At 43.6% G+C, this 57,671-nt stretch carries 43 protein-coding genes and 1 pseudogene (1 of these 44 running past the window's edge); 26 read left to right on the plus strand and 18 right to left on the minus strand.

The window, feature by feature from the left end:
* The 4 genes from JGK07_RS09905 to JGK07_RS09920 form a co-directional block, all read right to left on the minus strand.
* On the minus strand, positions 1-192 hold a 192-nt coding region (locus JGK07_RS09905; protein ID WP_293178980.1), incomplete at its 3' end, for a PD-(D/E)XK nuclease family transposase.
* Between the two features lie 55 nt (positions 193-247).
* Entirely contained in the window at positions 248-994 is a 747-nt protein-coding gene (locus JGK07_RS09910) for a HEAT repeat domain-containing protein (RefSeq protein WP_293150888.1), read from the minus strand.
* Positions 995-1,283: 289 nt separating this feature from the next.
* Positions 1,284-1,799 carry an N-acetyltransferase gene (locus JGK07_RS09915; RefSeq protein WP_293178977.1) on the minus strand — a complete coding sequence of 172 codons (516 nt, stop codon included), beginning with the start codon at positions 1,797-1,799 and terminating at the stop codon, positions 1,284-1,286.
* Entirely contained in the window at positions 1,799-2,008 is a 210-nt protein-coding gene (locus tag JGK07_RS09920) for a hypothetical protein (protein WP_293178989.1), read from the minus strand. The genes JGK07_RS09915 and JGK07_RS09920 overlap by 1 nt, the downstream gene beginning before the upstream one ends.
* A 135-nt stretch (positions 2,009-2,143) precedes the next feature.
* On the opposite strand from JGK07_RS09920, the gene JGK07_RS09925 reads away from it, so the two are divergent.
* Complete coding sequence (locus JGK07_RS09925; RefSeq protein WP_293178974.1) at positions 2,144-3,514, plus strand: calcium-binding protein; 1,371 nt, start codon at positions 2,144-2,146, stop codon at positions 3,512-3,514.
* A gap of 229 nt (positions 3,515-3,743) precedes the next feature.
* Positions 3,744-5,102, plus strand: a complete 1,359-nt coding sequence (locus JGK07_RS09930) for a calcium-binding protein (protein ID WP_293178971.1) — start codon at positions 3,744-3,746, stop codon at positions 5,100-5,102.
* A 403-nt stretch (positions 5,103-5,505) separates the two neighbouring features.
* On the opposite strand, the gene JGK07_RS09935 is transcribed toward JGK07_RS09930, so the two are convergent.
* Positions 5,506-6,879: an MFS transporter gene (locus JGK07_RS09935; protein WP_293190596.1), complete on the minus strand. Its 1,374-nt coding sequence runs from the start codon at positions 6,877-6,879 to the stop codon at positions 5,506-5,508.
* A 291-nt stretch (positions 6,880-7,170) separates the two neighbouring features.
* Here JGK07_RS09935 and JGK07_RS09940 point away from each other — a divergent pair, with 291 nt between their 5' ends.
* Positions 7,171-8,355: a DNA cytosine methyltransferase gene (locus tag JGK07_RS09940; RefSeq protein WP_293178965.1), complete on the plus strand. Its 1,185-nt coding sequence runs from the start codon at positions 7,171-7,173 to the stop codon at positions 8,353-8,355.
* On the opposite strand, the gene JGK07_RS09945 is transcribed toward JGK07_RS09940, so the two are convergent.
* A complete protein-coding gene (locus JGK07_RS09945) occupies positions 8,352-9,557 on the minus strand; it encodes a hypothetical protein (protein WP_293178959.1) in 1,206 nt (401 codons plus the stop codon). The two genes, JGK07_RS09940 and JGK07_RS09945, sit on opposite strands and share 4 nt — an antisense overlap.
* 123 nt (positions 9,558-9,680) lie before the next feature.
* On the opposite strand from JGK07_RS09945, the gene JGK07_RS09950 reads away from it, so the two are divergent.
* Positions 9,681-11,273 carry a family 10 glycosylhydrolase gene (locus JGK07_RS09950; RefSeq protein WP_293224510.1) on the plus strand — a complete coding sequence of 531 codons (1,593 nt, stop codon included), beginning with the start codon at positions 9,681-9,683 and terminating at the stop codon, positions 11,271-11,273.
* A 418-nt stretch (positions 11,274-11,691) separates the two neighbouring features.
* On the opposite strand, the gene JGK07_RS09955 is transcribed toward JGK07_RS09950, so the two are convergent.
* On the minus strand, positions 11,692-13,041 hold the full coding sequence (locus tag JGK07_RS09955) for a calcium-binding protein (RefSeq protein WP_293178953.1): 1,350 nt from the start codon (positions 13,039-13,041) through the stop codon (positions 11,692-11,694).
* 357 nt (positions 13,042-13,398) lie between these two features.
* On the opposite strand from JGK07_RS09955, the gene JGK07_RS09960 reads away from it, so the two are divergent.
* The 3 genes from JGK07_RS09960 (at position 13,399) to JGK07_RS09970 (ending at position 16,147) form a co-directional block, all read left to right on the plus strand.
* Positions 13,399-14,601, plus strand: coding sequence for a sensor histidine kinase (locus tag JGK07_RS09960; protein WP_293178950.1), 1,203 nt, complete (start codon positions 13,399-13,401; stop codon positions 14,599-14,601).
* Between the two features lie 117 nt (positions 14,602-14,718).
* Positions 14,719-15,393 carry a response regulator transcription factor gene (locus tag JGK07_RS09965; RefSeq protein ID WP_293178947.1) on the plus strand — a complete coding sequence of 225 codons (675 nt, stop codon included), beginning with the start codon at positions 14,719-14,721 and terminating at the stop codon, positions 15,391-15,393.
* A 169-nt stretch (positions 15,394-15,562) separates the two neighbouring features.
* Positions 15,563-16,147 (plus strand): Uma2 family endonuclease, encoded by a 585-nt coding sequence (locus JGK07_RS09970; RefSeq protein ID WP_293178944.1) that lies wholly within the window; start codon positions 15,563-15,565, stop codon positions 16,145-16,147.
* Positions 16,148-16,462: 315 nt separating this feature from the next.
* Here JGK07_RS09970 and argF read toward each other — a convergent pair whose 3' ends face one another.
* Together argF and dusB are read right to left on the minus strand one after the other, a co-directional pair.
* Positions 16,463-17,383 carry an ornithine carbamoyltransferase gene (gene argF, locus JGK07_RS09975; RefSeq protein WP_293178941.1) on the minus strand — a complete coding sequence of 307 codons (921 nt, stop codon included), beginning with the start codon at positions 17,381-17,383 and terminating at the stop codon, positions 16,463-16,465.
* Between the two features lie 162 nt (positions 17,384-17,545).
* Positions 17,546-18,559, minus strand: a complete 1,014-nt coding sequence (dusB, locus tag JGK07_RS09980) for a tRNA dihydrouridine synthase DusB (RefSeq protein ID WP_293178986.1) — start codon at positions 18,557-18,559, stop codon at positions 17,546-17,548.
* Positions 18,560-19,177: 618 nt separating this feature from the next.
* Here dusB and JGK07_RS09985 point away from each other — a divergent pair.
* From JGK07_RS09985 to JGK07_RS09995, 3 genes are all read left to right on the plus strand, one after another.
* Entirely contained in the window at positions 19,178-20,788 is a 1,611-nt protein-coding gene (locus JGK07_RS09985; RefSeq protein ID WP_293178938.1) for a glucose-6-phosphate isomerase, read from the plus strand.
* A 340-nt stretch (positions 20,789-21,128) separates the two neighbouring features.
* Positions 21,129-21,869 (plus strand): response regulator transcription factor, encoded by a 741-nt coding sequence (locus JGK07_RS09990; RefSeq protein ID WP_293178935.1) that lies wholly within the window; start codon positions 21,129-21,131, stop codon positions 21,867-21,869.
* 69 nt (positions 21,870-21,938) lie between these two features.
* Positions 21,939-22,100 (plus strand): hypothetical protein, encoded by a 162-nt coding sequence (locus tag JGK07_RS09995; RefSeq protein ID WP_293190589.1) that lies wholly within the window; start codon positions 21,939-21,941, stop codon positions 22,098-22,100.
* 24 nt (positions 22,101-22,124) lie between these two features.
* On the opposite strand, the gene JGK07_RS10000 is transcribed toward JGK07_RS09995, so the two are convergent.
* The 4 genes from JGK07_RS10000 to murC all read right to left on the minus strand — a co-directional run bounded on the left by JGK07_RS10000 (position 22,125) and on the right by murC (position 25,874).
* Positions 22,125-22,613, minus strand: a complete 489-nt coding sequence (locus JGK07_RS10000) for a low molecular weight protein-tyrosine-phosphatase (RefSeq protein ID WP_293178929.1) — start codon at positions 22,611-22,613, stop codon at positions 22,125-22,127.
* Between the two features lie 184 nt (positions 22,614-22,797).
* Positions 22,798-23,148 carry a YbaB/EbfC family nucleoid-associated protein gene (locus tag JGK07_RS10005; RefSeq protein ID WP_293178926.1) on the minus strand — a complete coding sequence of 117 codons (351 nt, stop codon included), beginning with the start codon at positions 23,146-23,148 and terminating at the stop codon, positions 22,798-22,800.
* Positions 23,149-23,210: 62 nt separating this feature from the next.
* Positions 23,211-24,167, minus strand: coding sequence for a UDP-N-acetylmuramate dehydrogenase (gene murB, locus JGK07_RS10010; protein WP_293196793.1), 957 nt, complete (start codon positions 24,165-24,167; stop codon positions 23,211-23,213).
* Between the two features lie 150 nt (positions 24,168-24,317).
* Entirely contained in the window at positions 24,318-25,874 is a 1,557-nt protein-coding gene (gene murC, locus JGK07_RS10015) for a UDP-N-acetylmuramate--L-alanine ligase (protein ID WP_293190588.1), read from the minus strand.
* Between the two features lie 749 nt (positions 25,875-26,623).
* On the opposite strand from murC, the gene nadD reads away from it, so the two are divergent.
* The 5 genes from nadD (at position 26,624) to JGK07_RS10040 (ending at position 36,113) form a co-directional block, all read left to right on the plus strand.
* Positions 26,624-27,334, plus strand: coding sequence for a nicotinate (nicotinamide) nucleotide adenylyltransferase (gene nadD, locus JGK07_RS10020; protein WP_293224508.1), 711 nt, complete (start codon positions 26,624-26,626; stop codon positions 27,332-27,334).
* A 190-nt stretch (positions 27,335-27,524) separates the two neighbouring features.
* Positions 27,525-28,544 (plus strand): type I glyceraldehyde-3-phosphate dehydrogenase, encoded by a 1,020-nt coding sequence (locus tag JGK07_RS10025; protein ID WP_293178915.1) that lies wholly within the window; start codon positions 27,525-27,527, stop codon positions 28,542-28,544.
* A 607-nt stretch (positions 28,545-29,151) separates the two neighbouring features.
* Positions 29,152-30,105: a GDP-mannose 4,6-dehydratase gene (locus tag JGK07_RS10030; RefSeq protein ID WP_293224506.1), complete on the plus strand. Its 954-nt coding sequence runs from the start codon at positions 29,152-29,154 to the stop codon at positions 30,103-30,105.
* A 22-nt stretch (positions 30,106-30,127) separates the two neighbouring features.
* Positions 30,128-30,367 carry a DUF5678 domain-containing protein gene (locus JGK07_RS10035; protein WP_293224504.1) on the plus strand — a complete coding sequence of 80 codons (240 nt, stop codon included), beginning with the start codon at positions 30,128-30,130 and terminating at the stop codon, positions 30,365-30,367.
* A 58-nt stretch (positions 30,368-30,425) separates the two neighbouring features.
* Positions 30,426-36,113: an FkbM family methyltransferase gene (locus tag JGK07_RS10040; RefSeq protein ID WP_293178906.1), complete on the plus strand. Its 5,688-nt coding sequence runs from the start codon at positions 30,426-30,428 to the stop codon at positions 36,111-36,113.
* A gap of 32 nt (positions 36,114-36,145) precedes the next feature.
* Here JGK07_RS10040 and JGK07_RS10045 read toward each other — a convergent pair whose 3' ends face one another.
* Together JGK07_RS10045 and JGK07_RS10050 are read right to left on the minus strand one after the other, a co-directional pair.
* A complete protein-coding gene (locus tag JGK07_RS10045; RefSeq protein ID WP_293178903.1) occupies positions 36,146-37,141 on the minus strand; it encodes a methyltransferase domain-containing protein in 996 nt (331 codons plus the stop codon).
* A 114-nt stretch (positions 37,142-37,255) separates the two neighbouring features.
* Positions 37,256-37,885 carry a methyltransferase domain-containing protein gene (locus JGK07_RS10050; RefSeq protein ID WP_293178900.1) on the minus strand — a complete coding sequence of 210 codons (630 nt, stop codon included), beginning with the start codon at positions 37,883-37,885 and terminating at the stop codon, positions 37,256-37,258.
* A 281-nt stretch (positions 37,886-38,166) separates the two neighbouring features.
* Between JGK07_RS10050 and JGK07_RS10055 the strand changes: the two genes are divergently transcribed.
* The 9 genes from JGK07_RS10055 to JGK07_RS10095 all read left to right on the plus strand — a co-directional run bounded on the left by JGK07_RS10055 (position 38,167) and on the right by JGK07_RS10095 (position 45,521).
* Positions 38,167-38,361, plus strand: a complete 195-nt coding sequence (locus JGK07_RS10055; RefSeq protein WP_293178897.1) for a hypothetical protein — start codon at positions 38,167-38,169, stop codon at positions 38,359-38,361.
* Between the two features lie 85 nt (positions 38,362-38,446).
* Complete coding sequence (locus tag JGK07_RS10060) at positions 38,447-39,058, plus strand: DUF5678 domain-containing protein (protein WP_293178894.1); 612 nt, start codon at positions 38,447-38,449, stop codon at positions 39,056-39,058.
* 350 nt (positions 39,059-39,408) lie between these two features.
* Positions 39,409-40,185: a glucose-1-phosphate cytidylyltransferase gene (gene rfbF / locus JGK07_RS10065; RefSeq protein ID WP_293178891.1), complete on the plus strand. Its 777-nt coding sequence runs from the start codon at positions 39,409-39,411 to the stop codon at positions 40,183-40,185.
* Positions 40,182-41,180: a GDP-mannose 4,6-dehydratase gene (locus JGK07_RS10070; RefSeq protein WP_293178888.1), complete on the plus strand. Its 999-nt coding sequence runs from the start codon at positions 40,182-40,184 to the stop codon at positions 41,178-41,180. Before rfbF ends, JGK07_RS10070 begins: the two co-directional genes overlap by 4 nt.
* A gap of 44 nt (positions 41,181-41,224) precedes the next feature.
* Positions 41,225-42,454, plus strand: a complete 1,230-nt coding sequence (locus JGK07_RS10075) for a class I SAM-dependent methyltransferase (RefSeq protein ID WP_293178885.1) — start codon at positions 41,225-41,227, stop codon at positions 42,452-42,454.
* Positions 42,451-43,002, plus strand: coding sequence for a dTDP-4-dehydrorhamnose 3,5-epimerase (rfbC, locus tag JGK07_RS10080; RefSeq protein ID WP_293178882.1), 552 nt, complete (start codon positions 42,451-42,453; stop codon positions 43,000-43,002). Before JGK07_RS10075 ends, rfbC begins: the two co-directional genes overlap by 4 nt.
* A gap of 5 nt (positions 43,003-43,007) precedes the next feature.
* Positions 43,008-43,667, plus strand: a complete 660-nt coding sequence (locus tag JGK07_RS10085) for an acetyltransferase (RefSeq protein ID WP_293178879.1) — start codon at positions 43,008-43,010, stop codon at positions 43,665-43,667.
* A 37-nt stretch (positions 43,668-43,704) separates the two neighbouring features.
* Positions 43,705-44,400, plus strand: a complete 696-nt coding sequence (locus tag JGK07_RS10090) for a cephalosporin hydroxylase family protein (RefSeq protein WP_293178876.1) — start codon at positions 43,705-43,707, stop codon at positions 44,398-44,400.
* A 2-nt stretch (positions 44,401-44,402) separates the two neighbouring features.
* Entirely contained in the window at positions 44,403-45,521 is a 1,119-nt protein-coding gene (locus tag JGK07_RS10095; RefSeq protein ID WP_293178873.1) for a DegT/DnrJ/EryC1/StrS aminotransferase family protein, read from the plus strand.
* 204 nt (positions 45,522-45,725) lie between these two features.
* Here the strand turns inward: JGK07_RS10095 and JGK07_RS10100 are convergent.
* Positions 45,726-46,055, minus strand: a pseudogene (locus JGK07_RS10100) (IS630 family transposase); the annotation flags it as partial.
* 398 nt (positions 46,056-46,453) lie between these two features.
* Between JGK07_RS10100 and JGK07_RS10105 the strand changes: the two are divergent.
* The gene (locus JGK07_RS10105; protein ID WP_293290850.1) at positions 46,454-49,465 is read left to right on the plus strand and encodes an FkbM family methyltransferase; all 3,012 of its coding nucleotides are present in this window, start codon (positions 46,454-46,456) and stop codon (positions 49,463-49,465) included.
* A gap of 146 nt (positions 49,466-49,611) precedes the next feature.
* Positions 49,612-53,964 (plus strand): glycosyltransferase, encoded by a 4,353-nt coding sequence (locus JGK07_RS10110; RefSeq protein ID WP_293178867.1) that lies wholly within the window; start codon positions 49,612-49,614, stop codon positions 53,962-53,964.
* 72 nt (positions 53,965-54,036) lie between these two features.
* Here JGK07_RS10110 and JGK07_RS10115 read toward each other — a convergent pair whose 3' ends face one another.
* Together JGK07_RS10115 and JGK07_RS10120 are read right to left on the minus strand one after the other, a co-directional pair.
* Positions 54,037-54,885 (minus strand): sulfotransferase family 2 domain-containing protein, encoded by an 849-nt coding sequence (locus tag JGK07_RS10115; RefSeq protein WP_293224496.1) that lies wholly within the window; start codon positions 54,883-54,885, stop codon positions 54,037-54,039.
* Positions 54,886-54,903: 18 nt separating this feature from the next.
* Positions 54,904-57,671, minus strand: the 3' portion of a protein-coding gene (locus tag JGK07_RS10120; protein ID WP_293178864.1) for a tetratricopeptide repeat protein. The gene runs 187 nt beyond the window's last position; the window shows 2,768 of its 2,955 coding nt (coding positions 188-2,955); its start codon lies off the right edge, out of view — the gene reads right to left on this strand; its stop codon occupies positions 54,904-54,906.

The following is a 57,671-nucleotide window of genomic DNA, read 5'->3' on the forward strand; positions in this document are numbered from 1 at the left end:
GACATCCAGGTAAGTGTCTTTTAAACCAGTAATTGCTGGTGCGGCGTAGGGGTCGATGATTTCTAAGTCTTGAATTGTCGGCTCTGCGTTGTAGAGCATGGCATTCAGGAAGCTAATCAAAACTTCTTTGTGCTGGGGCGATGCAAAGATTTTTTTGAAGCCAAAATCTGTTTTGGGATTGATGAAGTTCATAATTGGTAACGGGTAATTGGGAATTTGTAAACGGTGCTTAATTGTGGAATATTCATTATAATATTCCTTCCATTTCTAAGTCTTCAATAATCTGCAAACCTCGCGGATCGCCGACTCGCAACAGCGAAGATTTAGCATCGTCGCGCACGCCCATGTCTTCATCTTCTTCTAATGATTCAATTAAAGCGTCGATCGCCCCAGCGTACACTACATTATTCGGTAACTCGCGCGCCAGTTGCCCGATCGCCCAAGCGGAATTACTGCGAACGGCAGATACAGAGTCTCTTCGCAATGCTTGAATCAACGGTGGAATCCCCGCAATCACCACATAGTAACCAACTTTTGCCATTTGACCCAGAGAACTCGCCGCCCACAAACGTACCGCCGAAATATCAGTTCTCAGAGCATCAATTAAGGGCGATAAAGCGCGGTGATCTCTGCAATTTCCCAAGGCCCAAACTACCCCTTTGCGAACGTAACCGTTCCAATCGCGGTTGAGTTGCTCGATCAGCGGTTCCACAGCATCGGGACTTGGATTTCGCCCCAAAGCATAGGCCGCACTCACCCGCACCAAGGGACAACCGTCTCTTAACAAATTAATTAAATGCGAAATCGCGCGATCGTCCTGGAGTTCGCAAAAAGCCCGCGCCGCCATCATCCGGTGCTGAGGTTCCGGCGATTCCAGCAAAGGCAGCATTTCCTCTGGATCTGGTAGCGGGGGTTCGGATTCATCAAAATGATCCAAAGGGCTTTCCAGTTCCGTATCAAGATCGAGGGCGTTGGTGTAGTCGTTATTGTTCATAAAAAAACTTTACCGCAGAGAGGATGCTACGGGCGCAACTGATTCAGCGGTCAATATAAATTAGCATTTCCGGCAATAAAAGCATTCCGATTCAACTCTCAAGTCCTCCTATTGTTCGCAGTCAGGAAGAAGAGCTGGTGCATCTGGTTTTTGAAGAGGGCGAAGCATGACCGCATATAAGTTATTAGTTATAATTTTATATTGACTGCGGTCATGCTTCGCCCCTACAAACATATTTGCCTTGCACAAGCCGCTGCACCCCTGACTGCAAACAAATACCTCTGGTTTTTCAAAGAGATTTGATCATCCAGACAGAATGACTCTCATAGCCTAATTTTTGATAGAGATTCATCGCAGGCTGATTGCTCAGAAAAACTTGCAAACCAATTTGCCGATCGCCTCTTGAACGCGCCCAATTTTCTGCCTGAATAACTAAAGCTGCACCTAGTCCCTGACGGCGGTGTTCCGGTGCTATGTAGAGCAGAAAAATGTGACCGTGGCGTTCTCCAGTGGTTTGGTCGATCGCATTTCCCAACCACAAACATCCGACAACTGATGTGGGATTTGCCGGCTGCGAGGGGATCCCGGAAAAACTTTCTCCCTCGAACGGGCTGTTTTTCAGGCACTCTACCCACCAAAGCGGCGTCTGTTTAGAAAAATACTGCTCGACAGTTTGAGCCAAATGTCCCAATTCGCGATCGGGGTAAAGCTCTCGGTAAGTATGGTGCAGGAACTTTAGCAGTTTTGCGCGATCGAGTCCAGAACCCGATCGCAGCCTGTAGCCCGGTATCAACTGAGCAGACATCAGCGAATTTGGACAGGGAGAGAGGAATAATTGAGCCCCAAGAAAATAGGATTCAGAGATACCGCTTGATGGAGCGGGATCGGTTCCTCAATCGGTGCCGGGGCAGCCATGTCAGCCGGCAAAAAGATGCGAGCGCTGACTGCTACCAGAGCCACGAAAAATACTAATATTGCGATCAATGGAGCAATGTATTGACGAATGATAGTCATAACCGCAAAAAATGATTCTTGAGTAGATATTATCAAGTGTACCATACAAATCTTGTCAGTTATAATGGCTGACAGTGGAAAATTAGCTCAAAACCAGAGCGATCGCAAATACCAACAAACACCAAATAAAATATTATGAGTGCCTCGCCTGCTGTTTATGAAGCTCTGGCTAAGTCAATTGTTTTTTTGAATCAAAAGCCGAACGCGCAAAATCAAGTTTCGCGCTTCCTGGACACTAACGGCTACTATATCGATCGCATATTGGACGACAAAGAAACCGGATTTTACGCGATCGGCTTCGGTTCCTCTGACCCCACCAAACCGCCAGTCCTCGTATTTCGAGGTACCGACTTCATCGACGGCGACGCTATGTTTTCTGCCTCCCGCGACATAGGCTTACCAGAATTTGAAAAAAACAAAGATAGTATCAAAAACTGGCTCGCAGAAATCGGTCAAGATACTGCCAAAAACCCCAGCAAATTATTGCCCGATGTCGTCGGGCACAGTTGGGGCGGAGCGATCGCTCAAATTGTAGCCAGCGAATACACATCTCTGAGCGGCGATATCTTGACTTTCAACTCTCCCGGAGTCTCAGCGAGTATCGCCAGCAATTTTCGGAAAAATCTCAGTAGGGCAGGCAACAAAAATGTCAGTCACTACATTGTCAGCGGAGATATTGTCAGTTTGTTTGGCGAAGCATTTATCCAGGGAAAAGTATTTCTCCAAACTTTCACAGACCCGACTATTAATCCCTTAAGTGTTTTAGCCAAACATCGCAGAGAAAATTTGTTAACTGCTCCACCCGCAGATTTTTTCCAGAGGCAATTTTCCCTCGAAAACTTAAACAGTCCCGAATTTACTTATAGTAACAACGACTCAGATTTTAACGAGTTTATTGCTGCACTAAATTTTCCCCTAGCAAATGTGTCAGTGGCAATCAGAAACCGAGCCGGTGCAGAGAGTTTGAGAACAGCCTCAGAATTTTCGTTTGTGGACTTAATCAGACAAATGCAATTCGGTTTAGCTCCCCTGCAAGCAAATTATTTATTAGGCGACGCTCGCAACAATACTGCTAGCGGTGGCCCTGGAGAGGATACAATTATCGGCAACGCCGGTAACGACACTCTCAGAGGCAATCGAGATAATGACAGCCTCAGTGGCGACAGTGGTGACGACTTCTTGTACGGTGGCAGAAACAACGATTTTTTGGATGGTGGCGACGGAAACGACCTCATTTCCGGCGAATTTGGCAACGATTTTTTAATTGGCGGTGCAGGGCGCGATCGCTTTGTATTAGAATCAGGTGGCGGAGCAGATGTGATTGTCGATTTTAAAAAGGGTGAAGATTTAATTGGCCTATCACGGGGTCTAACTTACCCTCAAATTATTGTTACCCCAAGTGCTGACGGAGCTGTAATTACTATCCCGATTACTGGGGAAATTATTGCTACCGTCAGAGGCGTGTCCGCTAACGACCTCACGCGACCGGATTTCGTGCAGATTTAATGGATAAAAATAGTAGTTTGGGTAGCGCAACAACTGCAAGTTATTGCGCGTAAATCTTTTTTTGTGTGTTTTTTGCTATTGCGAAATCCGCTGCCACAAGCCGACTATTGGGTGATTTAGGAACGCGCAATAGGAGAAACAAATATTGTTTATTAACCTAATTTACTGTAAAATGAGTTGACTAGCTTAAAAAGCCAATCCCAATCAAACGACAGGAAATAACAAAAATATGCCATCATCCCCCGCCGCTTACGAAACTATAGCCAAGCAGCTTGTTTACATAGATAACAACCCCCAGTTACAAACTGTAGTTCAAGCTGGTTTGACGGCTGTCGGCTACCGAATCGATCGCACTTTTGACGATCCCCTAACGGGATTTCACGCGATCGGCTTAATCTCCACCACCCCAGACAAACCGCCAGTTCTAGTATTTCGCGGCACCGACTCCCTCGTAGACGATCTTGCCAACGCAGACAAGCGAAGCGTCGGCTTCAACCAATTTGAAGCCAACAAACAAGCCTTAGGAACTTGGCTGACACAAATCGGTCAAGACACAACAAAAAACCCCCGCCGCTTGCCACCAGACCTTCTCGGGCACAGCTTGGGCGGCGCCATAACGCAACTAGCCGCCACAGAATTCACATCTGCGATCGGAGATATTGTTACCTTTAATTCTCCCGGAATTGCTCAAAGTATAGTCAATACATTTAAGCAGAAAGCGAGTGCAGGCAAAAATGTAACTCACTATATAGTTAGTGGCGATTTTGTTAGTTTGGGAGGAGAAGCTTTTCTTCCCGGAAAAGTAGTTCTTGAAACATTTACTAACCCGATTATTAACCCGCTACTTGTCTTGGACAAGCACACCCAAAGTGGTTTGTTAAGCTCTCCTCCTCCCGGTTTGACCAAGACAGAGATATCTGTAGACCAGTTGAACCGCCCGGATTTCAATTTTACAGATTCAGATTATTTAGAGCTGTTAGCAGGCTTAAACTTTGCGCTGCCACCCTTAGGAAAAGCCCTGGCTTCCCGCAGCAGTTTAGAGCAATTGAGAACCACTCCGGGAACCTCTTTTCTCGGAAACGTTCTTGCAATGAAAACTGCTCTCGACCTCTCCCAAATTAATAATTTAGTAGGCGACGATGCCAACAATACAACCTCAGGTTTGGCCGGGGACGATATTATAACTGGTAATGGGGGAAACGATACTCTCAGCGGCAATAAAGGTAACGATATTATCAGCGGTGGCCTCGGCAATGACCAACTATTCGGGGGCAAAGGAGATGACAATTTGAGCGGGGGAGACGGGGACGATACCCTCGTTGGCGGAGTGGGTGCGGATCTGTTAATTAGTGGTGCTGGACGGGACGTATTTGTGTTAGGAGCAGGGGCCGGTACAGATACACTTCTAGACTTTCAACAGGGTCAAGATTCAATTGGTTTGACCAGAGGTTTGAGCTTCAACCAACTGAGAATTACTCAAGCCGATATTTCAACAACCATCGAAATTGCCAGCAGTGGTGAAGTTCTTGCCAGTTTCTTCGGCGTACTAAGCAGTCCGCTAACAGCCAGGGATTTTATTTCGATTTAGTTGGCGACTATAGCAATCCTAAAGGTACGTAGTTGCGCTTCAGCGCTCTTAGCTTATATTCTGAAGAGCGCACTTTGCCCAACTAAGTACCTAATTTTAGGATTGCTATATGGGGTAGGGATACAACATTGTTGTGTCCTATATTTTGTGGAGTAAATTATAGTATTCCTAAAATATTCATGAAGATTTGTAGGGGTAGTGCCCCGTGCCTACCCCTTATCTATCGGGGCAATCCAGGGTGGAGCAATTGTCAGGATAGGAGATATAAAACTATCAAAAGTATCGATCAAAGGTTGCGTTGCCTCCCTCTAAGGTACGTAGTTGCGCTTCAGCGCTCTTAGCTTATATTCACCAAGAGCGCGCTTTCATCGCAACTACGTACCTAATTACAGATACAATTTAATTAATCTGGATCGTCCAGTCCAGGCCGGGGCATAGATTCTAATTTTTTCTCATCTTCTAGTGGCAAAAAGAAAATCGTCAGCATACCGGGAATCACAGCCAGTGAACTAAACAAGAAATAATTTTGATAGCCCAATGCAGTCTGTAAATAACCGCTAAAAACGCCCGGAATCAGCACTCCTGCGGCCATGAAAGCCGTGGTAATCGCGTAGTGGGATGCTTCGTAATCAGGGCGGACAGTCCGCATTAAGAACACTGTATAGGCAGCTACACCAAGTCCGTAAGTAAATTGCTCGATCGAATTTACAGCATAGGCCCACTCAATCCCCGGTTGATTGATTGCCAACATCCAATACAGCAAGTTAGTTGAATTTTGCATAATCGCCGTCGGCCACATCCATTTTTTCAGTCCTTGTTTCGCAATCAAATAACCGCCCAGCAACCCTCCGATTAACAGAAAAATTATCCCGACAGTACCTGATAGCAAACCCATATCTGACGTAGAAACTGCTAATCCTCCCTTCTCAACTTTATCCATTAAAAATGGAGGAGCCATTTTAAAAGTCAGGGCATCTCCCAATCGAAAAATCAAGACATAAGTCACAATCCAACCAATTTTATCTTGCTGGAAATAGGTTTTAAATGACTCAAAAAAGCTAATTTTTTGTTGGGGTGCGCCTGTTTCCGCAGCAGAATTTCTAGGATAGGGAAGATACCACCGCTGAAACAGATAAATCAGCACAAAAATCAGCGCGCAAATGCCAAAGGCTGTCGCCCATCCGTAGTTAATCGGAGACACATTATAAGACGAACCGAAAAGTGACAGCGGAATCTCCTGATATGTTTTAGTATCGCCTGCATTTACCGGGATTAAATGCTGTTCTGCTAGTTTACCGGCCAAGAAAACCAAGACACCGCTACCGACAATCACGGCACCTCTATAAGCCGTGTTGCGAACACCGACAAATAGTGCTTGTTTGTCTTTATTGAGAGTGTTTAAATAAAATCCGTCAATGGCGATGTCGTGAGTAGCTGAAACAAAGGCGATCGCTGTAAAGACAACCAGCGATATAATAATAGCCAGGGGCGTCAACACACCAAAAGCTAGGAAAGCAAACAGAAAAGCACAAATGATTTCCGTTCTTAAAATCCACTTGCGTTTAGTGGAATACATATCAACAACGGGCCCCCACAAACCTTTTAATACCCAAGGAAAAGATAACAGACTTGTCAATCCGATTAGTTCGTTGCTGGTTCCCATCCCTTTCAAAAAAATCACCGACATTAAATTAACGACGGTGTACGGGAGACCCTGAGCGAAGTATAATACTGATACCCACAATCCATCGATCGGTTTTTTTTCCATTGCAGACATATTTTGCCTAACTACTGATTTGGTTTACTGAGTGCGATCGACAATTTCCGGTCAATTCAACCGCTGACATCACAGTATATGTTGTGCTGATGCCAGCACCAGCCATACAAACAGCGTATTTTAGCATCATTCTGGCTCACAAATATTTTCATCTTTTGAATAAGCCTGCAACAGATGTTGTCCGTTAAAATGAACGAAGTCAGCGCGGACATTCTGATCCCAGTCGGAAGTGCCGTAAGTTCGCAAAAGTATGTTGACTTTTCATATAGTTCTCTCAAGAGGTAGCTAACGATGACAAAAACTCAAACAAAGCATTTTCCGCGTAGCCTTGACTTGTTTTGCGGCATTGGAGGGTTAACTCTGGGTTTTAAACGTGCTGGAATTCAAGCAATCGGCGGCATAGATTACTGTCAAAACGCCAAACAAACTTTTGAACGAAACCTATCTCCACTTCCCTGTTTGCTATCTGACTTAACACAGACAACCGTTTCCGAGATAGAGGAGTTCTTTAAAATTTCGGTAGCAGAAATCGACATCATTACTGGGGGAGTACCGTGCCAAGGATTTAGCACCGTTGGCAAGCGAGAGATTACAGATCCTCGCAATTCTTTATGGTGCAATTTTCGCGACTTGGTGGCTGAAATTCGTCCGGCTTATGTGATTATCGAGAATGTTGAAGGAATGTTGGTAATGCAGGGAGGCAAAGTGCGCGATTCAGTCATCGCTAGCTTTGCTGATATCGGCTATCACATGAAATGTCGCCTTTTAAAAGCGGCTGACTACGGCGTACCACAACTGCGAAAGCGTGCTTTTTTTATAGGTTGGCTTGATGGATTGCTGCCGCCTGAGTTTCCACTGCCAAGTTCTCACTATTATGTCAATGTAGCTGATGCAATTTCAGATTTACCGCCATTAAATGCTGGAGAGATTTGTAAATTTTACCAGATTATGCCGCAAACTGAGTATCAAATAGCTAGGCGGAAAACCGCCAATATATTGCTACATCACGAGGCGGCCAATCATTCACAAAAGTTAATTGAAATTCTGAAGTATATCCCAGATGGTGGCAACAGAAAGTCAATTCCCGAGATCCTTCAACCAGCCAGCGGTTTTCACAATAGCTATGCTCGGCTAGCTAGTGATAAACCAGCTATTGCTGTAACATCTAACATGAGAAAACCTTCGTCTGCACGAGCGACTCATCCAAGTCAGCATCGGGGATTGACTGTCCGTGAAGGATTGAGGCTGCAATCTTTTGACGATGATTTTGAGGTGATTGGTTCGAGAACATCACAGTACCTTCAAGTCGGAAATGCCGTACCGCCACTACTCGGATTTGCGGTAGGAAAGGAAGTTATCAAGGCTTATCAAAGCCATTCAGATGATGAAATTGTTATAGCCCGATCGCAAAAAGTAAAGTCACTCAATTCAGAGTTGAATTTTCCGATTCAGCTTGCTCTTGAAATCACAGTTTAACTTTGATAATAAGTAAGAGAGTTGTGTTGGGGATCTCGATCGCGAATAAATGCCAGCAGTCTGCCAACAGCACTAGGATTCTGTTCAACATGAGCAAGATAGTGAAGCATCTCATGCACGGCTGCATCCTGCTTTTGCCAATCCCAGATCCTCACGGATCTAATTAACTCATCTTGTGCGAAGGAAATGATGCCACTGTCGCTAAGTATAGAACTCGCTTCGCCGTCTATGGAGAGTATAAAAGCCACACCAAGGATTTGATTACCTGTTACTTGTTTCTGGAAACTTCCCAATTGTTGCTTGACGTTTTTCATGGAAATGTGGCAGTCTTTTACTTCTATTGATATTTCTAGATCCAAGCCGTAATAACAATCAATATCTCCAAAACGCCGCTGTCTTGACGAACCTGTGCGTACCTTATCAACTACAAAGCTAAGATGAGGTCGATCTGCTTTGAAATAACCGCAAGCAATGGCTTGAAAAACTAAACCTCCATTTTCATCTGGATCGCTGCGCGGGTAATTGCTTACTATCTCGGCAAATAAGCGAATTCGCAAAGATTCTCTCGTAACAAATATGTTCTTTAGCAATCGTTCGAGACCAAAATCAATAAGTTGTTGACATAGTTGAAATCGTCCAGACTCGGATAGACTAAAACAGAGAATCAGTAGGTCTTGAAATTTTTGCCATTGACCTGTATTGTAAACATAAGCACTGGGATATTTAGAACGATTGAGACTGTGAAAAAATTGAACAATAGACTCTTCTATACGTCGGATACCTACTTGAGTTGATTGACCAAATTTTAAAGTTAGTGTATTTGCCTGTTGTTCTCCCCGTTCAGTGACAACTTGATAACGTTGAAATAATTGTTCAATTGTCAGATTTTCTCTTAATCTTTTGGCAGAGTCATCAACATTAGATAGACGCTGTGCGACGATCGCAAAATCAAGGGCAAGACCCAGGATATATTTCATCCGGGTAAATCGGCTACCTACATACTTCAATACCTGTTCGATGATTGTCTGTTCGCTATTTGTCAGTTCGTCAGGCTCAAAACCAGTTCCAAAGTGTGGCGAGAGTAGTTCTTGAATTGCTTCAATCTCACTATCAGTGCGTTCGTACATTGAAAAAATAAAGCGATTGTATAGAAAATACCAGAATCCAGTATAAGCGATCGCTATTCCAGAACACAGTTTCACGCTATCAGTTTTTTAACTCAAAGATGTGCCAAAATGTCAAGCGGACGCTCACACCAAACGTCCGTAAAAGACAGTTAAACGCTCTCTCACACATTCCTCATGCGAAAGACTAAAACACTCTTTTTGTCAAGCCTGTTCGCGATCGGCTTAACAATCAGTTTTCTGCTGACTCCCGGTTGGTTATCCAACTTGTTCCCGAATCGCGCAATCGCCATTATGCCTCCACTAACGCCAACCAGCGAATTTCGCGCCTTCTGGGTGGACGCATTCAACCCCGGTTTCAAAACGCCTCAAGAAGTAACCAAGTTGATTGCTGACGCACAGAAAGCCAATGCTAACGCGATCGTCGCCCAAGTCCGCCGCCGCGGTGATGCTTTTTACACGAGTGCGATCGAACCCCGCACCACCGATCCGAATGTTCCAGCAGGTTTCGATCCCCTCCAAGATTTGATCGACAAAGCCCACGCCGCAGGTATAGAAGTACACGCTTGGATGGTGACGCTACCAGTAGTTTCCGGTGGTAAACTTCCTGCAAATCATGTTTGGCAACAACATGGGCCCAATGCCTCAGGAAAGGACAATTGGGCGATGCTGATTTCGAGTGGCGAAGCCAAAGGTTTTCTCGATCCCGGCAATCCAGACGCCCTAGATTATACTGTTTCTGTCTATTTGGACTTGTTGAAGCGCTACGATGTGGACGGCGTACAGTTGGATTACGTGCGCTACGGCGGGCCGAATTGGGGCTACAATCCTACTTCGATCGCCCGTTTCAACCAACAAAACGGTCGATCGGGCAAACCGGCAGCCAGCGATCCTCTGTGGATGCAGTGGCGGCGCGATCAGGTGACAAATTTAGTGCGGAAGCTTTATGTAGAAGCCATGGCGATTAAACCGCGCGTTAAAATTACCGCAGCGACGATCGCCTGGGGAGACGGCCCAGCTAATGATGCAGGCTGGTATAAAACGCAGCCGTACAGAGAAGTATTGCAGGATTGGCGCGCTTGGCTGGAAGAAGGTATTCTCGACATGGCGATGCCGATGACTTACCAGCGCGAGTACAAGCCGCAGCAAAAGATGGGTTACGACCATTGGATAGAGTACGCTAAAGACCACCAGTACAACCGCCAAATCGCGATCGGGCCTGGCAACTATCTCAACTACATCGAAGACACTCTAGGGCAGATTCGCCGCGCCGAAGCGCCTTCTGCGAAAGGAAATCGCGTTGCTGGTACGGTGCTTTATTCCTACGCTAGCACCAATATTTACAGTAACGTTGAATTGCGATCGGGCGGCAGCGGTGATTTGCCCCGCCAGCCTTGGAAATTCGTGTCGCAGAGTAATGATTGGTTTTATACGGCGCTGTCGCAACCGAGTCAATACGTTGATGGCGCTACGGGCAGAAACGTTCAAACTCAGCCTGTGTGGGCGACTCCGGTGGGGATTCCTGATATGCCTTGGAAGTCGCGGCCGACTCTGGGTGCGATCGCCGGAAATTTGCAACAGTGCCAAGGAAGCTGCGACGGCGCGGGCTTGACATTGCAGGCAGTTAATGCTGGTGGCAAGGTGCGCCAACTGCGGGCGGATGGTAAAGGATGGTTTGGTGCGATCGAGCTTTCTCCGGGAACTTATCAGTTAAAGGTTGATGGAAGTCAAATTCAACAAACAGTTAATGTTGTCGCAGGTGAAGTCACAAAAGTGAATTTCGCCGCCTCTTAATCAGTCTGTAGGGTGCACAATGTGCACCTTACTTCGCTAGTTTGTAGCCACTTTTTAGGGTGTGCACTGCGCACCTTACTAATTCATGAATTATCTATTTGTAACGATTAATTTATGTAATATAGCCTTTCTCAGAAAGATGAGGTATGACTGACAGCTTATATAACCGCTTAAATCAAGAGGGCCTTCTTCCCAACAACGTCCGCGAATCTTTGTGAGAAAGGCTATAAATTTAATAATTGCAGTCGGTTTTAACCGACTTAAGCTATGAGGCAGGGGTTTAAACCCCTGCCGGACTGGGAGAAAGCGCATTAAGCTGACCGCAGGAAAACAAGTTAAGCTGAAACCCGTGCACCTTACCCAAGCTACAATCAAAACTCGCTCCAAACTAACAGCAGTGCGATCGATCGACACAAAACTAGCTGATTCTGAATTGCGTTGTATCGTTGATATTTAGGTTACTGGGTGCATCTTGAACGATCGCAATCAACTCAAGGGGCTGTAAAAATCCTTTCTTGAAAACTCCCATATCTTGAGCGACACTCCCTCCTCGCAGGGAATTGGTGATGGGTTTGAGCTCATAGCTATTGCGAGGCCCGGACAGTTGAATCAGATCGTCACCGATTCTGAAGTCTATGATGCGAGCAAAATCTCCCGTGCCATCAATGCCATTGAAAAAGTTGAGCGCATCACCATCTGCAATGATGTTGCCATCATTATAGAAATTGTCCAGCACAAAAGTATCTCGACCTGCGCCGCCGATGAGCACATCGATCTCACCCCGTCCCAGATTGCCACTCTCGGCACCTTTAATTAAATCGTTCCCGTTACCCCCAACAATAACGTCATTTCCTCGATCGCCCGATAGCGAGTCGTTGCCGTTACCGCCGTTCAAAACATCATTACCGTTACCACCACTAGAATCGATGTTTGGCGATACACTGGAGTTCGCATTCAGGCGATCGTTGCCATCCCCCCCCGTGAATTGGATAAATCCGACACCGCTTGCCACGCCTAGATTGCTGACAGTCAAAACATCATCGCCACCTAAACCGTTAATTGCATTAAAACTTTCTATGCCTGTGGTTGTTAAGGTTACGGGGACGAGATTGGTGCGCTGCAATACAATGTTCGATCCCGATTGGGTGAGGTTAATATTATCCCCTTGCGCGATCGAACCGTTGAATAACAAATTATCGCTACCGCTGCCGCCTTGAATCAGATCGCTGCCGTCGCCATCCACCCATTGAAAGTTGTCATCGCCACTGCCGCCGATCATCGTATCGTTACCCTTGTCGCCAGCGAGGAAATCTGCCCCATCTCCACCGTCTAGCAAATCCGTATCGTTGCCACCTCGCAGGTTATCGTTGCCTAATTCTCCCCTTAAAGTATCGAATCCGTCTCCACCAATTAGGCGATCGTCCCCTGCCCGGCCCGAGATGTCGTCATTGCTAAAACTACCATCGATCAGATTGTTAAAAGCGTTGCCAGTCAAGACATCTTGATTGTTACCACCAATTAAGTTTTCAATACCGATGAAAGTTCCGCTACCTCCAAAAAAAGTTGCTTTGTTAGTCTCTAAAGACGCAATTATATTATTACCAAATCCTAGATAGGTCGCTGTATCATTTCCGTTTCCACCATCCAGAAGATCGTCCCCAAAGAAACCGCCAAACAGATTATCGTTTCCGTCCAATCCCCGCAGGGTATCGCTAGCAGCAGTACCGTTCAGATTGTCGTTGCCGTTGGTTCCATTAATTAAAGCCATGTTGGTTGCTCCTAGATATTAAGTGAATTATTGAGGCAAATCAAAACTGTTTGCTTTGGTTTGCTATGTCACAATCTTAGGAAATAAACTCGGTTCAACACATCTGAAAAACGTCTCGATCTGACATCAACGAAATGGATATTCTCGATCGCCCGCTTATCTGCCAAAAGTCGCGATCGCCCATTACTGCCGAGTGCGATGTTCGCGCTGCCTCTCCCGATCGGCTATAACTTTAGTCATAGTTCCCAGGGGTAGCATCAGCGAAAGTTAGAAAATTGCCGAGTTTTATAGACATTCAGTCTGACTTGCAGTATTTTTTGGGAATACTGAGAGCCACAACTACTGGAGGCCCCTGCCATGACTGCGATCGCATCCCTACTAAAAACCCAACCTCAACCATTTCGCTTTCTGCTGTACACCGAATGGATCATGTTAGGCAGTTGTGGAGTGATGGCTGCGATCGAAGCGTGGCAGCGTCAAAGCATTCCCGTACAGCACATTCTAATCCTGGTATCCCTGGGCTTGATGGGATGGCTCTTACCCTCTGGCAAAACTTCGTTTCGCTATGTCTATACGGCGATCGAAATGGGTCTGATCTTCTACGGAACAACCTTGGGATACCTGCATATCCTACCGACGCTGTATTTGATCGTGTTAATTCGCAGTTGTTTTTTATTTGAATCTCCCGGTCGGTGGATAGTGGCAGGTCTTTCGCTGGTAATGTATATGTTTCATCAAGTTCAGTATCTTCAAAGAGTGATACCCCTGATGTTGCCTAATGTCGAGCAACAACAAATTTGGATGCACCAGACGGCAGAATTGTTGATGTTTGGATTGGGGCTATTTTTCGTGTCGCAGTTGGTCAGTACCTTACTAGCAGAACGTAGAACTCAGGAACAACTATCGCAAGCCCACGCGCAGCTACGAGAATATGCCCTGCAAATAGAAGATTTAGCAGCGGTTCAGGAACGCAATCGCATTGCTAGAGAGATTCACGATTCGCTGGGTCACGCCTTGACTTCGCTCAACATTCAACTGCAAACCGCCATGAAACTCTGGCAGCATGACCCAACAGAGGCACAACCGTTTTTGGAACAAGCACACCGACTCGGTAAGGTGGCGATGAAAGAAGTTCGACAATCGGTAAATGCGCTGAGGGCTGACGCAGAAGCAGAAGAAACCTTGGAACAGGGGATTTCCTCGCTGATGGAAGACTTTCGCCAGAGTATGGGCATTACTGTTACCAGCAGCATTTGCGTGGAAGTTGTATTACCACCTCAAGTTGTCAAAACGCTGTATCGCATCGTGCAAGAAGCATTGACCAACATTTGCAAATACGCCCAAGCTACCGAGGTTCATCTGCAATTGCACACAACGGGCGATCGAGTGCACCTGACTGTTGAGGATAACGGGCGGGGGTTCAAATTAGAAAGTGGTACTGGCGGGTTTGGATTGCGAGGAATGCAAGAGCGAATTGCTTCTCTCAACGGAGAGTTTCACCTGGAAACATCACCCGCAGCGGGATGTAGAATCGATGTTAGCCTGCCGTTAAGTAGGTAGGCGAAAATAAATTACTTCATGTAACAAAATGTAAAATTAACGTAACCTCTTTTGGCGTTTTTTCTTTGTCTGTGCAATTAAGAACTATTATGGGATAAGAGATTTAGGAATTTCCCCATGATTCGTCTATTGCTAGTTGACGATCAGCAGCTTATCTGCCAAGGGCTCAAGGCTATGTTAAGCCTAGAATCAGATTTAGAAGTGATTGGAATTGCCCACAACGGTAAAGCTGCTCTAGAGCAAGTCGAAGCTCTCCAACCCGATGTTGTATTAATGGATTTAAAAATGCCCGTGATGGATGGTAGAGAAGCAACTCGCCTGATCTGCCAGTCATTTCCAAATACGAGTGTCTTGGTATTAACTACCTTTGATGACGATGGATACATTGTTGATGCGATGCGGGCCGGGGCCAAGGGCTATTTGTTGAAAGATATGCCATCGGAAGAGTTAGCACAGGCAATTCGTTTGGTGCAATCGGGTTATACTCAACTGGCTCCTGGCTTAATGGATAAGCTAATAACAGGATTTTGTGCAGCACCTACTAATTCAGAACCTACTAATCCAGCACCTACCGCTCAACCCTCGAAACTCGCTGCACTGACACAATTAACCCCGCGCGAACAAGAGGTATTGCAGTTGATTGGTAAAGGTTTAACTAACCGAGATATTGCCCAGCAGTTGTTTATTTCTGAGGGAACGGTGAAAACTCATGTTACTCATCTACTGAATCGGTTGAATTTACGAAATCGATCGCAATTGGCAATTTACGCCAATTCGGCGATCGAAACCTGAATCATTTGAATCATTTTATTGTTTTTTTATTAACCGCAGAGGGCGCAGAGGGCGCAGAGAGAGGGAATAGAGAGGCTGCACAATCCCGCTCGGATTACCGCTGCATACTTTACCTAATAAGCTACAATAAAATTATCCTGGATGGAATTGCGATATTTTTGGTGAAGCTATGCTAATAACAGAAGCCCCTTTTACGCTCCGCAAATGGACAGTTAAAGAATATCAGAAGCTGGGAGAGATGGGATTTTTTCACCCAGAGGAACGAGTCGAATTAGTTTCAGGAAATATTATCAGAATGAGTGCAAAAGGAACTGCTCACACCTCCGCTTTAGGGCGTACAGATAGATTGCTGCAAAACCTTTTTGGAAATCTGGCTTGGGTACGAATGCAAGATCCGATCGCCCTCGATGACAATTCCGAACCCGAACCGGATATCGCTGTAGTTAGAATCGATCCCTTTGACTACGCCACTCACCATCCGACGCCATCAGAAGTATATCTAATTATCGAAGTGGCAGACAGCAGCTTAGCTTACGATCGCGAAATTAAAGCCAAAATTTACGCGCGATCGGGAATTGTGGATTATTGGGTATTAAATGTGAATGACAGACAACTGCACGTTTTTCGAGAACCCGCTGATGATGGGTATCAAAGTGAAGTCATTCTTGAGGAAACTGCCAGTATTTCACCGCTGCAATTTCCCGCTTTTAATATTGCAATTGGGGAAATGCTGCCACCTATTATATCAAATTGACAACCGCTATCAAACTAATACAATAATTGCAGTCGGTTTTGATCCAATACGGTTCAGATAAAACGGCGGTTGAAATAACGGAAGACTCAGAATATCGCGTAATTTTAACCGCCTACTCTTCAACCCACGGAGGTGGGTTTTGTCTGTGTAGACGCGGTTTCAACCGCCGTCTTATTTTGAAATAACGGAAGACTCCGAAGATCGCGTAATTTTAACTGCCCACTCTTCAACCCACGGAGGTGGGTTTTGTCTGTGTAGACGCGGTTTCAACCGCCGTCTTAACCGCCGTCTTAACCGCCGTCTTATCTTATTAACCTAATCGCTTTCGAGAATGCTAGCCAGCAAAGCTTGCTGAGCGTGCATCCGATTTTCCGCTTGATCCCAAACGCGCGATCGCGAACCTTCAATCACCGCATCGGTAATCTCTTCATCCCGGTGTGCCGGCAAACAGTGCAGTACGATGGCATTGCGATCGGCCATCCCTACCAGTCGTTCATTTACCTGATAAGGTTCAAACAAAGGAATTCTGAGTTTAGCCTCCTCTTCCTGTCCCATACTTGCCCAAACATCAGTGTAAATCACTTGAGTATTCTTAGCAGCAGCTTCCGCATCAGCCGTCACAGTAACTTCGGTTTTGCCATTAGCAATCGCCTCAGCTTTTGCTACTATTTCAGGATTTGGCAGGAAATCTTTAGGACAAGCAATTCTGACATTCATCCCCATCATTGCACAGCCCAACATCAGCGAATTAGCCATGTTGTTGCCGTCACCAAAATAAGTCAGCGTCAGTCCTTCCAGCTTGCCAAAACACTCTTTGACTGTCATTAAATCCGCCAGCACTTGACATGGATGTTCGTCATCTGTCAGAGCATTAATTACAGGAATTTTGGCATAATTGGCAAAGGTTACTAAATCCTTTTGCTCGAAAGTCCGAATTGCCAAAATATCTAAATATCTGTCTAAAACTCTGGCGGTATCTACCAACGGTTCGCCACGGCTGACTTGTGTTACATTGGGATTGAGGTCGATTACTTGCCCTCCCAATTTATACATTGCCACCGTAAAACTCACCCGCGTTCGTGTCGAAGCTTTGGAAAATAACAAGCCGAGAACTTTGTTGCGTTTCAGCTTGACCATTCCCGATTTTAAACTGGTTGCGAGATCCAGTAAATAATTTAATTCGTCAATGCTTAAATCGGCCAGACTTAATAAATCTCGCCCTTTTAATGAGTCCATGCTTTCCCCTACACACAAATTTTCAACTGTTAATAAAAACGGTTCGTAGTGAGGACTTTAGTCCTCTGAATTAGAGGACTAAAGTCCTCACTACGAACCTTACTTTTTGCGAGCGATTGGACTCGCAACAGCGGGCTTTTGGCGAGTCCCTCTCCCAGGGTTTTAAACTGCTGGCAATTGCTCGATCGCGCGATCGATCGATTCGCAACCTTGCTCAACCGTTTCTACCACAGCCAACACACCCCGCAATTCCGCAGCACCGGGGAAGCCCTTAGCATACCAGGTTAAGTGCTTGCGCGCTTGAGAGACACCGCTTTCACCTTTGTATTCCCACAAAGCCCGCAGATGTTCCTTAGCACATTCGAGAAGTTCAATTGGTGTCGGAGGTATCTTTTCCACACCTGTTTTCAAGAAATAATCGACTTCTCCCACCAAGAATGGATAGCCCAAAGTTCCCCGCGAACACATCACTCCGTCGGCGCCAGTTTCTTCGAGACACCGCACCGCTGCTTCCACTGAAAAAATGTCTCCGTTACCAATGACGGGAATCGATAAAACTTCCTTAACACGGCGAATCCACTCCCATTTTGCCGGGCCGGTGTAACCTTGCGATCGCGTGCGGCCGTGCACGGTAATCATTTTTGCTCCCGCATCCTCCATCCGCTTGGCAAATTCCACAATATTAATTTCTTTGTCAGTCCAACCGATGCGAGTTTTCACTGTCACAGGAACATCTACAGCATCCACAACCGCCCGCACAATTGCCTCTGCTGTTTCGGGATCTCGCAGCAGCGAAGAACCGCCGCCGTTTTTAGTAATTTTGTTAACCGGACAGCCCATATTAATATCAACAGTATCAGCTCCTTCTGCCACAGCTTTCTGCGCCGCTTCTGCCAAGAAATTCGGCCGGCAGTCAAACAATTGAATGCTAATCGGGCGCTCGTTTGGATCGATTTCCATAATTCGCGGCAGTTGCTTCACGTAGTGCAAACCCGTAGCATTGACCATTTCGGTGTACATCATCGAATCCGGGGCATAGCGGCGCACCAGGCGGCGAAATACCAAATCGGTTACGCCGGATAAGGGCGATTGCAGAACACGACTTTTGACTTCAAAGTCGCCGATTTTTAGCGGAGTTGCTAATCTTTCTTTTAATTCTGGAGATAGAGTAAGCATAGTCGATCGCACTTTAATTATAATATCTGTATATTCCAATACGTTTCTGTTCGCGCTGTTTATTGCCCGGAGATCCCCCTCGCATCCCTTGATAGTCGGGGGACTTTGAAAATACTCTTGTCTCCCCCTGATAGTCGGGGGGCTAGGGGGAGCATTCTTAAGTGAAGCACTATTGCTGTATATTATACTACAATTTTGGTATTTGACAGTTGTTCATTATATTTTTAGCCGATGATTGAGTGACCGCAAAAAGTATATTTAACCAGACTGCAATGCCTATTTTAAAGGGACTTGCCAAAATTTAACTGTTGTCAAACTAAAATCCCAAGCCGAACCCTGACAACATTTAAATCTATCTGTCGCTTTCACTTTACTTTTGATGTATCTATGGGGCCTTGCCACTAATGGGCGTTCTACCTACTCAGACTGTTGGGCTAGTCACATTTTTATTCTCTAATTCTGCCAGACTCTTCTGCCTGTCGGAGGGTTTCGCCTTCAGACGACTAATGCTTAAATTTATTGGGATTCTGCAAAAGCCATACATAACATCGTTTTAAACTACAATTGGTTGATTCCCGACTAGCCCGATCGAACATTATAAGAATCGTAGAGAATTATATGGACGCCGCAGCACTCTGGCAACGCTATCAAGACTGGCTTTACTATCACTCTGGATTGGGACTTTATCTCGATATCAGCCGGATGGGATTCGACGACGATGCGGTAGCAGCACTGAAGCCCAAATTTGACAAAGCTTTCAAAGATATGACAGCTTTGGAAGCAGGCGCGATCGCCAATCCCGACGAAAACCGCATGGTGGGCCACTACTGGCTGCGAAACCCCGATTTAGCTCCCACTCCAGAATTAAAACAAGAAATAGTCGAAGGCATATCACAAGTCGAAGAATTTGTCAAAAAAGTTCAAAGTCGCGATATTAAACCGCCATTTGCTCCGCAATTTACCGATATTATCTCGATCGGCATTGGCGGTTCTGCCCTCGGGCCTCAATTCGTCGCCGAAGCCCTATCCCCAGACATTCCACCCCTAGCAATTCATTTTATTGACAACACAGATCCGGCTGGGATCGATCGCATCCTCAACAAAATCAAAGACAAACTCAGCAGCACCTTAGTAATTACTATCTCCAAATCCGGCGGCACCCCCGAACCCCGCAACGGCATGATCGAAGTTCAAAAAGCCTTCGCAGCCCAAAAACTCGACTTCGCCAAACAGGCAGTTGCCATCACCGGCACAGACAGCCAACTAGACAAATTAGCCAAAGCACAAGGCTGGATAGCCAGCTTCCCCATGTCAGACTGGGTGGGAGGACGCACTTCGGAACTCTCAGCAGTCGGACTTTTACCAGCAGCTTTGCAAGGCATCGACATTCGGGCGATGCTCGATGGCGCTAAAGTCATGGACGAAGCTACCAGAATTCCCGACATTAAAAACAATCCCGCAGCCCTTTTAGCCCTGTCCTGGTATTTTGCCTGCAACGGACGCGGCGAGAAAGACATGGTAGTTTTGCCATACAAAGATTCCCTGCTATTGTTCAGCCGCTATTTGCAGCAATTAGTCATGGAATCGATCGGCAAAGAAAAAGATTTAGACGGCAACACAGTTTATCAAGGAATCTCAGTCTACGGCAACAAAGGCAGCACCGACCAACACGCCTACGTCCAGCAACTCCGAGAAGGCGTGCCGAATTTCTTCCTAACATTTATCGAAGTTTTGGAAGACAGGCAAGGAATTTCTCCAGAAGTAGAACCGGGCGTCACCTCGGGAGATTATTTATCTGGTTTGTTGCAGGGAACTCGACAAGCTTTGTACGAAAATCATCGAGATTCAATCACCGTCACAATTACAAAAGTCAACCCTCGGACAGTAGGAGCATTAATCGCCCTCTACGAAAGAGCCGTAGGTTTTTACGGTTCCTTGGTGAATGTCAATGCCTATCACCAGCCAGGGGTTGAAGCCGGTAAAAAAGCGGCCGCTGCTGTGTTAGATTTGCAGCAACTGGTGCTGCAAGTTATCAAAGACGCTCCAACACCTCTATCTGTATCAGAAATAGCAAAAAAAGCAGGAAGGCCAGAGCAAATCGAGACAATTTACAAAACTCTGCGGCATTTGGCAGCCAACGGGCGCGGCGTAGCTTTGCAGGGAACATTAGCGCAACCTGGTACTTTAACTGCAACTTATCAGAGAGATGGGTCTAAAACCCCTTCTTGAGTGGCCGGCTTTTCGCCATTGTTCAGTAAAATAACAAATCCATCTTCACAAATGAATATGGTAAAATAAACACATCAGACAAGATTAAAAAACCAACCCCCTGCCGGTGGGAAAGTCTACGCCCAAAACATTTTGAGGAGACATGACTACGCACTTAAGCGTGTAAACGTAGTCAGCGAAAGGAACCTTAACAAAAGGGATATTTTGACAGAAATGTCTTAAGAATCCCGGTACCTTGATATTCGGGGAGTGTCAACAACAGAATTAAACAGTAGAATTAAAAATTAAAAGTGAAATTAATCACTTTTAATTTTTAATGTTTAATTTTTAATGTCCGCCCATGCCCTTGACGATTCTGGTTGCTGACGACGATTTCGCGACGCGCTTGTCGATTACCGATTATCTGGAAATTACGGGATACTCTGTAATCGCTGCTGAGAACGGCAAAGATGCTTTAGGCTTGGTAGAGGAATTTCAGCCACATTTGATTGTTACCGACATTACAATGCCCGAGATGGATGGCTACGAATTCGTGCGTCGAGTTCGGACTCGTCCCGCCTTCCGATTGCTACCGGTGATTTTTTTGACGGAACGCACGAGCACGCAGGAACGGATTCGCGGCTATCAGATGGGGTGCGACAATTTTCTGGCTAAGCCTTTTGAACTCCCGGAATTGGGCGCGGTAATTCGCTCTTTGCTCGATCGCTACGCTCTAATTGCTCAGGCACCGTCTCGTTCCCCCGAACCCGAACAGATGCCAACAGCGACAGGTATCATCGCCAATGACCAGCCTCAAACTGATTTTTTAACTCAAAAACCAGAAACGCGCGATTCTTTACGGGATAGCTCGTTCGCGCGGGTATATGGCAGTGGCGATGCTCCGAATTTGACGCAACGAGAGCAGGAAGTGCTAGATTTGCTGACAGAAGGTCTTTCTAATATTCAAATCGGCGATCGGCTCCACCTCAGTCCTCGCACCATCGAAAAGCACGTCAGCAGCTTGTTCAGAAAAACTGAAAGCAACAACCGGGCAGAACTGGTTCGCTTTGCGATGGAACACCATTTGGTCGGTAATTGGTAATTGTTCAGTTGACAGTTGACAGTTGACAATTGACAGCGACCTCTACCTAGAAGGAAGAGGATTTGAGTAATGAATAGTCTGATTTTAATTTCTCCCGAAAAAGCTTGGGGCTTTCAACCAATTCTTTCTGGTATGGCGGTTCTCAAGCGTAGTGAGGTATGCCTGCGTGCCCACGGAGCCCAGTGCGTACCTCATAGGGGAGATCGAAATGCTATAATTGGTAATTGTTAATTGGTAATTGGTAATTGGTAATTGTTAATTGTTAATTGTTAATTGTTCCTGACTGATAACGTATTCCAACAAACCCTCCGAAGCGTCCAGCAGTAAATCAATTACCCGATCGAATCCCTCCGGCCCACCGTAGTAAGGATCGGGAACTTCCTTCAAGTCGTGCGATCGGCAAAAATCGCACATCAAGCGCACTTTATCTTTATATTTTCCCGCAGTATCAACAGCAAGAATATTGCGATAATTGTCGCGATCCATCGCCAAAATCAAATCAAAATTTTCAAAATCTTTCCTGTTAAATTGGCGGGCTTCGCCTAACAATTCAATCTTGCGCTTCCTCGCCGCCAACGCCATGCGGTTGTCAGGGGGGCTGCCAATGTGATACCCGCCAGTTCCGGCTGAATCGCAGGTGATGCGATCGCTCAAACCAGCTTGTTTAATTAAGTGATTCATAATATTTTCTGCTGAGGGCGATCGGCAGATATTTCCGAGGCAGACAAACAATAATTTAGTCATTAGTTATTAGTCATTAGTTATTAGTTATTAGTCATTAGTCATTAGCGCTGTCCCCGCTCGCGAACGTTATTAGTCATTAGTCATTTGTTGCTCGCTTGGGGCTGCTAATAACCAATAACCAATAACATTAGTCAACAGTCAACTAATGACTAATGACTGATGACTAATGACTGATGACTAATGACTAGCCGAACCCAGGGAGATTCAGTCCGCCGGTCAGTTCTTCCATTTTCTCCCGCATCGTTGCCGTAGACTTAGTGTAGGCATCCTGCATCGCCACCGTGACGAGTTCAGAAACCACATCAGCACCTTCACCGATCGCATCCGGTGAGATTTCGACGCGGCGGGGTTCTTGGTTGCCGCTGAGAAAAACCTTAACCAAGCCGCCGCCGGCAGTTCCCTCAATTTCCATTACATCCAACTCTTCTTGGAGCTTTTTAGCTCCTTCTTGAACCTGCTGAGCTTTTTTGAAAGCTTCAGTCAGTTCTTTCATTTTGCCCAGGCCGAAGCCAAATCCTTGTCCTGATTTTGTCATAACTACTTTGTGATGATGTGTGCGCTGGCAGTCTGCCGTTTCCGTATTACTTCAATCATGCCTTAGAAGGGGAACTCTCCCAGTATTCTAACTTCTGGCTCCAACAACAGCGACCACCGCTGCTCGACTTGCTGTTGAACGTGGCGGATCACTTGAAAAATATCATTGGCCGTTGCTGACCCGCAGTTAAGAATAAAATTAGCATGGCGCTGAGCTACTTGCGCGCCACCGATCTGGTATCCCTTCAGTCCCGCTTGTTCGATTAACCAGCCTGCTGCCTTGGGGCTGGGGTTGCGGAAAACAGAGCCGCAGCTAGGCAGGTGGTAGGGTTGACTCGTCCGCCGCTGGCTGAAATTGTTATTAGTTTCTGCCATGACGATCGATCGATCGAATCCCGGCTGCAACTGGAAAGTCGCTTCTGTTACCAGTCGATCGCCCCCTTGCAACACTGAAGTCCGGTAACGATAGCCCAAAGCTTCTGGTGTGAGAATTTCCACCTTACCATTAGGGGATAGCAGGCGAGCGTTGACTAGAATATCAGCAGCACAGCCCCTGTGAGCGCCTGCATTCATCACCACAGCGCCTCCCACAGTGCCCGGTATGCCAACTGCCCATTCCAGGCCTTTCCAGCCCCGCTTAGCCGCCAACCAAGCGAGGCGGGGGATTGACTCCCCCGCCCCGGCTGTAACTTGACCTGTTTCTGCATTAAAGTTTACCTGTTTCAGGTAGCGAGTGGCGACGACCAAACCGGACAAACCCCGATCGCTCACCAACAAATTAGAACCCGCGCCTAGGAGAGTCACCGGTATCCCTTCATCGTGCGCCCAGGCAAAACTCGCTTGCAAAGCCTCCAGACTGCGGGGAGCGACGTACCACTCAGCCGGGCCGCCGACTCGGAAAGAAGTCAGACCCGCCAAAGAAACTTGAGAATTAATTTTACAGTCAGTTCCCCGCAAAGAAATAGGAGAATACACTCGCCGATTTTCCTTCACACAGGAGTCATTCGATATAGTCACCATCTTGAAAATCCTTAAAAATACATTCGCTTGAAGAGGTGGTAGCAAATTCTGTTTGCGTAACTTATGCGACTGTTTTGAGAGAGTCGCCAGACAGCAGTGTCGGTACAACCTGCACCGCCATCATGTCGATCGACTTGGGGCGGGCGAGAGCTAATCCGGGCGATCGGCTTGTTGATAAAAAGCCATCACCTCTGGAATAATCTGATTCAGATTGCCAGCACCCAAAAACAGAGCCAAATCCCCCGGTTGCAGATTTTCGGTTAAAAACTTACTTACCGACTCCAGAGAAGATTGAAACTCAACCTCTCGGCCTTCTTTAGCAATCAAATCAGCAACCTGCTGCCCGCTAATCTCTCCTAAATTCGGTTCCCCAGCACTATAAATATCGCAAGCGACAACCAAATCTGCATCCCCAAAAGATTGAGCAAATTCTGGCAAAAATGTCAGAGTTCGGCTGTAACGGTGCGGTTGAAAAATAGCAACTACTCTTCGGGATTTGGAATTCTTTTCGTTACCTTCGATGCGTAAGCGAGCAGCGGCCAAGGTAACGCGAATTTCGCTGGGATGGTGGGCGTAGTCGTCCACAAACAGGATGTCATTGTGAAAACCCCGCACTTCAAAACGGCGGCGAGCGCCTTCAAAGCCAGCAATCGATGAAGCGATCGCCGAAAACTCCAACCCCAACAATCGACCAACTGCTACGGCTGCTAGTGAATTGCTAAGATTGTGTTTGCCCAACAACTTCAACTCCATTTCCCCCAGGAAAGCTCCTCGCTCCCAAATGCCAGCCTTGGTGCTGGCGGCGCCGTATTCCACATCGGAAACCGTGTAGTCAGCACCGCTGTCCGGATTCAAGCTGTAGCTGACATTCGGTGCAAGGCAGTCTTTGACGATTTCGTCGTCAATGCAGCCCACCAACGTTTGACAGTTTTTGGCAAACACTTTAAATGTGTCTATTACCTGTTCGAGGGTATCGTAATGGTCTGGATGATCCAGTTCCACATTCGTCACTATGCCAATTTTGGCTGCGAGCTTGACGAGGGAACCGTCGGATTCATCAGCCTCGGCGACCAAGTAGGGGCCTTCCCCTAAACGGGCATTCCCTTCCCAAGCATTTACCTCGCCTCCTACCACGATCGTCGGATCCAGACCCGCAGCCATCAGCATAAAGCCGATTAAGCTGCTAGTGGTAGTTTTGCCGTGAGTCCCTGCTACGGCTATGCTTTGGTAATCTTGAATTAACGCTGCCAACACATCCGATCGATGAAAAATCGGACATTCCAAATCTAGGGCAGCTCGATATTCGGCATTTGCCGGGTGAATTGCCGTCGAACATACTACTTGAGGCAATCCCACAATTGCTTGGGGGCCAGAACCCTTGCCGTTCAATTTGAGAGATTCGGCTGTCGCCACGGAAGTCCCTACCGTGCCAGCGACTGCCGAGGATACGGCCTTTTCGGCTGCCCCGCGATCGGGACTGCTACCGTTGAGGGCCGTTTGAAATATTTCAAAATTGCTGGCGTCTTGACGCCAAAAAATGTGAGCTCCCATTTCTTGCAAGCGCTCGGTTATGTGACTCGATTTAATATCGGAGCCGTACACAGGCAACTTGCGTTTCGCTAGAATGTAGGCAAGGGCTGACATCCCAATTCCACCAATGCCGATGAAATGAAATGGTCTCCCGCTGAAATCAACAGAACTCGGCATCTTCGCTCCTCACACACCACACCACGCCAATAACACGCGATATCATATCAAGAATTGTTTTTTCAGGATACAGTTCGCTAGAGATTTTGTACAAAATTCTCTGCGCGTCCCTAGAATTGTGGGACTTGTAGAGATGTTTGTCTTGTATCCTATATGACTTAGTACCGAGTAGTTTTCCGGAACAGTCACAGCTCGAAAATTGCAGGTCAGAGAGAATGGGGTCTGGGGTCGGGGCTAACTGACTAATTGTGGGCGGTTGCATATCTCCTGCATTCTTTCTCTTTCTACCCGCCTGCTGTGCTGGGATACGGCAGCAAAAGCCCCACAACCTTTGTACGAAGATTGAGGGTAAAACCCATCAGGATTTACAAACACTACCACGTATCACAAAAGTTCGCTCATTTTCTAGTTATTTATCTGCGGGTACGGTCATTTTTTCCTGAAAATCAGAGATTGACTCGATCGCCACCACAGTAGTTTCTCACATATCTGTATACATTTCCTCACTTAATAAAGGTACGTTGTTGGGCTTCAGCCCTCTTACGCTCTTTTATACATTACATCAAGGTACAGCCCAACAATTTAAATCACAGTCATACCTCACCTATTTGAGAATAAGTTATATACAAAATATACATTCGATCGCAACCGTCAAACAGTGACTGAGCTTAGTGGTAAAAGCGCACAAACATGAAATTTGGGCGATGTCTGTCTGTATTAATCCTAATTAATCCTAATTTTTGGGAATTATGGGGAAAATAGCGATTTTTGGGGGTACTTTTGACCCGGTGCACTGGGGTCACTTGTTGGTAGCCCAGGCGGCTGCGAGTCAATTTAATCTCGATCGAGTGATTTGGGTACCCGATCGCGCTCCTCCTCACAAGTGGCGATCGGATTTGGCAAGTTTTGAGCGGCGGCGCTCCATGCTCGCTCTGGCGCTCGGCGATCGCCCAGACTTCCTACTAGCTCCGTTGGAGGCAAATCCCTCGGGCAGTTCTTTTGCGATCGACACTTTGCTGTATTTGCAAAAAATGTATCCAGGCGATCGGCTGCACTGGATTATTGGCAGCGATGCTTTCAGAACTCTTCCCAAATGGCACCGATCGGCCGAAATCGGGCGGTTGTGCCACTGGTTGGTGGGCCCGCGTCCGAGTCAGGTAGATCCGCAGACAGCAGAAAGCGGGGACATAGGGGCAGCATCTGAGTGGGGCGATAGTTTGAGCGATGTGTCCATTGATGCTGACGACAGGATGCAGGTTGAGACAAATGCTGTTTGCTGCAAAGTTGCCGAACAGATGGCTCTGCTAGATGTGGAAATTTGTTGGGAGGTGCTGTCCATGCGCGCGATCGAGATTTCGTCGAGCCACATCCGCCGCTGCTGGGCCCAAAATCATGACCTGGGCGACTTAGTACCGGAAGTTGTCGGGAGTTATATTGCGGCCCATCAGCTTTACCAGTAACCAGCAGCCGAAAGCTGAATGCCTTGAGCCTTCGGATTTCTGCCTTCTCAAAAATTTCAGATTTTTTCGATACAGACGAAAAGTTAGAAAGGATCAGCCTTTGCGATATGATCTGGTGTCAGAAGTCAATTATTAAATTTTTCCAAAAATTCAGCCTGAGTTAAGGGCTGCCATCATTAGGAGGTACTAGGTGATTAGAGTCGCGATCAATGGTTTTGGACGTATTGGGCGCAGTTTTACGCGCTGCTTGCTGGGCCGAGAAAATAGCCAGCTTGAGCTGGTAGCAATTAATGACACTTCCGATCCGAAAACTAATGCTCACTTGCTGAGATACGATTCCATGATGGGAACGTTGAAGGGTGTGGACATCAGTACGGATGAAAATTCGATTATTCTCAATGGCAAGACAGTTAAATGCGTGAGCGATCGCAATCCGCTCAACCTGCCTTGGAAAGATTGGGGTATTGATCTGATTATTGAAGCAACCGGCGTCTTCGTTGACCAAGCTGGTGCCTCGAAGCATATCACTGCCGGCGCTAAAAAAGTGCTGATTACTGCTCCCGGTAAGGGGCCAGAAGTTGGCACCTATGTGATGGGAGTCAACCACCACAACTACAAGCACAGTGACTACACTGTCATCAGCAATGCTAGCTGTACTACTAACTGTCTAGCTCCCGTACTGAAAGTGCTTCACGAAAATTTTGGCATCGTCAAAGGCATGATGACCACTACCCACAGCTATACTGGCGACCAGCGCTTGCTGGATGCCAGCCACCGGGATTTGCGACGGGCGCGGGCTGCTGCGATGAATATTGTGCCTACTTCTACTGGTGCTGCTCAAGCTGTGGCTTTGGTGATTCCAGAATTGAAGGGTAAGTTAAATGGCATCGCCATGCGGGTTCCGACTCCTAATGTGTCGGTCGTTGATTTTGTGGCTCAGGTAGAGAAAAAGACTTTTACCGAGCAAGTAAATCAAGTTTTCAAAGAAGCAGCCGAAGGCCCGATGAAGGGGATTTTGGAGTACAACGATTTGCCTCTGGTTTCTTGCGACTATCGCGGAAACGATTCTTCTTCCATCCTGGATTCCAGCTTGACCCTCGTCATGGACGGCGATATGGTAAAGGTGTTGGCTTGGTACGACAACGAGTGGGGCTACAGCCAGCGGGTGGTTGACTTGGCTGAATTGGTCGCCCAACGGTGGGAAGGCTAGTATCTGAAGAAGGCATTGGTCAGTAGGCAAAAGGTAAAAATAACGAATAAAGCAATATTGGTCTACTGTTTGATGCTATAGCCCAGATCCCCCCTAACCCCCCTAAAAAAGGGGGGGACATGAGCCTTCTCTAAAAAAGGGGGGACAAGAGTCTTCTCAAAGTCTCCTTTTTAAGGGGGATTTAGGGGGATCTGGTCTCGGCTATAAGCGAGATTTCAGGACTTACGCACGGGTAGCCAGAAACCGGGTTTTTTCACCCAAATATTTGGTTCAAACCCTTAATATCGGTAAAAAACCCGGTTTCTTTAGTCCTCCGGCGTAAGTCCTGAAATTTGTTTGTAAATCGGACGTACGGTTGAAACCGCGTCTACACTACACAAACGATGTCCGCCGGACGCCGACGGAAAAATAACCGAATTGTAAGTGCCACGTCTTCAACCCACGGAGGTGGGTTTTGTCTGTATAGACGCGGTTTCAACCGCCCGGTCTTCTCTGGTAACTCCTCGAAAAATCCCAAATATTAAAAATAATAAAAATTCTGACGGTAAAAGTTAAATAACGGGAAAAATAGCAACCACTAAGCTAGAGTTTGGTTGTAAAAATTTATATGAAAAAAGCGCTAATTTGTGGTATATCAGGTCAAGATGGAGCTTATTTAGCTAAACTGTTGCTCGATCGAGGTTATGAAGTTTGTGGTACCTCCAGGGACGCCCAAATGTCTAGTTTCGGAAACCTTGCCCGTTTGGGAATCCGGGACAGAGTAAAACTAGAATCCATGTCTCTCAACGATTTTCGCAGCGTCTTGCAAGTATTAGCAAAAATTGCACCCGACGAAGTGTACAATCTAGCGGGTCAAAGTTCCGTCGCTCTGTCTTTTGAACAACCGGTAGAAACCCTCGAAAGTATTGCCACAGGTACATTAAATCTGTTAGAAGCAATTCGGTTTACCGGTGGCAAAATTAAACTTTACAATGCCAGTTCTAGCGAATGTTTTGGGGATACCGGAGGCAATCCTGCCGATGAAAATACCCCCTTTCGCCCCAGAAGTCCTTACGCAGTGGCAAAAGCCGCAGCATTTTGGGAAGTAGCGAATTATCGGGAAGCGTACAATTTGTTTGCGTGTTCTGGTATTTTGTTCAATCACGAGTCGCCACTGCGCCCGGAGAGGTTCGTCACCCAAAAGATTGTATCTGTTGTGTGCCGAATTGCTGCGGGTAGTTCCGAAAAACTGCATTTGGGAAATATTTCAGTGCAGCGGGACTGGGGCTGGGCACCGGAATATGTGGAGGCGATGTATTTGATGTTGCAGCAGGAAGAACCAGATGATTATGTAATTGCTACTGGTGTAAGTTATCCTTTGGAGGAGTTTGTGCAGACAGCGTTTGTTGCTGCGGGTTTGGATTGGCAGGAACATTTGGTAACTGATGCGAGTCTCTACAGACCGACGGAGATTGCTGTAGGGAGGGGAAATCCGGGAAAGGCAAAAGAAAAGTTGGGATGGGAGGCGAAGTATAAGATGCCCGATGTGGTGCGGATGATGGTAGAGGCGAGGATGATTTGAGGGAAAATTATGAGGTGAAAATATGGCAGCAGAATATGCGACAGCTAAGGAGTGGTACAAAGCTAATCGTCGTGAATTGAAAAAATATCGGGGTCAGTGGATCGCTTATACTAACCGAGGTGTGATTAGTGGCGATGGCGATTATGACAAAATGAAGGACGGGATAGATCCAAGTTTGTCAAGTTTAGATTATGTGATTGAACGCATATTTGAAAGCGAATTTCTAGATACTGTCCGGTTCTCAGGATTCCATTGTAACTAGAGATTAGTTGATGACGTTAAAACTGTTATATAAGAACTACAAGAGGAAAACAAGTCAAATGCAAACAAGCGAATTAGTTCAAATAAAGAAATCAATTCACGAAGAAAGTTGGAAGCCAGCCTACAAATTTTTACCAGAGCTGATACAGAAATTCAATTTAAAAGTAGGTGCAGAGATCGGCGTGGCGTTTGGAGGTCATTCAGAAGCTATGCTCAGCAATACAAATATTGAACTACTGTACGGGATTGACAGCTATCAACATAGTGACTCTTACGACGACCCGATGAACCTCCCGCAGGCAGATTTTGACATACTCTGTGAAACAACGAAAAATCGCCTAGCTGTCTTTGGAGATAGATTTAGGCTGATTCGTTCAAATTCACAGCAAGCTATGGGGCAAATTGATGGCTTGCTTGATTTTGTCTACATAGATGCAGAGCATTCCTACCAAGGCGTTTGGCAAGACCTCTGCACTTGGTACAGCAAAATTAGAGTGGGGGGTTTAATTAGCGGCCATGATTATGGGCATATCGCTTTTCCGGGCGTGAAACAAGCTATTGATGAGTTTTTTAGAAGGTTAGACTGGCAAGTCAACCTTGAGGGCGAGGGAGTTTGGTGGGTACAAAAGCAATCGGTGAATATCAGTTTTTTCATCCCCGCCTACAACTGCGAACAAACGATTGAAGAGTCAGTTTATTCTATATTAGAGGGTAATTTTGAAGACGACGACGAGTTAATTATTGTAAATGACGGCTCCACCGATCAGACAGAAAGCCTAATTCAGATTATTAAAAATAAATTTCCCTTCATTAAGTATTTTAGTCATGAAACCAACCGGGGTGGTGCCGCAGCAAGAAATACCGCTGTAAAAAATGCTACGCACCACCTTTCTTTCTGCTTAGATTCGGATAATATACTAGCTCCGAAAAGCATTTATAAACTAAAAGAATTCCTCCTGAATTCAGGAGCAGATATAGCCGCCTTCCAAGAAATTCACTTTTTTGAAGGTAACAAAGAAAATATTATCAGTAAATGGATATATCAAGATACAGTTACTTTGGCTGACGCTCTTTGTAGACATGAGGTGCCAGGAGCGAGTGGCAACTATTTGTTTACTAAAGAAAGTTGGCTCAGAGCCGATGGATACCCAGAGTTTGCCGGAGCTCTAGATACTTACGGGTTTGGTTTTCGGCAATTGGCTACAAACTCCAAGATGTACACATTGCCAAATTCATATTATTACCATAGACAGGGTATTGAATCTTACTGGATTAGGTTCACAAGAGCTAATAATAACTGGTCATTAATATTGACTGAAATTTTAGCTCCCTATGCACATTTGATTGCTGAGTTAGATTGGCAATATATTTGTGGGGAAGGCAAAGATAATTGGTGTTTAGAGCTTCCCCGCCGACCTATTTCTTTGAGAACTCAAGTAAAGAGTATACAAACAGATGCAGAGTTGCAGTCAATTGCGATCGCACAGAAACCGCAAGAAAATATAGAGTCACCCAGCCCTCTCGTGTTTACGGGCGAGAGCCAAGTGATTGCCAAATATATCAAAGCTGGCGATATAGTTTTTGACGTAGGGGCGAATGCCGGGGATTGGACACAGGAAGTGTTAAATCAAGGGCATGATGTAGAAATTCACTTGTTTGAACCAATCCCTAATGTATATCAAAGACTCTTGCAAAATCTGGTCAACAAAATTCCCAGCGGAAAAATCAGGGCTTTCAATCTTGCTTTAGGGAATAAAGAAGAAGTAAAGACTTTTTATCACTACGAAGATCTGTCTGTTTTAAGTACCTTTTACCGTAGGGTAGAAGTAGAGAAGCAAGGAAATTTCAATCCTCCAAAATCTTTTCCAGTCGTAACAACAACTATCGATATTTACTGCCAGAAACAAGAAATCAAAAGAATTAATTTTTTAAAAGTAGATGTTGAAGGGGGTGAGTTAGACGTACTATATGGAGCTAAATATTTTTTAGAAACAGGTCGAATAGATTATCTGCAATTTGAATATGGGGGGACTTACCTCGATTCTCAAAGAACTTTAAAAGAAGCATTTGAGTATTTACAAAATTTTCGGTACTCAATATTTAAAATTTTACCCAGCGGATTAGAGTACAAGCCAAGTTTTGTGCCAGAATATGAAGACTTTGAGTACAGTAATTTTTTGGCAGTAAACGAGCGATTCAGAACAAATGTCTTGGGTGAATTAACCGACGGAAAATTGGATTTGCTGCAACTTTGCCTAGAACATTCCGTTACACCCCGCGGCGTTGTTCACGTTGGTGCCCATGAAGGCACAGAAATTAGCGCTTACCAACAAATGGGCGTACAAAATGTGCTGTTCGTAGAAGCAAACCCAATTGTGTTTGAACGCTTGCAGGCAAATTTAGCTGCTGTTCCCAATGTTCTAGTAGCGAATTGTGCGATTAGCGATCGCAATGGTACGGTGGATTTGCACGTTACTTCTTTCGATCAAAGCAGTTCTATTTTGCAATTGAAGCACCATCAGGAGATTTATCCCCACATTACAGAAACTCATCAAGTAACGGTACCGTCAAAAAAGCTTGATACGTTGTTACAAGAACTAGAAATTAATCCCTCTGACTTTAATATCTTAAATATAGATATCCAAGGGGCAGAACTTTTGGCTTTGCAAGGGTCAATCAACTGGCTGAAATATGTTGATCTTATTAATACTGAAGTCAATTACGAAGAACTTTATGAAGGTTGTGTTTTAATTGATCAACTTGATGAATTTTTAGAGGCGCAGGGTTTTCATCGGGTAGCAACAACAACGCCACACCCGTCTTGGGGGGATGCAGTTTATGTGAAAAAACCCGTTATTACTTCATCCGTACTTGGCATGGAGAATATGGGTAGGTTGGGGAATCAAATATTTTTGTATGGGTTCCTGAAAATCTACGCACTGGAACACAATCTCAGGGTTGAAACGCCAACTTGGATTGGTCAGTGTCTATTCGGTCACAGCAACCCGCCAATTTCTCGGTCATTACCTCTAGTGGGAGAGGAATCGCAGCCTTATAAACTTTCCGATTCAGCAATTCTCAATGCACCGGAACCGTTTAAAAATGTAGACTTCCACGGCTATTTTCAGTTTCATACGCAGTATCACGCAAGACATAAAGAGTATTTTAGCTCGCTGTTCAAGCCTGTACCGACAGTCGAAGCAAGAATGGCGGAAGCTATGAACCGCTTGCGTGCTAAAGGTAAAACAGTTGTAGGATTGCATTTGCGTCGCGGTGATTACAAAAGCGTTCATACAGTAGTTCCATATCTGACTATTGCGCCTAGTGGATGGTACAAAGAGTGGCTGAACGGTTTTTGGGAAACTCTTGATGAGCCGGTATTGTTTATAGCTAGCGATGAAATTGAAGATGTAATCGCAGATTTTGCAGAATATCACCCAATAACAGTCAAAGATTTGGGTGTTGAACTGCCGGAAGCACCGTTCTATCCTGATTTTTATATTTTGAGTCAATGCGATGTTTTGGCTATCTCAAATAGCACATTTTCATTTGCAGCAGCCATGCTGAACGAACGGTGCAAATTTTTCTTCCGTCCTAACTTGCTACAGGAAAAATTGATTGCGTTCGATCCTTGGAATAGCGAGCCACTACTGCGGGAAAATCCTAATGAGTTGGGATTGAAAATGCTTCAAAACCCAGTAAAAATCATCCAAATTCAGGAGGTTACATTAATGCCTCCCGATCATCCGGAGTTGCTGTGGGGATTTAATATAGAGGCTCCGGCGATCGGCACTAAGGTAAGTTCAGGTAATCTTTTGATTGGAGGTTGGGTATTAGGTAAGAATTCCAGGGCTATTAAAGTTGAGTTGATTCGCGATGGCGAAATTATCCATGAAATTCCTGTGAATCAGTACCGTCCGGATGTTGCTGCTGTTTTTTCGCAAGTACCCTTAGCAGAAAATAGTGGTTATGCGATCGAATGGGAAGTAAAATTAACGCCGCCTGAATCTCAACTTTTGCTCCAAGCTGTACTCGCAGATAACACCCGTGTCAAAATGGGGTTAATTAGGTTGCAAGAAATTGTTTATCCAACTCCCAAAGTCAAGCCTAGGAAAAAGTGCAAACTGAGCCTGTGTGCCATTATGAAAGATGAGGCTCCATATCTTATAGAGTGGTTGGAGTTTCATAAATTAGTTGGTGTTGAAAGATTTTATTTGTACAATAATAACAGTACGGATAACACTCTTGACATTGTTCAATCCTACGTGGAATCGGGTGAAGTTGTTTTGCACGACTGGCCATTTAGTGCTAAACAACAAGCTTCAGCATACGAATATTGTCTGGAAGCATACAGACAAGAATCGGAGTGGATAACTTTTCTGGACTTGGATGAATTTTTGTTTCCCACAGAAAAGGAAAACTTAATAGAAGTATTAGAGGAATTTGATTCTGTTCCAGCAGTAGGAGTTAATACCTTAATTTTTGGCTCTTCCGGTCATAAAACTAGACCCGGAGGGCTACAGATAGAAAATTTTACTCAGCGATCCCAAGATGATTTTGAATCCAATAGGTATATAAAGAGTATTGTTCGTCCAGCACAAATCCTGCGCTCTAACTGTCCTCACTTTTTCATACCCATTAATAATGATTTATTTACGGTCACAGAAAACAAAGAACCGTTATCCTCTTCTATATCTGAAAGACTTTCTGTGGAAAAACTGCGGGTTAATCATTACTATACTAGGTCGAAACAGGAAATGAAACAAAAGGTTATGCGTGGGGATGCTTTTTTCTCTTGGGGCAAAGCTTTATCTGTTTTAGAAGCCTGGGATAGAAATGAGGTAGAAGATTTAACGATTCAACGTTTTGTTCCTCAGTTGAAGCAAGCTGTTGATTCAGTTAAGTCTAAATCTCGAATAGCACAGATTTTGACTGAACATTGGCATTTGCAGTCTAAGCTGTACCAGATGCAAATGGAATTAGAGGAATCTCAGACAAAACAGCAGCAAACTCCCGGAGAATTTGAGCAATTTTTAACTCAACAGCGAGAACTTCAAGAGGAACTTCAACCAATTAAAAAGGATCTTGAAATCAGGCAGCCTCAATACCACAAAACTCAGGAAGAACTAGAACAAACTAAGTCTCAGCTAATGGCAATTCAGGCTAAAATGCAAGAGATTGAGACCGCAGCGGTTCCGTTAGGTCAACTGGCAGAGTTGTATTTAGCTCAAGGAAAACTAGAAGAGGCGATCGCAGTTTGCGAGCAAGCCTTCAAGATCAAACCAAAATTTGCCCCGGCGTATAAGACTTTGGGGAATGTCTTCCAAGCTCAGGGTAAACTGGATGAGGCAAAGAATTGCTACATTCGCGCTCTTGAAATTCAGCCGGATTTTGCCCAAGCTTTAGCGAATCTGGGAACTATTCACGCACAGCACCAACAGTGGTCGCTGGCGATCGCCTGTTACCAAAAAGCGATCGCGATTCAACCGAATTTTGCTGGTGTTTACCGAAACCTGGCTAAGGTTTTTTCGCAAATTGGCAAGCCAGATGAAGCTGTCGAGTGTTGTTATGCAGCGGCGATTTTGCAGCCTGAAACCACAGCAGAGCAATACTTTAACCTTGGCAATACTTTGTTAGAGCAAGGGAAACAGGAGCGGGCGATCGTGTGTTATCGCAGGGCGGTTTATCTAAACCCAAGTTTTTCTGATGCCCATGACAAGTTAGAAGTTATGTCTGTTGGGGAGTAGGATAAAGCGATCGCCCTTTATGTCCAAAATATCTAAGTTTGAGGTTTAGGGTAATGGCTTTCTGCGGTAACAACCTCTTCTAGGGTGACATCCCATCTAAATTTATCAGGATTCACCTCAGACACTTTTTTAGCTAGGATGGCAACACCGCCGAATCCTAACTGATTTACTAATGTCTCTTGACCTGGAATAAAAGTATCTAAGTGCATTCGCAAAGGTACATAAAGGCTGGATTCGATAACTTCAAATCCCAAAGCAGGGGAAAATAAAACCTTGAGACCTTCGTCAGAAAAACGCCAGAAGTCCCAGGGGCTTTCATGGAGAGGCCAAGAAAAGTGTGTGCTCTGAAAGGTTATTCCACCTACCTCCAGTAACTTATTAATTTCCATCGCCACTACCCAAGGCATGGCTAAGTGTTCAAAAACAGACAAGGAAAAAATAGCATCAAACCGCTGATTACCAAAATATTGAGAAAGTTTGTGAGCGTCCCCTACCACATCTGTGTTGGCATCTGGATAATAGTCAAATCCAGTGTAGGAGGATGCACCAGAAAACAAAGACCTCTTGCTAGCACTTCCTGGACTAACTATCCGCGAACCTATTTCTAGAACTCTCAAATGACGATCATTTACCTGTTTGATAAAATCAACGAACAGACCTGTATCATCATTGGTAAAAGTAGCTGAATCATAAACTTCAGGCTTTGATCCAGCAAATCCGACTATTTTATGATGTATTTCGCTTTTTGTTTTTGCTTTAAAGGTGACTTGATGTTGGGCGACTCTGGGCAGATATGCTATGAAACCGCAGTTATGATTATGGTTATATTGCGGATAAGCTGCTACCACATCTGGACGTGAATGCCACGAAGCAATCGGCACACAATGATCTCCTACACAAATTTCTACTCCTTCAAGTACCCCTTCCTTTTTACCTAAAATCCATCCTTGGAGTCCGAGTCCGCAGTCATTCGACCAGGAATGATCGATCGCCAATATTAAGTTATCGTCTTGTTCTAGGATTGCCATAAATTTTAGTGATAACCTTAATTTTTAAAGGTGATTTTTTGACAGATTGCGCTAACAGTATAAGAATTAGCTAAGCTTGGATATTCCCTGAACCTGAAGAGCATTCTTCAAATGTTAAGTAGGATTTGAATTTGCTATTTTCCTGAGAATCATAACAATTTCTATAGAATTTTGTTGAAATAGTTCTATAGTAAAATCAAAGCCTAGATGTTTCTGAGAGTAGAAAAGTAACTCAGAGAAGGTTTCTGATGTCCAGACGTGAAAATGGATGCTGTAATCTATCTCAATTAAAGCTTGTTGGCGCGCTAATATCTGTTCTTGAGGAAATTTCTCTACCAATCTCACGTACTCTTCGTAATGAGATACCTTAGACCATTCGGGCCCTTCTTTGTAGTCTCGAATTAAATGGTCGAGGGTAGTCATGGGGCGATCGACATCAAAGATATAACGCTTGTCTGGTACGCCCATGTACACAATTCCTCCGGGTTTGAGAACTCTCAAAAAGTTTTCCAGAGCGCCGATCGGGTTTTGACAGTGTTCTATCATGTGATTGGCAATCACAAAATCCCAAGAATTATCAGCTATGGATGACAGAGTTTCGCCATTATCTACAATGTCTGCCTCTATGAGATTGGTTCCATTTAATTCTGGGTATTGTTTTCTCAGATCGCTAACCGACATTCGATCGACGTAAGAAACCTTTACACTATCTGGAACTTCCAAAGGAGCATGAAGAGCTCCCACTTCTATTCCCTTCCCGCTTAGGTATTTAAAAGCTATATCTCTCCGTACTTGCATGAGCGCCGTAAGATCCACAGTTATCGTCTCCTAAAAAATAGTAATCTCGATCGACTTTAAGTTAATTTTGTGTGTGCCGAGTCCGGTGCTTCACTATGATGCACAAGTTGGGCTTTGAGTCAATGGCACGCGGGTAGAGCCCGATCGACCTTCCTAGTTTACCCGATCGCGCGTGTTGGTCGATCGCTTGAGGGCGATCGGCTTTGTTTATTTTTTTGTAAATATTTATGGTTGGCTTGACGGCAAGCGGGCCTGCGGGCGATCGACCATCTGTGATACCAGGAGTTTGGCGGGAACATCCTCAGAACTCTGAAATCCGATCTGGTTGGAAAGGCGAGGGTTTGAGTTTCGTGGGGGCGATCAGGCAAAACTTACCCTATGTAGTAGAATGGTGTACAAAAGCGCGATCGCGACAGGAGTAAATTATTTTTGATAAAATTTTGTGGTGGCAGATATCATTAACCCAACGATAGATGATTTTCTAAAATACAAGAAAGTGATTTAATTATGCAACCAGAGTATCCTACAGCCAATGATTGGTATAAAGCTCATCGACCGGAGTTAAAAAAATATCGGGGTGAGTGGATAGCTTATACTAACAAAGGGGTGATTAGTCACGATCGCGATTATCGAAAGATGAAAGATGCACTCGATCCGAGTTTGTCTGGTTTAGATTATGTAATTGAACGAATATTTGAAAGTGAGTTTGTAGAACCAGTCAGATTTTTTCCAGTCAGAATGAGAACATTAAAATCTCACGATTGGCAACCTAAATACCAGTTGTTATTGAAATTTCAGCATACCGTAACAGTAAAAATTTTGGTTGATTCAGGTGCAGAACTTAGTTTGATTACGAAAAAACTTGGTGAAGACTTGGGTTATACTAAAGGGTCTGAAGAGATTAACAATCAAGCTGAAGGAGTTGGTGGCAGCATTGAATATCTATTACGACAGATAGAAATACAGTTGGATGGTCATATTTTTACTGCGCCTGTCGCTTGGGCGCAAACAGATCTTTGCCAGGAAATACTTTTGGGCAGAGAGGTGGTGTTTGATTTGTTTGATATAGAATTTAAGCAAGCTGAGGAGAAAATTATTTTTAAGCGGCGATCGGAGTGAAGTGTGGCGATCGGGTTTAAGTTAGTTTTTTGTGTGCCGAGTCCACCGCTTCAGTATGATGCACAAGTTGGGCTTTGAGTCAATAGCACAGGGGGAAATATTTATGCTCAGGTCGATGGCTTAGGGCTTGGGGCGATCGACCGTCTATAATACCTGGTGCGTGCGGGAACATTATCGGAGGTCGGAAGTCTGATATGCTTGGAAAGGCGGTGGTTTTGAGTTTCGTGCGGGCGATCTGGAAAAAGATTACTCAAGATTCTGGTACAATCTGTAAAAAAATTTGTGGCACTCTCTATCTCTCATAACAACTCAAAAATCAAAATTATGTACCATTTTAAGACTGTGAAAGAATGAAAGTAGTTATACTAGCCGGCGGCTTGGGGACTCGTCTCCGAGAAGAAACAGAATTTCGCCCTAAGCCCTTAGTTGATGTGGGCGGAAAGCCAATTATTTGGCACATTATGAAGACCTATGCCCACTATGGCTTCCTCGATTTTATCGTGTGTTTGGGCTACAAAGGCAACATGATTAAGGAGTATTTCCTGAATTATGAAGCGATGAATAATGATTTTACTATTTGTCTAGGTCGCCAAAATCAGATTACCTATCACGAAGAACACCAGGAGCAAGATTTTAAGGTGACACTGGCGGAAACAGGGCCTGACAGTATGACTGGGGGGCGGGTGAAACGTGTTGAGAAATACATTACTGATGATACCTTTATGGTGACATACGGTGATGGAGTTGCTGATATCGATATTGGAGCCTTGTTAGATTTTCATAAGGCTCATGGTAAGCTGGCAACTGTTAGTACAGTGCGTCCGACATCTCGATATGGTATTTTAGATGTGGATAACCAAGGCAAAGTTCTGGAATTCACCGAAAAACCTCAGATAGATGGCTGGGCTAGTGTCGGATTTTTGGTACTTCACCGCAGCATATTTGAGGCTTTGAGCGGAGATGATTGTTTTTTTGAGCGAGAGCCACTAGAGCAGTTAGCGGCCCAAGGACAATTGATGGCGTATCGCCACGAAGGTTTCTTTTTTGCGATGGATACTTACCGCGAATATAAGTATTTGAATGAACTGTGGGATAATAGAGAGGCTCCTTGGAAGGTGTGGGAATGAGTGAATTTTGGCGTGATCGATCGGTATTGGTGACAGGTTGCACAGGTCTTTTGGGTAACTGGTTAGTAGCTGAGTTGCTGGAAAGAGGAGCCTTGGTAACGGGATTAGTCCGTGACTTGATACCCCAATCCCGACTGTATGCTGGAGAGTGGTATCGGCAGATTAATATCGTTCGCGGTTGTGTAGAAGATTTGCCAACCGTAGAACGAGCGATTAATGAGTACGAAATAGACACGGTGTTTCACCTAGCAGCTCAGACAATTGTGGGAGTTGCAAATAGAGAGCCACTGGCTACTTTTGAAACGAATATTAAAGGTACTTGGAATATTCTAGAAGCTTGTCGCCGTGTTGGTGGTGTGAGTCGAATTGTCATAGCATCTAGCGATAAAGCCTATGGAGACCAGCTAGTGCTACCTTACAGCGAAACAACTTCGCTCCAAGGAGAACACCCTTATGATGTTTCTAAAAGCTGTGCCGATCTAATCAGTCGCGCTTATTACGTCAGTTATGGTTTGCCTGTTTGCATTACTCGCTGCGGCAACTTTTACGGCGGTGGAGACTTGAATTTTAATCGAATTGTTCCGTCAACAATTCGATCGGCATTACGAGACAAGCCAGTAGTCATCCGCAGTGATGGCACTTTTATTCGGGACTATTTTTATGCGAAGGATGGGGTTTTAGCTTATCTCCATTTGGCAGAACAAATGGACAGGAAAGAAGTTTTGGGAGAGGCGTTTAATTTCAGCAATGAGTTGCAAATTTCTGTGCGGGGCATGGTAGACAATGTTTTAAAATTGATGAATAAAAGTCATTTAGAGCCTGTCGTATTGAATCGGGCAAAGAATGAAATTAAACATCAGTATCTCTCGGCAGACAAGGCTCGAAAAATGCTCGGCTGGGAATCTAAATATCCTCTAGAAGAAGGGTTGAAAGAAACCATTGAGTGGTATGAGAATTTTTTGATGGATGAAAACCCCTGTCTCATCAGCCTGTGATGAACGGTACTCAAAACTCACAAATTTAAAAAGGGGTTAATTCTGTGCCATCTCAATGTCGTTTTTGCAGTAACCCATTGGAGCATACTTTTGTAAATCTGGGGATGTCGCCACTGGCGAATGCTTTTTTATCTGAAGCTCATCTGAATTGTGCAGAGAAATTCTATCCGCTTCATACTTATGTATGCGGTAATTGTTTTTTAGTGCAGTTAGAAGAGTTTGAATCCCCGGATAGTATTTTCAGTGACTATGCTTACTTTTCTTCCTATTCAGACTCTTGGCTGCGCCATGCTCGGAAATATACAGAGTTGATGGTGGAGAGGTTTGGATTTGACGAAACCAGTCAGGTAATTGAACTCGCTAGCAATGATGGCTATTTACTCCAATACTTTAAGCAGCAAGGAATTCCTGTATTGGGGATTGAACCTGCTGCAAATGTAGCGAAGGTGGCCCAGGAAAAAGGTATTCCAACTTTAGTCAAGTTTTTTGGCGTGGAAACGGCTAAAGAGTTGGTTTCAGAAGGCAAACAGGCAGATTTGTTGCTGGGAAATAATGTGTTGGCTCATGTGCCTGACTTGAACGATTTTGTGGCGGGGATGAAAATTATCCTGAAACCAAGCGGTGTCTTGACAATGGAGTTTCCTCATGTATTGCAACTAATTCAAAACAATCTGTTTGACACGATTTACCATGAGCATTTCTCTTATTTTTCGCTGTTGACGGTTGAGAAAGTTTTTGCAAGTCACGGTTTAACTTTGTTTGATGTTGAGGAAATACCAACCCACGGAGGTTCTCTGCGGATTTACGGGAGGCATAGTGAGGTCGATGGAAAAATTAGCGATAGCGTCACGGAATTGAAAGCAAAAGAAATTCAAGCAGGACTCAACAAACTTGAAATTTATGTAGGATTTGGCGAACAGGTTAAGTCTACTAAACGTCAAATGCTCAGTTTCCTAATTGATGCCAAAAATCAGGGCAAATCAATTGTGGGCTATGGGGCGCCGGCGAAGGCTAATACACTGCTGAATTATTGCGGTATCCGCACGGATTTGATTGATTATACGGTGGATTTAAGCCCGCATAAGCAGGGTTTGTTTTTGCCGGGAACTCAGATTCCGATATATCATCCCGATCAAATTCGGGAGACTAAGCCAGATTATTTGGCTATCTTACCTTGGAACATTAAGGATGAGATAGTAAGTCAGATGGATTATATCCGCGAGTGGGGAGGTAAGTTTGTGGTGTTGATTCCTCAAGTGGAGGTAATCGAGTGAAGTTTACTGAAACGAAGCTTAAGGGAGCTTATGTTATTGAGGTAGAAACCATAGCGGATGAGAGGGGATTTTTTGCCCGAAGTTGGTGTCAAAAGGAGTTTGCAGAACATGGTTTGAATGCTAATCTAGTGCAGTGCAATATTTCTTTTAACCTCAAAAAAGGTACTTTGCGGGGGATGCACTACCAGGCTAAGCCCTATCAAGAAGCGAAGTTAATTAGGTGTACAAGAGGTGCTATTTATCAAGTAGTTATCGACATCAGACCAGACTCGTTTACATTTAAGCAGTGGGTAGCAGTTGAGCTAACTGCTGAAAACCGTAAGATGCTTTACGTTCCTAAAGGCATGGCGAGTGGGTTTCAAACTTTAATGGATGATACTGAGGTTTTCTATCAGATGGCTGAATTTTATCATCCTGAGTCTGCCAAGGGTTTACGATGGAACGATCCTAGTTTTGGAGTGGAATGGCTCAACGAAGTATTAGTAGTCTCAGCGCTGGATAAATCTCATCCACTCTTCAATGATTTTTGGGTTTCTGACAATCAGTAGTTACCATGCTTAAAGAAATGATTTTTTGGGGGGCTAGTGGACAAGCTAAAGTTTTAAGAGATTGTTTAAAATTATCTGGAATAAAACTTGTTTCTTTATTTGACAATAATGAAAGTTTGGTAGCACCATTTGATGATGTTCCCCTATATTTCGGAAAAAAAGAGTTGGAAGCTTGGATAACACAAAGAAAACTCAACAACCCTGTTGGTTTCTTGGTTGCTATCGGAGGAGACAAGGGTAAGGATAGAATTCAAATACAAGAATACTTAGAGTCCTACGGTTTGATTGCACTGATTGCTAAGCATCCAACTGCCGTCATAGCAGATAATGTAAAAATTGGGAGTGGTTCTCAGATATTAGCAAATTCTACACTTTGTGTAGAAACTACAATTGGTCGCGGTTGCATTGTCAACACAGGTGCAATTGTAGACCATGAGTGCTATCTTTATGATGGTGTTCATGTCTGTCCGGGCGCTACTTTAGCTGGCTGCGTCCAGGTTGAACCTTATTCGATGATTGGTACTGGTGCAGTTGTTTTGCCAAGGATCAGGATTGGTAAAGGAGCTATAGTTGGTGCTGGTGCTGTAGTCATAGAAGATGTTCCTTCCTATAGTGTTGTTGTAGGAAATCCAGCTAGAGTTATTAAGGAACTCCCAAGAAAGTAAAGTAATGAATGCACAATTTTAAACCAGGAGTCAAAAAATGATGAATACGATGAATAACAAGGACAATTTACAAGAACTAACGAATCAGTGGTTTGTTGAAAGTTGTAAACAAAAATACTCTTACAACTTTAGCTGGATGGGGCGTCCAATCATTCAGTTTCCTCAAGATATTATGGCTATGCAGGAAATTATTTGGCAGGTTAAGCCGGATTTGATTGTTGAAACAGGAATTGCTCATGGAGGTTCCCTGATATTTTATGCCTCAATACTTGAGCTGATTGGTGAAGGGCAAGTTTTGGGTATTGATGTTGACATTCGGCAGCACAATCGGGTGGAAATTGAACAACATCCGATGTTTAAACGCATTACAATGATTGAGGGTTCGTCCATTGATGAAGAAATAGCAAAGCAGGTTTATTATTGGGCAAAAGGCAAAAGTCGAATACTGCTAGTGCTGGACTCCAATCATACTCATGACCATGTATTGAAAGAATTGGAACTTTACTCGCCACTGGTAACTAAAAATAGTTACTTAGTCGTTTTCGATACAGTGGTAGAGGATATGCCTGAAGACTTTTTCCCAGATAGACCTTGGGGAAAAGGCAACAATCCTAAAACCGCTGTCTGGGAATTTCTTAAGACCAATAAACGTTTTGAAGTTGACAAAGATATAGAAGCTAAGTTGCTAATTACTGTTGCGCCTGACGGTTATCTTAAGTGTGTGGAGGATTAAAAATGGAACCTATTCCTGTTGCTGGCCCTTGGATCACTCAAAAAGAAATTGACTATGTTACTGATGCTGTCACTAATGCTTGGTACAGCAATGCTAATATCTACCATGAGCGGTTAGAAAAAGCTTTTGCGAATTATGTAGGACGTAAATATGCGATTAGTTTACCTTCTTGTACATCAGGTTTACATTTAGCATTACTGTCGCTTGGCGTAGGAATTAGAGATGAGGTGATTGTTCCTGATATTACTTGGATCGCCACTTCTGCACCTATTACTTATGTAGGTGCGACTCCTGTTTTTGCAGATATTGATGAAAAGTCTTGGTGTCTGTCGGCTGAATCTTTTGCCGATCGGATTACACCGAAAACTAAGGCAGTCATCATCGTTGATTTATATGGCAATATGCCAGATATGGATGCGATTCAGGAAATTGCTGACAAACATGGTATTGCTGTGATTGAGGATGCAGCAGAGGCGATCGGCTCTGAGTATAAGGGTAGCAAAGCTGGCAGTTTTGGTGAAGTGAGTACCTTTAGCTTTCATGGCTCGAAAACGTTGACGACTGGTGAAGGGGGAATGCTGGTAACAGACAGCGACGATATATATCAGCGTTGCCTTTTTCTTCGAGATCACGGTAGAGATCCCCACAGTAAAATGTTTTGGAATACGGAAGTGGCGTACAAGTACAAAATGAGCAGTATGCAAGCAGCTTTGGGGTTAGCTCAACTTGAGCGGATTGAAGAGTTGATTAATCGCAAGCGCCAGATTTTTGATTGGTACACAGAATCTTTAGACGGTTTCTCTGGTATAAATCTAAACCAGGAGGCAGAGGGAGTAAAAAATACCTACTGGATGGTGACAGCAATTCTGGATCAAAAGTTGGGAGTGAAAAAACAAGAGCTGATCGAGCGGCTCAAGGAAAAAGGTATTGATGCTAGACCTTTCTTTAATCCCCTCAGCACTCTACCAGCCTACCAAGGAGTTTTACCAGAACCTCAACCCCAAAATACGATATCTTTGAGTATATCGCCATTCGGGGTGAATTTACCTTCAGCACTCAATATCACCCAAGAGCAAGTCATATATGTGACAGAATGTTTCAAGAGGTGTGTGACAACTTGATAACCTGAGTTTTGGGTAACAATTTGCAACAAGTGACGTTGTTGGTCATTTGTATAGCACCCGCTTTCGTCGGCGCCGGACGCAAGGCGTAAGACAACCTCGATCACATTTGGCAAAGGATTAAACTGATTCTTGAGTTTACGAATTCGACTTTTGGCCCAAGACCAGCATTGTTCAATGTTAGTTGAAATCAGGGGAGTTTCAAGTAAAACCTATTTTCTTTAAGGCTCTTGAAATTGTCCGCGAGCTAATTTCTCCATCCCAAAGTTTCGACATCTCCACCTGGGTTTTCTCCTCATGACATGAGGCTTGCCTCGCGGAATTTTTCCCAATCGGTAATTTTATGACCCTTACCGGGGGGATCGTTGGGATCTGGCTTGAAAGCCGCCTGTTTGGGCTTGTTGCTTCAGCCATAGCCCCAACGCGAGAGCGACTGATGTCGAACTATATACTTGTTTCAATAATCTTTAAGCCATCTAGTTGGATAGCTTGAATGACTTTCTGACGTAGGTCGTAGCTGTATGGTTGGGGCATAACGTGCGATCGCTCCGCAACAAAGAAGATGATTCTCAGTTTACGCCATAAGCGCCAAGGCGGTTGCTATAACTCGCAAGGGACTCCATGGGACAGCAAGAATATCTGTTTGGTTAATTAATTTTTGCGGTAATATCTATTGTTAAGCTCGAAGGCTTAAGCCTTCGGGGCGCTCGCCCATCTATACTGGTGCCTGCGGGAACATCTTCAAAGGTCTGAAGTCTGATATGCTTGGAAAGGCGACGGCTTGAGTGTAGTGGGGGCGATCGGGCAAAAATTACCATCATTTGTGGTATGCTTCTTAAAAATCATTTTGGGAGTAGCTTGTCCTAGGGCAACTTATTCATGTAGTGTACCTGCATACCTATTTAATAAAAATGTTAGTAATATGCAACGGAATGACTAGATCGGGATCGACACTTCAATACAATATTTGTCGCAGCCTTGTAGAAAAATTAGATATAGGCAAAGGAGAAGGTTTTTTCGAGGGAAATCAGCTATTGGATTTTCAAGACCAATTCTTAGAGTGGGGTAAAGACGATCTATTTCATGTCATTAAAATCCATGAATTCTACCCAAAAGCCGTCGAGATGAGCTTAAAAGGCTGTGTAAAATTTTGTTACATTTACAGAGATATTAGAGACGTAGCTGCCAGCCTGAAGAAAAAAGAGCAGATTGATGGTCATGACCTTATCACAAGTCTTGACTCTGCAATAGAGGCATATCATAAAATCAAAGACATACCAAATCTTTTAATACAAAGATATGAAAATGTTGTTACATATCTAGCTAAAGCAATTAGGGAAGTGGATTTATTTCTCGGGTTGAAAGCCAGTGAATATACAAAAGAATGGGTGCAGAAAGAATGCTCGGTTGAGAATGCTAAACAAGTAATATTAAGTTTGGCTGTTAGCAGTCTAACTCCTCAATTTAATGCTTCAAATCAACTTTTGTACGATTCAAAGACTTTATTACACCACAACCACATCTCAAATAGTTCTGGAGCTATAGGTGTTTGGAGGGTTTACCTGGAACAACAAGAAATAAACTGGATAACAGAGCGTTACAAATCGTGGCTGGTTGAGCTAAAATATTTATCAGATAGTAATTTCTGTAATTTGAATCTGAATCATCATAAGCAAGGAGGATCGGGAATGCGCGTTGAAGCTTGTTGTCAAAGAATTTTAAGCTATGTTCTTCCCTTGGTAGACGAAAAGCGAGAAGGCCTTTGTATTGATGTTGGCGTAGGAACATTTGCATTTTACTGCGAGATGTTTTCCATGCTGGGATTTAAAACTATCGCCGTTGAACCCCTCCCTGTCGAGGGAGTGCGGGTTTTGTGCCAATATGACGGCATCACTTTGATAGAAGCCTGTCTGTCAGATGTTAACGGCACCAAAACGCTTCATTTAGGAAATGAAGCTGCTGGATTGGATAGTAATTATGCTTCTGTTGAACCGGACTGGTTTGGTGTTTCAACAGAAACGCTAGAAGTACAATCATTGACTTTATCTAAATTACTCCTCAACATAAATGCTCAAAAAGTAACTTGTTTAAAGCTAGACATAGAAGGTGCAGAATCTACCGTTATTACTAAATTGGGGGAATTGCCTAAGGCTTGGCTTCCAAACATAGTTATGTTTGAATATGGAGGTGGCGACTCTAGGGAAAAAGGTCAATATGGTTGGTCGCCGAAGTATTTAAGCGCTACTATGGAGTGTATCAGAGCATTGAAGGAGTGCGGATATAATTGCAGCATGATGATAGACAATGCGCTGGACACAGAAGCCCGAATATTTGAATTGCAATCGTCTAATTTAGAACCAGATTCAATATTTTATCCGAACGGCGGCTACGGAAATATTATTGCTTTTAGAGATTTTAATATATCCCAAGATGAAGTTGTAAAAGTTTGCGCTCCCTATTATGAAAAAAGCCCCCCAAGCGATGGTTTAGAAGAGCATGAAAATGTAATATCAATATCATCACCAGAAGAATTAGAATTGTCTAAGTTTCAGTTGCACAAGACTAGAGAGGAGTTGGAACAGCGTAAGGATCTGCTGCATCAAACTCAGGAGGAATTACAGCAGTATCAAAGTCAACTGCATCAAACTCAGGCAGTATTGGAACAATTCCAAGATCAAATGCAACAAGCTGAGACACTGTTGCAAGAGTATCAAGGTCAACTGCATCAAACTCAGGCAGAATTAGAACAGTCACAATTACAACTACATCAAACTCAGGCAGAGTTGGAACAGTCAGAATCACAACTGCATCAAACTCAGGCAGAGTTGGAACAGTCAGAATCACAACTGCATCAAACTCAGGCAGAGTTGGAACAGTCGCAATCACAACTGCATCAAACTCAGGCCGTATTGGAACAGTCGCAATCACAACTGCATCAAACTCAGGCCGTATTGGAACAGTCGCAAGAAGAGTTAGCACACAAGAATTGTCTACTTCATCATAGTGAGTTGGAATTAGAGCGATTTCGTTTTCAACTGCATCAAACTCAAGCAGAATTAGCACAGTCAAACTCCAAAGTAGAGCATATTCAGTTGAAATCTCAGCAATTGGAAACTCAAATTGGACAAGTTCAGACACAATTAGAACATTCGCAGTCTAAACTTCGCAGTAGCAGGATGGAATTGAAACGAGCGCACTCTCATTTCCACCAAGTTCAGGCAGAATTAGAATACTCCCAAACTCAACAGCATCACACAGAAGCCGTATTGCAGCAGTCGCAGTCTAAAACACATCAACTTGATAGAGAGTTGAAACGATCGCACTCTCAGATCCATCAAGTTCAAGAGGAATCACAACATTATCAGTCTCAGATCCGTCAAGTTCAAGAGGAATCACAACATTATCAGTCTCAGATCCGTCAAGTTCAAGAGGAATCACAACAGTATCAGTCTCAGCTCCATCAAGTTCAAGAGGAATCACAACAGTATCAGTCTCAGCTCCATCAAGTTCAAGAGGAATCACAACATTATCAATCTCAGCTCCATCAAGTTCAAGAGGAATCACAACATTATCAATCTCAGCTCCATCAAGTTCAGGCAGAATTGCAGCGATCGCACTTCCAGCAATATGCCGTTAGCGATACAGATGTCCAACCGAGCCAGATGCCGTACACGGTTCTAGTGTGGGATGCGTGGTATGCCTACCAAAACGGGGATGCAACCAAGATGCAAAACTGCTTGCAGGAATCCTTGAAGTGTACGCCTTTCTCCAAAACAGAAACACTGATAAACTGGCTAGAGAGTTTTGCCAAATTCTACTCTGAGAAAGACCATCAACTCGATACCTACGCACTCACCAACTCAGAAGAGTGGAAGCAATTGATGCGGTGGACAGTTGCAGTTAAGCCAATTTCTAAAACTAAAGCTTATTCTCAGTCATTATAATTTGGCAAAATTAACATAGCTAAACCTACAGAAATATAGAAATCAAGCAATTTCAAAATTTTGTTGGAACAAGCCAATCACTCACTCATCCAGCATCCGTAAAACACTAAAAAACTTAGAACAGAATCAAGGTACAAATAATGCAAATGTATAAGCAAGAATCTATATCCAAATTAGCACAAATTCAAGCCGATCTTGAAAAATCAAATTCGCGTTTGAAGGAACTAAAGTCAAATTTGGTAAAACCTGTGAATAGTATTCCTCTCGTTAGTATTTGCATCCCTACTTACAACGGAGAGGACTATATTGCTGAAGCTCTGTCGAGTGCATTATTGCAGACTTACTCTAATATAGAAATAATAATCTCTGATGATAATTCAAATGACAATACAGTCCAAATAACTCAAGATACGATCCAGAATGAATCTAGAATAGAATGTCGCCTTATTCATCATGAAAGATATGGAATAGCTAACAATTGGAACTTTTGCATCTCTCAATCACGGGGCAAATATATAAAATTTTTGTTGCAAGATGATTTGCTTGAACCAAACTGTATTGAAGAAATGGTAAACTTAGCTGAACAGCAAGAAGCAATTGGTTTAGTGTTCTCAAAACGCGGTCTTTTGTTAGCAAGTGAAGATAATTTAAAGGATTCAAAAATTCTGCAAATTTATCAAGATGCACAAGATTTGCATAAAGATTGGTCTAATTTAAAATCAGTACAGACTGGTCAGGATCTTTTAGCGGATATTGATATTTTAAATGGGTCTATAAAAAGAATTGGAGAACCAACTACTGTACTCCTTAAAAAGGAAGTTTTTAATCAATTAGGTTTCTTCGATTCAGCTTTTTCGCAAGCATTAGATATTGAAATGTGGCTGAGGATTATGACCAGCTATAAGATCGGTTTTGTTAATAAAAAACTTTCGCACTGGAGAATTCATCCTCAGCAGCAAACTTACAAGAATGTGGCTATTGGTGATAGTTTGTTTTTAGGAGATTTGTTGCATTTATGTTACAAAATATATGATAGTAATCTTTACCCTTCCCAACTAAGAGAACAAGCTTTTCAAAAGTACAAGTCTCTTAATGAAAATTACCCAAATTTAACAAAGCATCATAAAATTGATAACTTGGCTCAACCAGTTAATCAAGCCTTTTTATCAAAAGAGCGTGAATTTTGGAATGTGAACTCTCTTTATGAAGCAATGTTCAGTAGAGTTTTCACAAGTCCAGAGATAGACAAAATGACCCTCCAAGAAAAGATTGCAGCTTGGGAGGATTCACAAAATACGTCCGTTAAACAAATACTAGAAGGCATTCCGAGCCAATCCGAGTGGAAAATTTTAGAAATCGGCTGTGGCGTTGGGCGCATAATCAAGCCTTTGCGCCAGATGTTCGCTCAAGTGGACGGTGTGGATATTGCAGAAAATATGATTCAGTTTGCCAAAAAATATTTGGCTGACGGCAAGCAGAATGGAGAGGTGTATGTCAATAATGGCTGCGATCTGCAAGCTCTGAGCAGTGAAAATTATGATTTTGTCTATTCCACGATTGTGTTTCAACACATTCGTTCTCTATCTGTGGTTAAAAACTATTTTCGCGAAATATTTAGAGTGCTGAAGCCTGCTGGATATTTCAAAATCCAGGTACACGATTATCAAGACAATCCCGCTGCTGGCAAGTTTGATGAAGAAGCAGATACAGAAACACAATACAATTTTTTTGGAAATGGTTATACGGAGCAACAACTCGCCGGATTGTTAACGGAGCAGGGTTTTGAGGTTATTTTCATAGAATCGCAAAATCATTGGATATGGGCTACAGTTCAGCGACCTGAACAAAATATTAGCTTCCGGGACGACTTAATAAAATCGCAGGCTGCTCAAGCTGCTTTCAAAGTATCGGCTATAGTTTCCACCTACAACTCAGAAATCTTTATTGACGGTTGTTTGCAAGACTTAGTAGAGCAAACTCTTTACAGAAAAGGCGAACTTGAAATCATAGTTATTGACTGCAATTCTGAACAAAACGAGGCGGATATCGTACAGGAATATCAGGCGCAATATCCCAATATCGTTTATAAACGTATATCAGAACGCTTAACGCTCTATGCTGCCTGGAATCTAGGCATCCAGACTGCTCGCGGACAATACATTACTAGCGCTAACACCGACGATCGCCATCACCCCGAAGCTTTGGAAGTAATGGCGAACTACTTCGAGGAACACCCAAAAACAGCTTTAGTTTATGCTGACCAGTTGATTACGCGCGTTGCAAATGATACCTGGGCTACCACCATAGCAGCGGAACGCTGGAACTGGCCGCAGTTTTCCTACACCGAACTCGAACGTCGCTGTGTCATAGGTTCGCAACCGATGTGGAGGAAGTCTCTGCATCAAAAATATGGCTATTTCCGATCAGAATTTGTATGTGCTGGAGATTACGAGTTTTGGCTGCGGATTGGCAAAACTGAAAGTTTTACTCGGTTGCCAGAAGTTCTTGGATTATACTACGTAAATTTACAAGGTTTGGAGCATGGATCGGGAGTAGCAAAACCAGAAACCGATCGTGTATGGGATGAATATGGCATCATTCAACGCGATGTCACACCTGTATCTAGCGTCCCTGTAGCAGTTTCTAGCTCTGAATTAAATCAACTCAAGATTAAGCAGTTTTTACCATCTAAACTTTCCGTACCTCAACCCCAAAAACCGTTAGTATCTATCATTATTCCAACAAAGGATAGACCAGAGATGCTTGAAATTGCAATTCAAAGTGTTCTCGATCAAACTTACCAGAATACGGAAATAATTGTTATCAATGATGGTGGAGTAGATGTCGAAGAAGTATTAAATAGACTCAATTATAGAGGTAATATATCCTATGTTAAACAGGATTATCCCAGGGAGCGTTCTGCTGCTCGTAACGCAGGCCTTCGTATAGCTACAGGCAAATACATAGGCTATTTAGATGATGACGATTTGTACTATCCCCACCACATTCAAACTTTAGTAGATTTTCTGGAGAACAGTCAATATAAGGTGGCCTACACTGATGCCACGAAAGCGGAGCAAGAAAAACAAGGTGGAAAATATGTAACTACCAATCGAACAGTTCCCTATTCCTATGATTTTGAGCAAGACTCACTGATGGTTAATAATTACATTCCTATCCTCTGCCTCATGCACGAAAAATATTGTTTGGAGGAAGTAGGGGTGTTCGATGAAACTTTAGATACTCACGAAGATTGGGATTTGTGGATTAGAATATCTTTGAAATTTAAGATATTTCATATTAACAAAACTACTTGCGAGTTTACATGGCGTACTGATGGCAGTACAACTACCAGCAGAAGATGGGATGATTTTGAGCGAACAAGGCAAATTGTACGTAATCGATACAGTGGTTATGCTCAAATCAATTCGGTTGTGCAAAGAATTGCTGAATCACCTTTTGTGAGTGTAATTATTCCTACAAAAGATCGCCCAGAAATGCTAGAAATAGCAGTAAAAAGCGTTCTCAATCAAACTCATGAAAATCTACAGATTATTGTGATTAATGATGGAGGAGTTGACATTCAAACAAGACTCGATAAACTTAACAGTGAAAGTAATATAACTTATCTCAATCACTCTCAAAATCAAGAACGTTCCGCCGCCCGAAATACAGGAATTCGCGCTGCTCGCGGCGAATACATCGCCTATCTAGACGATGACGATATGTACTATCCTAACCACATTCAAACTTTAGTAGAATTTTTGAAAAACAGTGATTATAAAGTCGCTTACAGCGATGCTGTGATGGCAGAGCAACAAAAGCAAAACGGGCAATACGTGACTATTAACCGCAGCGTTCCCTACTCTTTGGATTTCGATTACAACAAAATTTTAGTGGGTAATTTCATTCCCATGCTGTGCTTGATGCACGAAAAATCCTGTTTAGATGAAACTGGGCTGTTTGACGTTAATTTGAACACTCACGAGGATTGGGATTTGCTGATTCGCCTCTCCCGCAGCTTTAAAATTGCCCATATCAATCAAACCACTTGCGAATTTACACGCAGAGATGATAGCACGACAACAACCAGCAAAAACCGGGCTGATTTTGTACGGACTAGGGAGATTATTTATAACAAATACAGTCAGTACGCCCAAGATAATTTAGCTGTAATCGAAGCTCAGCATTTAGCATTCACATCTGAAGCAAAAGAAGTAGCAACGCAATTAGAGATAATTCAGGAAAAGTTAATACAATCGCAGTCGCAACTGCAAGCCTCTCAGTTGGAGAAACAGCAACTAGAATCCGAATCAGAACACAGAAGGCAAATGGCCCAGCAGGCACAGGCGAAACTAGAACTTGTGCAGGAAGAGAAAAATCAGATAGAAGCCCAATCTAGGGCTTGGAAGTATACAGCAAAGCAGATGCAGCTAGAATTAGAGCATTTGCGATCGCAACTCAAACAAGCTGAGTTACATTTAGAACGAGTGCAATGAGTGCGTGCGACAGCCAATCTTCCTGTATTGTCAACTACAGGCTATCTACGATCTGTTTGTTTTATTCGGGTTTTATAGCGCTCTCAATCCTGTTTTATAATGCTCCAAATCCTGCTTAAAATCCAATAGTCTAGATCTGGATAGTTCTAAGTTTTTCTTGAATACAGGTTCTCTGTCAGCTTTTGTTTGGAAGGAATTAGCATCGGTCGATCTACTCTGGGATTCTTCTTCTATAGCCTTAACAATAGTGTAAAGCTTAACATCTTGCTCGTTCCTGCTAAGAATTTTCTCGAATAAGCTATAGTTTATTGCCTGTTGGTGTACAATTTTGTGGCTCTTGTTGAGTATTTCATAACTAGGTACAGTCTTGCCAAAGTGCCGACAAACCTCTGCGACGATCCTGTCAAAATTTTCTAGGGTACCAAAACAATCAAAGTCATTTTTTAAAATTTCTAAACTTGCCTTCCATGAATGCTGATTACTAATTAATTTGCATTGGATATTTGGGGTATAATAATTGCTATCAATAAACTCTTCAAAGCTAATTTCTTTAACTTTACTGTGTTGCTTATGTTTGGGTGTTTGTAATATATACTGATACAAAGATATACTTTGAGATACTGGGTTTCTCAAGATGGTAAATGTAAAGAATTGCCTAATGCTTTCACCAAGTTTACTTTTAGCTATCGTAAAATTAATATGACCTGCAATAACTTTGTAGGGTGATACCTGTTCAAAATTGAGTCCCTGAAATTGTTTAACTTGTTCTTGATTCCCAACAGACAAATAATCATTATCTCCTTGAAAGATATAATTTTTGATTATCTCGTGCATAGTCGATCCCCCTGTTTTAGGAAGATGGATGAACAGAAGGCGATTTTTATTGAGTAGTTGGGTATTTGGATCGGTTTGACACATCATGATTTATTTTTATATAACTTACAAATTTGGTAACTCTAATCCGTTGATAATTTTGATAACTTCAGTGTAAATCACTTTCCAATCCATATCATACGATAGGTTATAAGGCGGAACCTGCGGGTCTGCAATATCTACAACATTTTCCACAGCTATAAATACTGGCGGTACAGAATTTTCTCGACCGTTAGTAACTTGTTCTCGGAAACCCTGATTGATCGTGCTGTTTGCGTGCATCACACCGGGTTTGTTGGCTATCCAGGAAACCACGGTACTTCCAGAGCCAAGTGGTATGACATATAAATCAATAGCATGAGCCCAAGCAACTTTTTCATAGATCATAGAACCAATTGTACTGTATATACCGATACTAGAGGGGATAATATCTAATATTTTTTTTAGAGTAACTCGATCTTTGGCTATCATAGATTCTCCATAAGGATCTTCGCTTTCTATCCGAGACCAACCGTCAATGACAACTCCTAGATTCGGAAAATTTGTTGCCAAACTTTTGATAATATTTACGATTCCTTCTACCTGGGATACCCATGACTTGTTGTGGGTGCGGATTCCGAACCACAACAGGGGAAAATGCTTTTTTCTTGTTTGTTCTATTTCTTCGAGTACAGATTGAGAACACTTTTTTACTGAACCAGTATATACTCTGCTTGCTAAATTTTCTTTGACAACTACATTGGTAGCTCTTAACGCAGAGTAATTCTCTCCAAGAATTGTCTTAAAAACACTTTTCTTGTCTGCAATGCGCCTCATTTTATCAAAGACTTCTGGAAAAATATCCCCCAAATTAAAATATTCATGAGGTTCTATTAATATTAGATCCAATTTAGATAATATCTCATTCTCATGTAAATAGTAAATTCCTGTAACCTCATTCCAAAAATAGTGTCCTATATTAGGAATTGTCCCCAAAATTGCTGCTACCTTTTTAGTAGGCGTTGATATATAGTTAAGTGTGTCTTGCCAATAACTAACCATATTAGCCTTGAGCCGATTAATAACATCTTTGGCTTGCCACTCGGCGTGAGGATGAGAAAGATGAATAATTAATTCTAATCGGGGAAAATAAATAAATAGTTTCGGCCCCCAAAAGTGTCCTACTGTCAGATAATAAGTCTCATAACATACAAATCTATAACTTATGATTGGCAGCCAACCAGTATCATAAAAAGATTGATTCGATCTAATGATTTTGCCACTGACTGGACATATTGAATAAATATAACCTGTTTCGACTATACTTTGCTGATAAGCATTAATTTGATTCAAATGCTGATGAGTCACAAATTTACTATATTCAGTTTTTGGATATAGCTTGACCAACTCCTTGGGTTGATTATCTTGTCTAAAGTTATTAATATATATTTCTTCTAATGCTATCTGATCTTGGGCTATCAAGTGAATATTAGCTAAATAAATGTTATTTTTTTCTAAAAATCCTCGCTCGTCCTCGCTTAAATTCCAAATATTCATAACAGTATATTTACTTTTACGAACAAAGTATTGTTCAATCTCTGATGATTGCAGATCGGTTGGATAGTAGGAATACTGCTGGTCGATTGTCCCTAATTGATTGAACCCCTTCCATAGAGATTCGTAAACTTCTTGCCGATCGAGCGGTATAATTTGCGGAACTTTTTGGAAGCAGGCTACTGCTTCATCCAGTCTGCCTACTTCTGCTAAACGCAAGCTTAATTGATGGTAAACTGAGAGCGCAGCTTGAGAGTTCTCCTGTTCAATTAAGATATTTGCTAAACGGTAATAAGATTGATAATGGCTTGGACATAGCTCGACCGCGCGCCGATAACAAGCAGTAGCTTGTTCCAAACACACTGAGATAATTGAGATTTCCAATAGTTGATGAAACTCGGGAAATGCTTTAGTTCGCCAAGCATTCAGACCCAATACCCGACTGTTACCCGGAATTTGTAGCCAATCAATACAACCTTGCTTTTCTGCTTCAGAAAGAGAACGTCTCAGATAAACTCTGTAAAGCTCGACTGAATAGGTTGCGTCATCTAGGTGATCGGTTGCTTGTAAGAATTTTTCGTCATTAATGAGGCAGACTTCCGGTAAATTTGGATCAAATATTTGGTATTTTATGTGGGGTAATTTACCTAGATTGTAATCATTAAAAAAAGTTTGTGGGTTCTGATTTACCCGTTGATAGATAGCTTCGCCTAGCTGATAGTGATATTCATAGGCTTCGGGGTTTAGTTCTAAGATCCGACGATATGTGGCTATCGCCTCGTCCCAGTGACTCAATTTCCCTAGAAGTTCCCCTAACTGCTGATAATGTTTCTCCAGAGGTGATAATGCCACTAGACGACGATAAACCGCGAGCGCCTCATCGAGTTTTCTCTGTTCTACCAAAATATTTCCTAACTGCAAGCAGGCTTCCCAGTTGTCAGGTTGAACCTCCAAAAGATTTTGATAAGCTTTTACGTTGTTTGGATTGAGTTCTATAATTTGGCGATAGGAAGCGATCGCTTCTGCTAAATCCGACTGAGTTCGCTGTCGCACTGCATTTGCAAGGGTATGATAAATCCAATCAGCCTCAGGGTTCAACTCAGTTGCACGGCGGTAAGCGACGATCGCTTCATCCAGTTTACCCAATTTTGCTAAACTATTGCCTAGCCCGACGTAAGTCCCAAAATGTTCGGGATTGAGTTTAATTGCCTTGCCGAAGGCTATGGCCGATTCTTCCCACTGTTCTTGTTGGGCTAGAACATCCCCTAAGTGGTGGTAAGACCAAGAGAAATCTGGTTTGA

The organism is Microcoleus sp. PH2017_24_DOB_U_A, assembly GCF_020738205.1.
In the GTDB taxonomy this organism is placed as follows: Bacteria; Cyanobacteriota; Cyanobacteriia; order Cyanobacteriales; family Microcoleaceae; genus Microcoleus.

Coding starts and splice junctions, on each gene's coding strand:
- JGK07_RS09940 (WP_293178965.1), top strand. CDS start 7,171: ATGACAAAAACTCAAACAAAGCATTTTCCGCGTAGCCTTGACTTGTTT.
- JGK07_RS09920 (WP_293178989.1), bottom strand. CDS start 2,008: ATGACTATCATTCGTCAATACATTGCTCCATTGATCGCAATATTAGTA.
- JGK07_RS09970 (WP_293178944.1), top strand. CDS start 15,563: ATGCTAATAACAGAAGCCCCTTTTACGCTCCGCAAATGGACAGTTAAA.
- JGK07_RS09985 (WP_293178938.1), top strand. CDS start 19,178: ATGGACGCCGCAGCACTCTGGCAACGCTATCAAGACTGGCTTTACTAT.
- rfbF (WP_293178891.1), top strand. CDS start 39,409: ATGAAAGTAGTTATACTAGCCGGCGGCTTGGGGACTCGTCTCCGAGAA.
- JGK07_RS10105 (WP_293290850.1), top strand. CDS start 46,454: ATGACTAGATCGGGATCGACACTTCAATACAATATTTGTCGCAGCCTT.
- JGK07_RS09990 (WP_293178935.1), top strand. CDS start 21,129: ATGCCCTTGACGATTCTGGTTGCTGACGACGATTTCGCGACGCGCTTG.
- JGK07_RS10030 (WP_293224506.1), top strand. CDS start 29,152: ATGAAAAAAGCGCTAATTTGTGGTATATCAGGTCAAGATGGAGCTTAT.
- argF (WP_293178941.1), bottom strand. CDS start 17,383: ATGGACTCATTAAAAGGGCGAGATTTATTAAGTCTGGCCGATTTAAGC.
- JGK07_RS10110 (WP_293178867.1), top strand. CDS start 49,612: ATGTATAAGCAAGAATCTATATCCAAATTAGCACAAATTCAAGCCGAT.
- JGK07_RS10035 (WP_293224504.1), top strand. CDS start 30,128: ATGGCAGCAGAATATGCGACAGCTAAGGAGTGGTACAAAGCTAATCGT.
- JGK07_RS09935 (WP_293190596.1), bottom strand. CDS start 6,879: ATGTCTGCAATGGAAAAAAAACCGATCGATGGATTGTGGGTATCAGTA.
- JGK07_RS10085 (WP_293178879.1), top strand. CDS start 43,008: ATGCTTAAAGAAATGATTTTTTGGGGGGCTAGTGGACAAGCTAAAGTT.
- JGK07_RS10000 (WP_293178929.1), bottom strand. CDS start 22,613: ATGACTAAATTATTGTTTGTCTGCCTCGGAAATATCTGCCGATCGCCC.
- JGK07_RS10070 (WP_293178888.1), top strand. CDS start 40,182: ATGAGTGAATTTTGGCGTGATCGATCGGTATTGGTGACAGGTTGCACA.
- JGK07_RS10115 (WP_293224496.1), bottom strand. CDS start 54,885: ATGATGTGTCAAACCGATCCAAATACCCAACTACTCAATAAAAATCGC.
- JGK07_RS09910 (WP_293150888.1), bottom strand. CDS start 994: ATGAACAATAACGACTACACCAACGCCCTCGATCTTGATACGGAACTG.
- JGK07_RS09965 (WP_293178947.1), top strand. CDS start 14,719: ATGATTCGTCTATTGCTAGTTGACGATCAGCAGCTTATCTGCCAAGGG.
- JGK07_RS10095 (WP_293178873.1), top strand. CDS start 44,403: ATGGAACCTATTCCTGTTGCTGGCCCTTGGATCACTCAAAAAGAAATT.
- JGK07_RS10005 (WP_293178926.1), bottom strand. CDS start 23,148: ATGACAAAATCAGGACAAGGATTTGGCTTCGGCCTGGGCAAAATGAAA.
- JGK07_RS09915 (WP_293178977.1), bottom strand. CDS start 1,799: ATGTCTGCTCAGTTGATACCGGGCTACAGGCTGCGATCGGGTTCTGGA.
- JGK07_RS10055 (WP_293178897.1), top strand. CDS start 38,167: ATGGTTGGCTTGACGGCAAGCGGGCCTGCGGGCGATCGACCATCTGTG.
- JGK07_RS09995 (WP_293190589.1), top strand. CDS start 21,939: ATGAATAGTCTGATTTTAATTTCTCCCGAAAAAGCTTGGGGCTTTCAA.
- JGK07_RS10045 (WP_293178903.1), bottom strand. CDS start 37,141: ATGGCAATCCTAGAACAAGACGATAACTTAATATTGGCGATCGATCAT.
- dusB (WP_293178986.1), bottom strand. CDS start 18,559: ATGCTTACTCTATCTCCAGAATTAAAAGAAAGATTAGCAACTCCGCTA.
- JGK07_RS09925 (WP_293178974.1), top strand. CDS start 2,144: ATGAGTGCCTCGCCTGCTGTTTATGAAGCTCTGGCTAAGTCAATTGTT.
- nadD (WP_293224508.1), top strand. CDS start 26,624: ATGGGGAAAATAGCGATTTTTGGGGGTACTTTTGACCCGGTGCACTGG.
- JGK07_RS10090 (WP_293178876.1), top strand. CDS start 43,705: ATGATGAATACGATGAATAACAAGGACAATTTACAAGAACTAACGAAT.
- murB (WP_293196793.1), bottom strand. CDS start 24,167: ATGGTGACTATATCGAATGACTCCTGTGTGAAGGAAAATCGGCGAGTG.
- murC (WP_293190588.1), bottom strand. CDS start 25,874: ATGCCGAGTTCTGTTGATTTCAGCGGGAGACCATTTCATTTCATCGGC.
- JGK07_RS09960 (WP_293178950.1), top strand. CDS start 13,399: ATGACTGCGATCGCATCCCTACTAAAAACCCAACCTCAACCATTTCGC.
- JGK07_RS10060 (WP_293178894.1), top strand. CDS start 38,447: ATGCAACCAGAGTATCCTACAGCCAATGATTGGTATAAAGCTCATCGA.
- JGK07_RS10040 (WP_293178906.1), top strand. CDS start 30,426: ATGCAAACAAGCGAATTAGTTCAAATAAAGAAATCAATTCACGAAGAA.
- JGK07_RS09955 (WP_293178953.1), bottom strand. CDS start 13,041: ATGGCTTTAATTAATGGAACCAACGGCAACGACAATCTGAACGGTACT.
- JGK07_RS09930 (WP_293178971.1), top strand. CDS start 3,744: ATGCCATCATCCCCCGCCGCTTACGAAACTATAGCCAAGCAGCTTGTT.